Below are 57,671 nucleotides of genomic sequence, written 5' to 3' on the forward strand. Positions count from 1 at the left end.
ATATATTTACATTTGATCATTTGATATATTTGAATTTGATATATTTACATTTGATCATTTGATATATTTGAATTTGATATATTTACATTTGATATATTTGAATTTGATCATTTGATATATCTGCATTTGATATATTTCCCCCTCAAATTCACTTCTATATTATTCCAAAAAATCCGCAGATGTGCCCCGCACATCGAGACCTGCCAACGCCCTCCCACCCTCACTCTCAGCTCAACCTTCCACATCCAATACCGTCACATACCTATAACGGCCTCAAGACTTTTTCACTCTCAACAACCCCTTCAGGCCGTTCTCCTCCATCGGCTCAGACTTTCGTTCCCAGCACCGTCGCATACAGACACAAGTCAACAAAACTCCCGTCCTCCACAACCAAGCACTCCTAAAAAAAGCCCGAGGGGTGTGCAGAGGGGCCGCGGCTTTGCGGCCCCTTTGCGGTTTTCCTTTTTTCCTCAAAAAAATACTGTGCGCCATTCGCCAAAAAAGCAAACGCCACACAGTATTTAAAAAAAAGTATTTCTAACCTCTTGTTACTTTACTTAACAACACGCACCCTGTACATTCCCTCAATCTCCTTGAGTTCATCTAACGCCTTAGCAGACGCCGCACTCTCAAGATCAATAAGAGTATAAGCAAACTCCCCTTTACTCTTATTCGTCATATCCGCAATATTCAATCCCTCAGATCCAAGGATCTTGGTAACCTGACTGATCATATTCGGTGTGTTGCTGTGCGCAAGAGAGATTCTTCCAACAGCCACACAGGTACCCATATCACAGTTCGGATAATTAACTGAATTTTTGATATTACCATTCTCAAGGTAATCGCGGATCTCCTTTACAGCCATCTCTGCACAGTTTTCTTCAGATTCCTCTGTAGACGCACCAAGATGCGGAGTTACCAGAATACCCTCACGTCCTGCAACTGTCTCATTTGCAAAGTCAGTTACATACTTCTTAACCTTGCCACTCTCAACAGCCTCGATCAGCGCATCCTCATCAACAAGAAGATCTCTTGCAAAATTCAGAAGAACTACGCCGTCCTTCATCTTATCGAAAGCTTCTTTGTTGATCATCTTCTTAGTGCTGTCAAGAAGCGGCACATGAATGGTGATATAATCGCACTGGCTGTAGATCTCATCCAGGCTCTTGCTGTGCTTGATGGTTCTGGACAGGTTCCATGCTGCATCAATAGAAAGATATGGGTCATAGCCATATACCTCCATGCCAAGACCGCATGCTGCGTTTGCCACCATGGCTCCAATGGCTCCAAGACCGATGATACCAAGCTTTTTGCCGCTGATCTCGCATCCTGCGAACTGTTTTTTCTGCTTCTCGGCAAGCTTGCCGATGTGCTCTTTATCTTTCTCCTGTGCAACCCACTCGATACCTCCTACGATATCTCTGGATGCAAGGAGCATACCTGCAAGTACCAGCTCTTTTACGCCGTTTGCGTTAGCTCCAGGCGTGTTGAATACAACAACACCCTTCTCTGCATACTCCTTAACCGGAATATTATTGACGCCTGCACCTGCACGTGCAACTGCACAAACGCTCTTCGGCAGCTCCATGTCGTGCATTTTTGCACTTCTTACAAGGATTGCGTCACACTGGTCAGCGGTCTCTGTTTTTTTATAATTATCGCCAAAAAGTTTCAGACCTTTTTCAGCGATCGGATTCAGGCAATGATACTGGAACATTATGCATTCTCCTCCTCGAATTTTTTCATGAATGCAACCAGTGCCTCTACGCCGGCCTTTGGCATGGCATTGTAGATGCTGGCACGCATTCCGCCAACAGTACGGTGTCCTTTCAGGTTTACAAGTCCTGCTTCAGTTGCCTCTTTAACAAACTTGGCATCCATTTCCTTGTCACCGGTTACGAACGGTACATTCATAAGGGATCTGTCTTCCGGAACTACAGTTCCTTTGAACAGCTTGCTGGAATCCAGGTAATCATAAAGGATTTTTGCTTTTTCCTCATTGCGCTGCTTCATCACTTCCAGACCGCCCATCTTCTTCAGCCATTTGAATACTTTTCCGCATACATAGATGCAGTAAGCATTCGGCGTATTGTAAAGAGAGCCTGCGTCTGCATGTGTCTTATAAGTAAGCATGGTTGGGGTTCCCGGAAGAACATCCTCTGTGATCAGGTCCTCACGGATGATCACGATAACCATGCCTGCCGGTCCGATGTTCTTCTGAACACCGCCATAGATAATACCATATTTGCTTACATCCACCGGCTCAGACAGGAAGCAGGAGGATACATCTGCTACCAGAGTCTTACCTTTTGTGTTTGGAAGTTTTTTGAATTTTGTGCCGTAAATGGTGTTGTTCTCACAGATGTATACGTAGTCTGCATCCGGGCTGATCGGCAGATCACTGCAGTCCGGGATATAGCTGAAGGTTTTATCTTCAGAAGAGGCGATCTTGTTTGCTTTTCCGTATTTCTGAGCTTCCTGATAAGCTTTTTTTGCCCACTGTCCTGTTACGATATAATCTGCGACCTTGTTTTTCATAAGGTTCATCGGGATCATGGCAAACTGCTGGGATGCTCCTCCCTGAAGGAAAAGTACCTTGTAGTTATCCGGAATGTTCATAAGCTCGCGAAGATCTTTCTCTGCAGTATCAATGATCTCCTGAAAAGCTGCACTTCTGTGGCTCATTTCCATAACAGACATTCCTGTGCCGTTATAATCCATCATCTCATCCGCTACTTCTTTGAGTACTTCCTCTGGAAGCACTGCCGGTCCGGCAGAAAAATTATACACTCTACTCATGTTTCTTCATATCCTCCTCGTCAAATACATCATCAAGGTTCGCACCAGCCGGTACCATCGGGAACACACTCAGATCCTGATCGATCCAGCAATCCAGAACGACAGGTCCCTCTGCTGCCAGTGCCATCTTAAGTGCAGGCTCCACATCCTCCATCTTTGTCACACGAATGGCTTTTGCACCCAGCGCCTCTGATAATTTCACAAAATCAACGGCGTCATCCAGTACTGTGGAAGAGTATCTCTTTCCATAGAAGAGCGTCTGCCACTGACGCACCATTCCCAGTACATGATTGTTCATAACAATCTGGATCAGCTGTCTGCCACAGCGTGCAGCTGTTGCCAGCTCATTCATATTCATACGGAAGCATCCGTCACCTGCTATATTTACAACTGTTTTTTCCGGTCTGCCCATCTTCGCGCCAATTGCAGCGCCAAGGCCGTAGCCCATGGTTCCAAGGCCACCGGAAGTAAGAAGAGTTCTCGGCTCTTTGTATTTATAATACTGCGCCGCCCACATCTGATGCTGTCCAACATCTGTGGAGATGATCGCATCACCGTTGGTCAACTCATAAAGCTTCTCTATAATATACGGACCTGTAAGCTGTGTGTGATCATAATTCAGCGGATATTTTGATTTCAATTCCTGGATATGTGCGATCCACTCCGGATGTTCTTTCTTCGGAATTTCCTCCAGAAGGCGTTTCAGCACTTCCTTCACATCACCGATCACACTGGCATCCACTTTGATATTTTTATTGATCTCCGCAGCATCCACATCAATCTGAAGGATTTTTGCATTATGCGCAAAAGTTTTGGTATTTCCTGTTACACGGTCACTAAAGCGTGCACCGAGAACAATAAGAAGATCGCACTCTGTTACGCCAAGATCGGAAGTCTTGGTTCCGTGCATACCTACCATACCTGTATAGAGAGGATCTTCTCCCGGGAAGGTACCCTTGCCCATCAGAGTATCGCAGACAGGAGCCTGGATCCTGCGAGCCAGCTCACGTACTTCCTGGTCAGCACCGGAGATCACACATCCGCCGCCAACAAAAATAAACGGTTTCTCTGCCTCTCTGATCATTTCCAGTGCCTGATCAATATCTTCTTTACGGATACTTTTGATCTCACGGTTAACCGTAGCCGGATGGCATGGCTCATATTCATATTTCATTCCTGTGATATCCTTCGGGACATCCACAAGCACCGGGCCGGGTCTTCCGCTTTTTGCAATATAAAATGCTCTTCTTAACGTATCTGCAAGATCTTCGATATTCTTTACGATGAAACTGTATTTTGTTACAGGCATTACGATACCTGCGATATCAACCTCCTGGAAAGAATCTCTTCCCAGGAGTGGTCTTCCTACGTTTGCAGTAATGGCTACCATCGGTACGGAATCCATGTATGCAGTCGCGATCCCTGTTACCAGGTTAGTTGCTCCTGGACCGGAGGTTGCCAGGCAGACACCCACCTTTCCAGTCGCTCTTGCATAACCGTCAGCAGCATGGGATGCACCCTGCTCGTGGGAGGTCAGTACATGTGTGATCTCATCTTTGTATTCATATAAGGCATCGTAAACATTCAGGATCGCGCCGCCCGGATATCCAAATACGGTATCAACGCCCTGTTCCTTCAGACATTCTACGATGATCTCTGCACCTGTAAGCTGCATATCTTTCGTTCCTCCTTATTTTGCTTTCGGTACTTCCAGGATCGCACCACGGTTTCCGGATGTTACCATGGAAGCGTATCTTGCCAGATATCCGGTTGTCACCTTCGGCTCTCTTGGCTGCCATTTTTCTCTTCTAGCCTGCATCTCTTCATCTGAAACCTTGATCTCCAGTTTCAGCTCCGGAATATTGATGCTGATGATATCGCCTTCCTCAACCAGTGCGATCGGGCCGCCTACTGCTGCCTCCGGTGATACGTGTCCGATAGCGGCTCCTCTGGATGCACCGCTGAAACGTCCGTCGGTGATCAGGGCTACGGAAGAACCAAGTCCCATTCCCACGATGGCAGATGTAGGGTTCAGCATCTCTCTCATTCCAGGGCCACCCTTTGGTCCCTCATAGCGGATGACCACAACATCTCCCTCTACGATCTTACCGCTCTTGATGGCAACAATTGCGTCATCCTCGCTGTCAAATACACGTGCAGGACCTTCATGTACCAGCATCTCCGGTACAACTGCAGAACGTTTTACAACACCACCATCCGGTGCAAGGTTTCCTTTCAGTACGGCAAGTCCGCCTGTCTTTGTATACGGATTGTCGATAGGGCGGATAACATCCGGATTCAGGTTTACACAGTTTTTGATATTCTCACCTACTGTTTTTCCGGTTACTGTCATACACTCTGTATGGAGAAGTCCCAGCTTGTTCAGCTCATTCATGACCGCATAGACACCACCGGCCTCATTAAGATCTTCCATGTAGGTCGGGCCTGCCGGTGCAAGGTGGCAAAGGTTCGGGGTCTTCTCACTGATCTCATTTGCAAAGCTGATATCAAAGTCCATTCCGATCTCATGTGCGATAGCCGGAAGATGAAGCATACTGTTTGTGGAGCATCCAAGTGCCATATCTACTGTAAGTGCATTTAAAACTGCCTCTTTTGTCATAATGTCTCTTGGGCGGATGTTCCTTCTGTACATTTCCATTACCTGCATTCCTGCATGCTTTGCAAGACGGATACGTTCAGAGTATACTGCCGGGATGGTACCGTTTCCTTTCAGTCCCATACCGAGAACCTCTGTCAGGCAGTTCATGCTGTTTGCAGTGTACATACCGGAACATGATCCGCAGGTCGGGCAGGTTTTGTTCTCGAATTCTTCCAGATCATCTGCTGTGATGGTTCCTGCTGCATAGGAGCCTACTGCCTCAAACATACTGGAAAGACTGGTTTTGTGTCCTTTTACATGGCCGGCAAGCATCGGGCCGCCGCTTACGAATACAGTAGGAACGTTGATCCTTGCCGCTGCCATCAGAAGGCCAGGTACGTTTTTGTCACAGTTGGGAACCATGACCAGAGCATCGAACTGATGAGCCAGTGCCATGGCCTCTGTGGAATCTGCGATCAGGTCACGTGTTACAAGGGAATATTTCATTCCAACGTGTCCCATTGCGATTCCGTCACATACTGCGATCGCCGGAAATACAACCGGTGTGCCGCCAGCCATTGCAACGCCGAGCTTTACAGCATTTACAATTTTGTCAAGGTTCATATGTCCCGGTACGATCTCGTTATAAGAACTTACGATTCCTACCAGTGGTTTGTCCATTTCTTCCTTTGTCATTCCAAGGGCATTGAACAGGGAACGATGTGGTGCCTGCTGTGTGCCTTTTCTTACGGTATCACTTTTCATTTTTAAGGTCTCTCCTTTTTATTCTTTACGATAGGATCCGGTATCTGTTTATAGACTTCCTCTTCCAGGTACCGGTTTTTTCTGTTCTGTTTCGTTTTCTTCTCTCTGTCCCGCTTTATTTATGCAATGGCATCTGCGATCAGATCGCCCATCTCTTTGGTTCCGACAAGCTTGCATCCGTCAGACATGATATCTCCTGTTCTGTAACCCTCTGTAAGAACGTTCTGTACTGCTGTTTCCACAGCATCTGCTTCTTTATCAAGATCCAGAGAATATCTCAGCATCATAGCAGCGGAAAGAATGGTTGCGATGGGGTTTGCCTTGTTCTGTCCTGCGATATCCGGTGCTGAACCGTGGCTCGGCTCATAGAGACCAAGCTTTGTCTCATTTAAGCTTGCGGAGGAAAGCATTCCGATAGAACCGGTCACCATACTTGCCTCATCAGAGAGGATATCTCCAAACATGTTTTCTGTAAGGATAACATCAAACTGCTTCGGATCACGTACCAGCTGCATTGCACAGTTATCAACCAGCATATGCTCCAGTGTTACATCCGGATAATCCTTTGCCACATCCTCCACTACACTTCTCCAGAGTCTGGAAGAATCAAGAACATTGGCTTTATCTACACTCGTAACCTTATTTCTTCTCTTACGTGCGATCTCAAATGCTTTAATGGCAATACGGCGGATCTCATTCTCATTATAAGAAAGAGTATCTACCGCTGTGCGGACTCCGTTCTCCTCAGTAGTCTTTCTTGCTCCGAAATAAAGACCTCCTGTAAGCTCTCTTACGATGATCATGTCAAAACCATCTCCGATGATCTCATCACGGAGCGGGCATGCATCACGAAGCTCATTGTAAAGATAAGCCGGACGAAGATTTGCAAACAGGTTCAGCGCCTTACGGATTGCAAGAAGACCTGCCTCCGGACGTTTGGACGGCTCCAGCTTATACCACGGGGATGTCTTGGCATCACCGCCAATGGAACCCATCAGTACTGCATCAGAAGCTTTTGCCTGGGCAATGGCTTCCTCTGTAAGAGGTACTCCGTGAGCATCAATGGATGCCCCTCCTAAAAGAACCTCTGTGTATGAAAATTTATGACTGTATTTCTCACATACTCTGTCTAAAACTTTTTTGGCCTCGGCAACAATCTCCGGACCGATTCCGTCTCCCGGAATCAGGGCAATCTTGTACTCCATTTTATTCACTCCTCCGATTTCCCCTGTGCTGTAAAATTTTAACGCACTGGTGTGGATAATTGTTATTATCATAACGCACTTTTCGACGGATTTCAACCTATTAAATAGATAAAGTTATTTCCGGAATGCAAAAAATAAACAGTAATTCCCTGTTTCTGCCGCCACAGAGACATACTTTCGCACACAGAAAAAAGAAAAACTGCCCTACCATTCCGGTACAGCAGTCTTTCTTTTTTTATCATATTCTGTTTTTCCTGATGATCTTCTCAGAATTTCCCGCTGGAACCACCGAAGGTATCACCGGAAGATGAGGTATGGGTGCTGGAACCACCGTTATTATCCTCATTTTTCGGTTTTGCGGATTTTGATACCGTACTGTAGAGGTAAAAATCATTACTTCTGGTCACATTCATACTGCCCTGCCGCACATAAGAAGCCGCCCGATCCTGTTTTCGCACAGTTTTCAGCTTTCTTCTCATATTTCCGGTCACCAGTAATCCTGCCACAAGCCCCACAGCAAGAGCGATCAGCAGGTTTATCCCAACCGCAAAAGGCTCATCCGGAAGGTTTTCCACATCGTATGGCTCTGCCTCATCTGCCTGCGTGATAAAATCATCGCATTCCGTGGCAAACTTATGAAACGCTTCGTTATAATCACCGTCACTTAAATAAGGCTTCACCTGATCCATGATGTAGGACTGTCCGGCATCCGTAAACACTTCTATCGCATATCCGTGTGTTGCAATGGCCCAGTTACGGTCTCCCATATCCAACAGGAATAAAATACCGTCACCATTTTCCCCCTGTCCATATCCATGGTCAATAAAATAATCCTCCGCATACGCCTGGGCTGTTTTTCCCTCAAGACTGTTAACGGTAACGACCACAACATCTACCTGATCCCGCTCACTGATCTCATCCAGAGTACTGCTCAGGCTCTCCTGCTGCTCTGCATCCAGAAGTCCCGCCTGGTCATCCAAACGGCTTACGGTGCCTGCCCATACTGGAAAAGCACATGCCAGACACAAAAGGATCGATATCAAAAATACAGATATTCTTTTTTTCATGGCATCCACCTCCCTACAAAGCCCAGATCAGATACAGGATAATATAAGTGATCACACCCACGACCCCCGTTGTTCCCAGGAACCATCGTGCAAAAGCGTTCTTGTCTGTAGGCAGATTTCCCACAAATTTCCCTGTCTGACCATTCATGGCAAATATGTAATTATCACCCTTCCACTTCGTCTGCAGGATCCATACGGGATATAACGCATATTTCGTTGTCCCGTTATGAAGCCGGATACTGGTATTCTCCGGTACCACACTGGCGTATCCTCTCACCGTATCCCGGAATGCAGCCTCTGTGCTGCGGCGGATACGCTCATTGGCACGTTCCTCACACTCGCTGGCTGTCACATCATATTTATCTGCAAAATATCCAGCCAGATACGCAGTCTGAAAATCCACCGCTTCTTTGAAATCAAAAGGCTCTATAGACTCCATCAGATCATTTTCCATGCTGGCAGAGCCATCCACCGGTACATGATCAAAACCAAGAGAACCACTTCTGTGTACTGCATAATAGCTGGTCTCCGTATAATCATAATCACTATCGCTCCAGAACCGGGTCTTTGTTGCACGGTAACGGATATCTGCGTCTGCGTCTGTGTCATACAGCCAGAACGGAACGTAAATGCCCTTAACCTCGCTGATATGATTCTCTGACTTAAATGCTTTCGGCAAAAGTCTCTTACCGGTAAGATGCTTTTTCAGCCTCTCCTTTGCCGCTTTCTTGTCCAGCTTAAACGGGATCACATAATCCGGCTTCAGTGCACCGGACAGCTGCCCGGTCATTACCACCGGACTTCCGCAAAACGGGCAGGCCGTTGCTGCCGTGTTGGCATCTCCCACGATCTCACCGCCACAGGACTTGCACACATAGGTACGCAGCCCCTCACTCTCCCCGTCCTGCCACTCACTGCCGGCCTCATCCGACCAGCTCATATCCTCAGGCTGCTCTTCCTCCACAGTCTGGGCATATTCCGATAACGTCCCGACATCAAACTCCGTATCACAAAACGGACACTTCATCTTCTGCACAGAACTGTCAAACTCTATGGAGCCACCACAGCACGGACACTTAAACTCCTGCATCTTCGCCATATATTCACCTCACTTCATCATTCTGTATCCAACAACCGGCAGGAGTTACCCTGCATTTTGCTCCTGACCATCTCTCTTTCTGATCTATACTGCATCCTCCGGTCCGAACGGATCACCGCACTCCGGGCAGAATTTCGGTGGATTCTCCGGATCTGCCGGTTCCCATCCGCACCTGCTGCAGCGATACTGCATCTTCTTCTCCGGTTTCTTCGCTCCGCAGTTCATACAAAACTTGCCTTTATTCACCGTACCGCAGGAACAGGTCCAGCTGTCCTCCACCGGACGCGATGCACCACACTCCGGACAGAATTTCCCCGAAGAAACCGCACCACAGCTGCAGGTCCAGGAACCAGCCGCAGCCCCTGCTCCGTTCCCTGCCGGCGAAACCGGCTGCGCTGCCTGCTGCTGTACACTCTGCTGCTGCGCCTGCTGTTTCTGGCCCATCTCAAACAACTGCTGCGCATTCAGACCACCTGCATTAGCAGCCATACCCATGCCCATAAAGCCAGTCATAGCCCCTGCTGAATTAGAAGCCGCAGCCTTCATAGCATCCGCCTGGGCCCCGGTCAGAGTAGCCGCAGCCATAGCAGGATCACGCATCATAGCCGTACGCTGAGCCTGCTTGATCATCTCGGCATCCTCATCCGGCAATGTCACAGAACCAAGTGCCACACTGACCACCTTAAGCCCACGAAGCTCCTCCCACTTGGCAGAAAGCACCTCATTCATGGCATTCTCCAGCTCCGTATTATGAGTCACGATCTGATTCGGACGCATCTCCAGCTCCGAAAGCCTTCCGAAAGCAGGCTGCAGCGCACTGATAAACTCCGCCTTCAGCTGTCCGTCCAGCTCCTCTCTGGTATACTCCCGCTCCACATTTCCACACACATTCGTATAAAAAAGAAGGGGATCCGCGATCCTGTAGGAATAAACACCATGACACCTCACAGCCACATCCACATCCAGCCCGATCCTAGAATCCACAACCCGGAACGGGATCGGATTAGCAGTACCAAACTTGTTATCCACAAGCTCCTTGGTATTAAAATAATACACCCTCTGATCCTTACCCGTATCACCGCCAAAAGCAAACCTCTTCCCGATCGTATCAAAGGTCTTCCTGATTCCGTCACCCAGACTACCTGAAAAAATACTCGGCTCCGTAGAAGCATCATACGTATACTCTCCCGGATCCGCACAAACCTCAACAACCTTTCCCTGCTCCACGATCATCATGCACTGACCATCCGCCACAGCGATCCCGCTGCCGCTGGAAATGATATTATCACTCCCATGCTTATTGGAAGACCTGGAAGAAGACCTCTTCGTCCCCTTCACAACCATCACTTCTTTATCCATAGCCTCACAGTAAAAAAACTCCTTCCACTGATCCGCCAACGTACCACCCGCTGCACCCACAGCCGCTCTGATAAGACCCATAACTCCAACCCCTTTCTGAAAATTCATTCTTATTTACAATTTTACGATATTCCAAAGCTATCGTCACTCTCATTTCTGATAGTAACATCATTATTACACGAATTTTACCAAAAATCCACTTATTTCTATACAATATTACAATTGTCATATTCCCATCACATCCACAATCCTAGCACATCCACACAGTCCGTCTGCGCTGGCATCAAAGGCTATTCTCCCACACATCCACAATTCTAGGCACATCCACACAGTCCATCTGCGCTGGCATCAAAGGCTATTCTCCCACACATCCGCAATTCTAAGCACATCCGCAATCCCAGGCTGACAGCGCAGCGCCTCAGCCGTCCCCCAAACCAAACACAAACTCAGCCATTGCAGTCGTCCAGCGCAGCGCTGACGACCCACAACCAACCGTCAAACGACACTATTTCTCACCGGAAGCACCAGCCGGGGAAGGGGATGCTGGATGGCTCTGCTTCTGCAGGAGGGGAGCTGATTCTTGGACGGCGGGAATCTGCGTTGTTTTTCAAAAGTCCGCTGTCTGAGCGGCAGCAGGCCGCGAGTTCGGACTTTTTAAAAACGCTTTTAGCAGATTTCCGGCGTCCTAGAAGCCAGCCCCCGACGAAGCCGCAGACCAGCCAGCATCCCCTTCCCCGGCGTCCCTTCATCCGTTCGCCCCTTCATCCGTTCATCCCCCATCCAAACAAAAAAGACACCACGTCACAAAAAACGCAGTGCCTCTCTCATATTCAAGTTATTGTGAAAAAAGCATCAAGCAGAAGCCTGATCAGCCTTCTCAACCTCAGCAATCGCCTGCTTCCTCATAGGAATACGGCAATTCTTATTATTACCAAACTCAACAATAACATCTTCCTCAGTCATATCAATAACAACACCATAAAAACCACTGGTAGTAACAACACTGTCACCAACCTCCATGCTGTTCAACATAGTCTGAGTTCTCTTCTGCTCCTTCTTCTGCGGACGGATCATCATAAAATACATAATTCCAAACAGAACTACGATCCAGACAATACCAAGACCCGCGCTAAGTCCGCCAGCTGCCGCTGTAGATGATGCGATCATTTCAAATTCCTCCTGCTAAAAACAAATAATCTGCGGTACCCCCGCCGTTACTGACCTCTAAAAGTGTCACTTCGTACTATCATACACAAAAACCAAAAAACCTTCAAGAGTTTTCTTATAAAATCAAAGTAATTTACACAAATTTTATAAATAAAACTTACCGGTTCCCGTTGATCCTGCCTTCCTCAAAGCCTTCCAGACGCATCTTCTTATAAGCCGCAAAATTCCCTGCATCCAGCGCATCCCTGATCTCTTCCATCATATGATTATAGAAATACAGATTATGCAGAACACAAAGCCTCATGCCAAGCATCTCCTTCGCCTTCAGAAGATGACGGATATACGCTCTGCTGTAATGACGGCAGGTCGGGCACTGGCACTCCTCATCGATCGGTTTGGAATCCAGCTCATACTTTGCATTAAAAAGATTCATCTTGCCATGGTTGGTATACACGTGACCATGACGGCCGTTACGGCTGGGATATACACAGTCAAAAAAGTCAATACCACGCTCAACCCCCTCCAGAATATTGGCCGGGGTACCAACCCCCATAAGATACGTCGGCTTGTTCTGCGGCAAATGCGGAACCACCTCATCCAGGATCCGGTACATCTCCTCATGACTTTCACCAACTGCAAGGCCGCCCACTGCATAGCCGTCCAGATCCATCTCCGCGATAGCCTGGGCATGCTCAATACGGATATCTTCATAAACAGCCCCCTGGTTAATGCCAAAAAGAAGCTGGTTCTTGTTAATGGTATCCGGCAGACTGTTCAAACGAGCCATCTCATCCTTGCATCTTTTAAGCCAACGTGTTGTACGCGCTACCGATTTCTGTACATAATCCCTGTCTGCCACACTGCTTGGGCACTCATCAAAGGCCATTGCAATGGTAGAGGCCAAATTTGACTGGATCTGCATGCTCTGCTCCGGTCCCATAAAAATCTTATGACCATCGATATGAGAGTTAAAATACACGCCCTCTTCCTTGATCTTACGAAGCTTCGCCAGCGAAAACACCTGGAATCCGCCGGAATCGGTAAGGATCGGTCTGTCCCAGTTCATAAATTCATGAAGACCTCCCAGCTGCTTTACCACCTTGTCGCCAGGGCGCACATGAAGATGATAGGTATTGGACAGCTCTACCTGTGTACCGATCTCATGAAGATCCACAGTGGAAACTGCACCTTTAATTGCTGCAATTGTTCCTACATTCATAAAAACAGGAGTCTGGATCGTTCCGTGGACCGTCTTAAACTCGCCCCTTTTCGCTCTTCCTTCTGTTGTGATCAGTTTATATTCTGCCATTTCATTTCCCTTCTAAAAACATTTTAAAGTTGTCTCTGCCCGGCATCTGCGTTACAGGTACGCCATAACCAGCTGTCGATGCAAATATCTTTCAAAACTTTTAGTCAATATCATAACACATTTTTTTCTTTACGGCTACTGATTGTTAAACTTTTACATTGCCATTTTTTAAACGATATCGTATAATATAGAATATTCGCTTAAAAATCCTTTATAATAAGAAGAAACAACTCCCATCTGACAGAAATGTCAGAGTCGGGCAACCCCTGTATAGATACAACGAGGAGGAAATCAATTTTTTATGAAGAAACACACACTTGGAATTGACATTGGTTCCACCACTGTTAAGATTGCGATCTTAGACGAAAACGATACGCTTGTCTTCTCCGACTATGAGAGACATTTTGCAAATATCCAGGAAACCCTTGCAGATCTTCTTCAGAAAGCTGAGGATCAGCTTGGTGAACTGACACTCTGTCCGGTCATTACAGGTTCCGGCGGACTGACACTTGCCAATCATCTGGAAGTACCTTTTGTACAGGAGGTTATCGCCGTATCCACTTCCCTGCAGAAGCTGGCACCAAAGACAGATGTTGCTATCGAGCTTGGAGGCGAGGATGCCAAAATCATCTATTTCGAAAACGGAAATGTAGAGCAGCGTATGAATGGCATCTGTGCCGGCGGTACCGGTTCCTTCATTGACCAGATGGCATCTCTGCTCCAGACCGATGCACCAGGTCTTAATGAATACGCCAAACATTACAAGGCACTTTATCCCATTGCGGCACGCTGCGGTGTTTTCGCAAAAACAGATATCCAGCCACTGATCAACGACGGAGCAACTAAGGAAGACCTTTCTGCCTCCATTTTCCAGGCAGTTGTCAACCAGACCATTTCCGGTCTTGCCTGCGGTAAACCGATCCGCGGACACGTTGCCTTCCTTGGCGGGCCTCTTCACTTCCTTTCTGAGCTGAAGACTGCTTTTATCCGAACCCTGAAGCTGGATGATGAACATATTATCGCACCAGACAACTCTCATCTGTTCGCAGCCATCGGCTCCGCCCTGAATGCAAAGCAGGATGTTACCGTTTCCCTGACCGAACTGAAGGAACGCATGCGGACCACCATCAAGCTGGATTTTGAGGTAGAACGTATGGAGCCGCTTTTTGCCACAGAGGACGACTACCAGGCTTTCCATGACCGTCAGAGTGCCTACAGGGTAAAAACCGGAGATCTTTCCACCTATAAGGGAAAATGCTTCCTGGGGATCGACGCCGGCTCTACCACAACAAAAACCGCGCTGGTAAGCGAAGACGGAACTCTTCTTTATTCTTTCTACAGCAGTAACAACGGAAACCCGCTGAAAACCACCATCAACTCCATCAAGGAGATTTACAGCCTTCTTCCGGAAGATGCAGAAATTGCTTTTTCCTGCTCCACCGGTTACGGCGAAGCCCTGATCAAAGCGGCACTTCTTCTTGACGAAGGTGAAGTCGAAACCGTTTCCCATTATTACGCAGCTGCTTTCTTTGATCCTGAAGTAGACTGCATCCTGGATATCGGCGGTCAGGATATGAAATGTATCAAGATCCGTAACCAGACTGTTGACAGTGTACAGCTCAACGAGGCATGTTCCTCAGGCTGCGGTTCCTTTATCGAAACCTTTGCAAAATCTCTGAACTACACAGTACAGGACTTTGCAAAAGCAGCTCTTTTTGCAAAACATCCCATTGATCTTGGAACACGCTGTACTGTATTTATGAATTCCAAAGTTAAGCAGGCCCAGAAGGAAGGCGCTGAGGTTTCCGATATCTCCGCTGGTCTTGCCTACTCCGTTATCAAAAACGCCCTCTACAAGGTTATCAAGGTTTCCGATGCTTCCGAGCTTGGCAAGCATATCGTTGTACAGGGTGGTACCTTCTATAATGACGCAGTTCTCCGCAGCTTTGAGAAGATTGCCAACTGCCAGGCCATCCGCCCGGATATCGCCGGGATCATGGGTGCCTTCGGTGCTGCTCTGATCGCAAGGGAGCGCTATCAGGAGGGTGAAAAAACCTCCATGCTTTCCATCGATCAGATCAACAGCCTCCAGTACACCACCTCCATGGCAAACTGCCGCGGATGTACCAACAACTGTCGTCTGACCATCAACAAATTCTCCGGCGGCCGTAAATACATCAGTGGAAACCGCTGTGAGCGCGGACTTGGAAAGGAAAAGAACAAGGATCATATCCCAAACCTTTTCGATTACAAATATAAAAGGATTTTTTCCTATGAACCTCTTTCCGCAGATAAGGCTACCCGTGGACAGGTTGGTATCCCACGTGTTCTGAACATGTTTGAGAATTACCCGTTCTGGTATACCTTCTTTACAGAGCTGAAATACCAGGTGGTACTTTCTCCTACTTCCACACGTAAGATCTACGAGCTGGGTATCGAATCCATCCCAAGTGAATCCGAATGCTACCCGGCCAAGCTTGCTCACGGACATGTCACATGGCTGATCCGTAACGGTGTGAAATTTATCTTCTACCCATGCATCCCTTACGAACGCAACGAATTCCCGGATGCGGTCAACCATTATAACTGCCCGATCGTTACTTCCTATGCGGAAAATATCAAGAACAATGTGGACGAGCTCAGTGATCCATCCATCACCTTCCGCAACCCGTTCCTGGCATTTACTTCCGAGGATATCCTGACAAACCGCCTTGTGGAAGAATTCCAGGATATTCCTGCTGCCGAGGTCAAAGCTGCTGCCCATAAGGCCTGGGAAGAACTTGCAGCCGTACATATGGATATCCAGAAAAAGGGTGAAGAAACCCTGCAGTACCTGAAAGAAACCGGCCGCCGCGGAATCGTTCTTGCAGGCCGTCCATACCATATTGATCCGGAAATCCACCACGGTATCCCGGATATGATCAACAGCTACGGAATCGCCGTATTTACCGAAGACTCCGTTGCACACCTTGGACATCTGGAGCGTCCCATCCGTGTCAACGACCAGTGGATGTATCACTCCCGTCTCTACTCTGCCGCAAATTTTGTAAAAACAAGAGAGGATCTGGATCTGATCCAGCTGAATTCCTTCGGATGCGGACTTGATGCCGTTACCACTGATGAGGTTTATGAGATTCTGGATGGAAGTGACAAGATCTACACCTGCCTGAAGATCGATGAGGTCAACAACCTGGGTGCGGCAAGGATCCGTATCCGTTCCCTGATCGCTGCTATCCGTGCAAAACAGGCACAGAATAAAAAAAGGAACATCAAGCCGGCTTCCATTGAGAAGATATCCTTTACCAAGCAGATGCGTAAGGAGTACACCATTCTCTGCCCGCAGATGTCTCCATTCCACTTCGGAATCTTTGAGGCTGCTTTTAAGGCATCCGGCTATAACCTGGAAGTCCTCCCCAACGACAACAAGCATGCTGTTGATGTGGGCCTTAAATATGTAAACAACGATGCCTGCTATCCGTCCCTGATGGTTGTGGGACAGATCATGGATGCTCTTCTTTCCGGCAAATATGACCTGAACAAAACTGCAGTCATCATGTCTCAGACAGGCGGCGGCTGCCGTGCCTCCAACTATATCGCATTCATCCGCCGTGCTCTGAAAAAAGCCGGCATGGAACAGATTCCGGTTATCTCCCTCAACTTAAGCGGACTGGAGAGCAACCCTGGCTTTAAGCTGACACTGCCGCTGATCAAGCGTATCGTTTACGGTGCCGTATTCGGTGATATCCTGATGAAATGCGTATATCGCATGCGTCCTTACGAGCTGGAAAAGGGTATCGTAAACCGCAAGCACAAAATCTGGGAGCAGCGCGTCATTGCCTTCGTAACAGGCAGCAGCGTCAGCCATGGTACCTTCAAAAAAATGTGCCGTGAGATGGTCCATGATTTTGATACGATCCCGATCTCCGATGAGAAAAAGCCTCGCGTTGGTATCGTAGGTGAGATCCTTGTCAAGTTCCTGCCTGCTGCCAACAACCACCTGGCAGATCTTCTGGAGGCAGAAGGGGCAGAACCGGTTGTTCCGGATCTTATCGACTTTATCTGCTACTGCTTCTACAACCAGAATTTCAAGGTTGAAAAGCTTGGATTCAAGAAATCCAAGGCAACCATCGCAAATCTTGGTCTCAGAGCCATCGACTGGCTGAGAAAAACAGCAAATGAGGCTCTGGAGCAGAGCCGCCACTTTACACCGGCCGCAGATATCCGTGATCTTGCAAAAATGGCTGCGCCCATCGTTTCTGCCGGAAATCAGACCGGTGAAGGATGGTTCCTGACCGGAGAGATGATGGAACTCATCCATGGCGGTGTCCCGAACATCGTCTGCATCCAGCCTTTTGGATGCCTGCCGAACCACATCGTAGGAAAAGGTGTCATCAAGGAAGTTCGCCGTGAGCATCCGGAAGCCAACATTGTTGCCATCGACTACGATCCAGGTGCCAGCGAAGTAAATCAGCTGAACAGGATCAAACTTATGCTTTCCACAGCACAGAAGAATCTGCATAAAGACGATAAAAAAGACGCATAACAAGAAATGTAGGTTACAAACATCTTTTTCCAAGAAAACAAATTCAAAGCTGCACAGCCGCAGGATTCCTGCCGGCTGTGCAGCTCTTTTTATTTCAGATATGATTCCTGTCAGACAGATTTTTTCTCTGATCCATCACTCTTCACAGGAGGCTTTGCACGGAGCATCAAAGCTCGGGTTAAAGGCATAGAAATTTTTGGCATCCAGCTGCTCCTGCACGGATCTCAGTGCTTCACCGAAACGCTGGAAATGGACTACCTCTCTTGCCCGAAGGAAACGGATGGGATCTGCAACCTCCGGGATATTTTTCACCACCCGGAGGATATTATCGTAGGTGGAGCGTGCCTTCTGTTCTGCCGCCAGATCTTCAAACAGATCCGTGATCGGATCACCCTTACTCTGGAATTCGCAGGCATTAAAGGGCACTCCACCTGCAGCCTGCGGCCAGATTCCCACCGTGTGGTCAATATAATACGGCCCAAGTCCGCTGTTCTCGATTTCTTCCATAGAAAGATCCTTTGTCAGCTGATGGACAATGGTGGACACGATTTCCAAATGTGCCAGTTCTTCTGTTCCCACATCATTGAGCACTGCCGCGACCATCCGGTTCGGTGCGGTAAAACGCTGGGAAAGATACCGCATGGAAGCTCCTATTTCTCCGTCCGGCCCGCCATACTGGCTGGATATAAACTGTGCCAGCTTTGCGTTAGGCGTCTTGATATTTACAGGATACTGGAGTCTTTTTTCATAATTCCACATACCTTATCTGCACCCTCCTTCCTGTTCCCATGGAAACGGCTGTTCCATCCACTGCCATGACTTAAGATTGCTGTCGTTTCCGGTATCAATGGTCAGCGGTCCATAAAATTTTGCATATTTTTCCAGAAGCTCATTTCTTCTTGCTGAAAGCTCACTGTAATATTCAAGAGCTCTTTTTTCTTTTGGATGCGTATCCAGAAAAAGGAGAAGATCGTCAATGGCAAAGCTTACCTGGTCAATAAACTGCAGCAGTTCTTTTTTGGAAGTACAATTTCCATACATCATCGACTTCCTCCTCTCCTGCCGCAGAACGGCTTGCAAAGCTCAGGGAAAATAGTTCCGACCTGAAGAGCTTTTTTCAGCTCAAAGGTAGGCGCAAATTCCTGGTATGGCACATACGCCATTGCAGGAACCTGTTTTGCCATATCAGAAAATGATCGATCCGTCCGGCCTGCCATCCCGCTATTCATCCCACAGGTATACTGATATGGCCGGCAGCCCGAACGATTCATCTGAAATCGGTCCATAATCGAAATCCTTTCATTCATGATCACGCTATATTTTATGACCGTTTTTTAAACTTGTGAAAACAGGAATGTTCACTTTCCTTCATATATATCTATCTTTCTGCCATTTTTTTCTATATATACAGGAAAATATTACTGTTTAAAAATCAGATATACAGTGCTATAATATCCTTGCCTATCTTTACACGGATGGGCGCTTTTACTTATGATTTGTAGCCCTGACCGGCTATTGAAGGAGGAAATTATGCAGGTAATTATTGTAGGCTGCGGAAAAGTCGGTAGAAATCTTGCAGAGCAGCTTCAGGCAGAGGATATTGATATCACTCTTGTCGACGTTATTGCCGACAAGATCAATGATCTCTGCGAAAATATCGACGCTATGGGAATCGTCGGTAATGGTGCCAGCATCAATACTTTAATGGAGGCAGGTGTTGATACTGCAGATATTCTGATCGCAGTTACCGCTTCTGACGAGTTGAACCTTCTCTGCTGTCTGATCGCGCAGAAAGCCAACCACTGTCAGACCATCGCCCGCGTCCGTAACCCCATTTATGAAAAAGAAATCGGATTCATCAAAGAACGTCTTGGTGTTACCATGATCATTAACCCGGAGTTTGCCGCTGCCCAGGAAATTTCACGGCTTCTCCGTTTTCCATCTGCGATCAAGATTGACACCTTTGCACGTGGTCGTGTAGAACTTCTCAAGTTTAAAGTTCTCCCGGAATTCAAGCTGGACGGAATGAGCGTTTCCCAGATCTCAGATGCTTTCCGAAGTGATATTCTGGTCTGCGCGATCGAGAGCCGTGACAATGTATCCATTCCTGGTGGTGATCACATTATACACGACGGAGATATGGTTTCCATTCTGGCTTCTCCGCTTAATGCAGCGGCATTTTTCCGTAAGATCGGTCTCAAGACCAATCAGGTCAAAAACTGTATCATCGTAGGTGGCGGAACCATTTCCTATTATCTTGCCCATGCACTTCTGGGTATGAAGATCAGTGTCAAGATCATCGAGCAGAACAAAAACCGCTGTGAGCACTTAAGCGAACTGCTTCCAGATGCGACTATCATCAATGGTGACGGAACGAACCGTTCTCTTCTGCTAGAAGAAGGACTTTCCGAGTCCGAATCCTTTGTCACTCTGACAAATCTGGATGAGGAGAATGTATTTCTTGCTCTCTTTGCCAAAAGCATCTCCGATGCCAAGCTGGTTGCCAAGGTCAACCGTCTGGAATTTGATGATGTCATCGACTCCCTGGATATCGGAAGTGTCATCTACCCGAAAAATATCACTGCTGATTATATCCTGCAGTATGTCCGTGCCACTCAGAACAGCATCGGCAGCAATGTAGAAACCCTTTATCATATTCTGGATGGCAATGCAGAAGCACTGGAATTTGCGATCCGTGAGGAATCTGCCGTAACTTATATCCCTCTTGCAGAGCTGAATCTCCGCAAGAATCTTCTGGTGGGATGCCTGAACCGCAACGGCCGCATCCGCATTCCCCGTGGTCAGGATATGATCCAGGTGGGAGATACCGTGATCATCGTAACCACTCACAAGGGGCTTCGCGACATCACAGATATACTTGAAAAATAGAGGTACTGCCAAATGAATTATTCGATTATTATTTATATCCTGGGATGGATCATGAATGTGGAGGCTGTCTGTATGCTGGTTCCCGGCATCACTGCCCTTATCTACCGCGAAAAATCCGGTATTGCCTTCCTGATCACGATTCTGGCATGTCTGGCCATCGGTGTTCCACTGGTCAGCCGCAAACCGTCCAAGAAAGCGTTTTACGCCCGTGAAGGCCTTGTGACTACTGCTTTAAGCTGGATCGTCCTCAGTATTGTCGGTGCTGTGCCGTTTGTGCTCAGCGGGGCTATCCCGAATCCCATTGATGCTTTTTTTGAGATTGTTTCCGGTTTCACTACAACCGGTTCCAGTATTCTCTCCGATCCATCACAGATGCCTTACAGCATCAATATCTGGAGATGTTTTTCCCACTGGATCGGTGGTATGGGTGTTCTGGTATTTATCCTGACACTGCTTCCGCTTGCAGGTGGCTATCATATGAACCTTATGAAGGCAGAAAGCCCCGGTCCTTCCGTAGGAAAGCTTCTTCCAAAAGTCCAGTCAACTGCCAAGATCCTGTACAAGATCTACATTGCACTCACTGTTGCACTGATCATCCTCCTGCTTCTTGGGGGGATGCCTCTTTACGACAGTCTCTGTGCAGCATTTGGAACTGCCGGAACCGGTGGGTTCGGAATCAAATCCGACAGTATGGGAAGCTACAGCTTATATATTCAGATCGTCATCACCATCTTTATGATCCTGTTTGGCGTAAACTTCAATGTCTATTTTCTTCTTCTCACCAGGAAGTTTTCTCAAGCATTGAAATCTGAAGAGGTCCGCTGCTACTTCTTTGTGATCATCGCTTCTGCCCTGATGATCACATTCAATGTCCGACATCTGTTTGACAATGTGTGGGAAGCACTTCAACAGGCATTTTTCCAGGTTGGTTCTATTATCACCACCACCGGTTATGCCACTACGGATTTTAACCAGTGGCCTGCGGTATCCAGAACGATCCTGGTACTGCTTACCTTCTGTGGTGCCTGTGCCGGCAGTACAGGCGGCGGAATCAAGATTTCCCGTCTTCTGCTTCTTGCAAAATCCGTCCGCAAGGAACTGCATCTTTATCTGCATCCCAATGCAGTAAAAAAGATCAAAATGGACGGAAAAGCGGTGTCTCACGAAGTTATGCGTGCCACCAATATTTATATGATCGTTTATCTGATGATCGTGGCTACATCTATCTTTATCATCAGTTTTGATGAATTTGATCTTGTAACAAATTTCACAGCCGTAGTCACCACTTTAAACAATGTGGGTCCCGGTCTTTCCCTGATCGGTCCTACCGGAAACTTCGGGATCTTTTCTCCGCTGTCCAAGCTGGTCCTTTCTTTCGATATGCTGGCCGGCCGACTGGAGCTATTTCCGATCCTGATCCTTTTCCTTCGTGAAACCTGGAAGAAATTCTGATAAATATTCGTCATATTTTGCTATGTTTGTGGCATAAATTGTTCTTTTCACATTTATTTCAAATGTTAGACACACTTTCTTCACATTTTTACTGTATATTATAAACCATAGAAGGTGATGAACTTTCTATAATATTTTTCTTTTTCATACGCGCCGGTACGAAAGTACCGGCCTCCTTCCATTTATGGAGTATTTTTTTCCACTCCCTCATAATCGAAATCCGGAATAAAGCTTTCTGAAGCAGTTTCTCCTTCCTGTATAAATCCATTCTGAATCCCCATATCCACAGCAGCATCCAGAACTTTTTCATACTCTCTTTTTGTAACTTTCCGGTTTAATTCCTTAAATTCCACAAATTTTCTCACCGGCGTATACTGATTCATAATACTGATATAAATATCTTCCCCATAGGTTTCATGAAGATACCTCAGAGCCTTTATGGAATTTCCTGTATGTCCCGGCAGGATCAGATGACGGACAATAGTTCCTTTCCGGATGTATCCATCCTCTCCAAACTCACATTTCCCGGTCTGACGCACCATCTCTCCAATTGCAGCCTTTGCAGCCTGCACATAATCCGGCGCATAAGAAAATTTCTGTGCAAGCTCCGGATCCAGATATTTCAGATCCGGAAGATAAATGTCCACATATCCTTCCAGAAGCTTCAGGGTTTCTGTTTTTTCATACCCGCTGGAATTATACACCACCGGAATATCCAGACCATTCCTTCGGGCCATATCCAGTGCCTCTATGATCTGTGGTACATAGTGTGCACCTGTTACCAGATTGATGTTTGCAGCTCCTTTTTCCTTCAGTTCCAGAAAAATCTCTCCAAGCCGTTCCACACTTACAGCCCGTCCCCTGCTCCCGATGGCAATATCATGATTCTGGCAGAAACAGCAGCGCAGCCCGCACCCGGAAAAGAACACTGCCCCGGAGCCTTTTGTTCCGGAGATACAGGGTTCCTCCCACATATGAAGTGCAGCCCTTGCCAGATAAATTCTCTCATCCATGCCACAGAAGCCTTTTTTCCCTGCACTCCGGTCTGCCAGGCATTCTCTTGGACAAAGAGCACAAGCTGACATAATTTCTTCCGTACAGTGCGCGCTCCCTGCCATACTGCTGATTTTATTTTCATTCTCCACTTTCACTTTTCTCCTGATCTTTCTTCCAATATCGTTATTTTCTGTTATCTAGTACTAGTTTAGCACATCACGTCTGCTGCCAACAAGGCTTTCTCTGTTTACACTATATACTTAATATAGTACAATGGATTTCATGGAATCTTAAGAATTTACCCCTTTCGTCTTAATTTCCGGCTGCTATTCTAATAACATCAGGGAGGTACAAAAAAGTGGCTAACATACTTGTTTGCGATGACGACAAAGACATCGTGGAAGCTATCGAAATCTATCTTACGCAGGAAGGCTATCACATTCTGAAAGCCTATGACGGACAGGAAGCACTGGATATCCTGAACAGCGAAACTGTAGATCTGCTGATCATCGATGTGATGATGCCCCGTCTCGACGGGATCCGGGCAACAGTCAAGATCCGGGAAAGCAATCCTCTGCCCATCATCATCCTGTCCGCAAAATCTGAAGACACGGACAAAATCCTAGGCCTTAACATCGGTGCAGATGACTATATCACCAAACCTTTCAATCCTCTGGAGCTGATCGCCAGGGTAAAATCCCAGCTGCGCCGGTACACACAGCTTGGCTCCGCTGCACCGGTAGCATCAGAACACATCTACACAACCGGAGGTCTTACGGTAAACGATGACAAAAAAGAGGTGCTGGTAGATGGAGAAGCGGTACGGATGACGCCCATCGAATATAATATCCTGCTTCTTCTCATGAAAAATCCCGGACGTGTTTTTTCCACCACACAGATCTACGAGAGCATCTGGAATGAAGATGCTCTGGCCGCGGATAACACGGTAGCCGTCCACGTCCGTCACATTCGCGAAAAGATTGAGATCAACCCCAGGGATCCCCGCTATCTGAAAGTTGTCTGGGGCCTGGGTTATAAAATCGAAAAACTGAGCCGGTGAGCCAGCCGGCCATGAAGTATCTGTACTTCAGAAAGGGGTATTATGAATAAAAATAAACATACGGAAAAAAACCGTTCATTTATGCGCATTCCTGCTCTTGTCCTTGCCCTTATCCTGCCTCTGATCATGGTCTTTTCAGCGGCACTGGTGATCCAGGCAGGTATCCGGATGGACTCTGCCGAGGATCTTAAAACAAAGGATTATTTCCAGACCTCTGCTTTTGCTGACAGCTTTTACTCAAAAGCTTCCACGATCCTGTCCGGAATCTCAGCCAGAGAAATCCTAGATAAAACAAACGAAGATGCATACATTGATCTCGGAGAGCTTTATAACGGAGATTCTCTCTCCTTCAAAAACACCTCCGGACTAGCCTATTCCTTCAATGATCTTAAGGAATGGAGCTCACAGACGATCCATTCCAATGATGACTGGATCGTCCTGGGCCTTACCACCCCGGAGGGTGAAACAAAATATATGTACTATTCCGATTTCAAAAAAGCTCTGGAAGACGGAACCCTGCAGCTAAATGCCAACTCCGGTGCCCTGAAACACGAGGGAATTTCCCAGAAAGACTGGACTGAGAGGATTCTTTCCGCTCTGAGCGCCGAATATGCAGACGGCGGCATCCAGTCACAGGAACCTTTGAAAAACATCACAGACAAAAACGGAAACGTGGTTTACACAGATGTGGCAAATATGCTCACTCCGATCCTTGAAATCCCCTGTGCACCGGAAGGTTACGACAGTCTCCTGGATTACATGAATTCCACCTCATCCAAAACCAGGAATTTCAAGGGGAACCTGAACGATGCCTTTGAGCAGCTGGATAATGCCCGGGATCTTTTTTCCAGCTGGACAGAAGCTGCTCAGACACTGGATGAGTACAGCAGTGATAATTCCAATATCCATTATGCCTATACGGATAACACCTCACAGAAAATCTTCACAAATACAGATGCAGCCTATACTTCCGACCTGACTGATATTTCCGGTTTTTCAGACAAAAAGCCTTACGTGTTCCTAAGTGTCAACGAAGCTGCCACAGATGAGAAAAATGCCCGGAATGGTCTTATGAATCTGAATCTTTCTGCTGCTGCAAACCCTTCTGTAGGAAACTGGATCGATCTCCTTCGAAATTCCACATACGATGAAAACTGCAGTTTTCTTGCCTGGATCGATGATACCAGCCTTCCTGTACAGGATTCCATTAAAACTGACAGACAGCATTTCCTGACTTACCGTACTTTATTTATCCCGGCTGCTGTGATCACCATGATCAGTTTTCTGCTCTTTATCATAGATTTTATCTGGCTTACTGTCCACACCGGAAGAAGAAATTCCGATAGCGGTAATACAGACACTGTTCAGCCAGAACTGAACTTTTTTGACAGGATCTATACGGAAGCAGCAGCAGGACTTGTGTGTATCCCGGCACTTGGTGTATTGACCGCAGGACTGAGCATGCAAGCTTGCACCTATAACCTTGTCTCCTCCCTGATCATCCTGGGTATCACGATTTTCCTGATCACGTGCCTGTTCTGGATCGGCTATTTAAGCCTGATCCGCAGGATCAAAGCTCGCACCCTGTGGAAAAACAGCCTGCTTCGCAAATGCCTGAAGCTTCCCCGTCTGTGTCTTTGTAAAGCCGGTAAGCTGATCGATTTTTTCTCCAGGAATACCATCAGCAGAATACGTATGGTAGTGGGACTTGGCGTATTTCTATTCCTTGAATTTTTCTTCAGTGCCCTGCTCGCGGCATCTGATGGATGGTTCCTGATGTTTTTGCTTCTATTCCTTCTGGATCTGGGTGCGCTTTTCTGCGTCTACAAAATTGCTCTTGGACGGGAACTCCTCCTTGATGGCCTAAAACGGATCACCGATGGAGAGCTCACTTACAAGATCCCGGAAAAGGAACTCCGTGGTGATCAGAAAGCAATGGCACAGTATATCAACCGCATTGGTGACGGGCTGGACGCTGCCGTGGAAAAAAGCCTCAAAGATGAGCGTATGAAAACCGAATTGATCACTAATGTCTCCCATGATCTGAAAACGCCACTGACTTCCATCATCAATTACATTGATCTGCTGAAAAGGCTGAACCTCAAAGATCCGGAAGCACTGAAATATCTTGAGATCCTGGACTCAAAGGCACATCGTCTGAAAAGTCTGACCGAAGATGTAGTGGAAGCTTCCAAAGCCAGTACCGGAAATCTTTCTCTGGAAATGACGGAACTGAACTTTGTGGAAATGCTTTACCAGGTGATGGGTGAATTCGAAGAACGGATGAAAAGCAGACATCTGACCCTGATGACACATCTGCCTGATTTTCCTGCCATGATCTATGCCGATGGCAGACGGATGTGGCGTATCCTTGAAAATCTTTTCGGCAATATTCTGAAATATGCCATGGAGAACACAAGAGTCTATGCAGAAGTTCTTCTGGAAAAAGATCAAGTCATCTTTACCCTGAAAAATATTTCCGCACAGCCTCTGAACATTCCGGCTGAAGAACTGACCGAACGTTTCATCCGCGGCGATGTTGCCAGAAATACAGAAGGCAGCGGACTTGGATTATCCATCGCACAGAGCCTTACCCAGCTTCAAGGTGGCACCTTTAAACTTTATCTGGACGGTGACCTTTTCAAAGTCTGCTTAAGTTTTCCACTGAAGATCTCTCCCACAGTCTTATCCGCACCGGAAGATCCTCATTCCGAAGCACATTCTTAACCATTCATAAAAAACAGCAGCGGAAGCCCTGATGATATGATGAATCAGGAGCCAGGCTGCTGTTTTTCTCTTATTTTTGTTCTCTTTTACACTTTAATGGTGATCTCACGGTCTGTCCGGTTATATTTATAATACCGGACTCCGGCTGCATCCAGCATTTTTTTGGATGCGATCACCGACGGAGTATCTGCATATTTATCACAGTCGTATACGATAGTCCTGATCCCTGCCTGGATAATAGCCTTGGCACATTCGTTGCAGGGAAACAGGGACACATAAAGCTTGGCACCTTCCAGACTTCCTCCTCGGTAGTTCAGGATGGCATTGAGCTCACTGTGTGTCACATAAAGATATTTGGTATCCAGCGGATCTCCTTCTCTTCCCCAGGGAAACTCATCATCGGAACATCCCTTTGGAAATCCATTGTATCCCATTGACAGGATCTTGTTATCTTCACTTACGATACAGGCACCAACCTGTGAATGCGGATCCTTGGAACGCATGCCGGAAAGCATGGCAACACCCATAAAATACTCATCCCAGGAAAGATATCCCTGTCGTTTCTGTCCTTTTTTATCCATACAGAATCCTCTTTTTCTATTGGTTTCTTACTGATCGATCAATCCTCAATCATGTTGATTCTTCTGATATGACGCTCATCCCCGGAAAATGGTGTATCCAGGAATGTATCCACGATCTTCAGAGCAAGTCCCGGTCCTACTACACGACCGCCCATGGCCAGAATGTTGGCATCGTTATGAAGTCTTGTTGCCTCTGCAGTAAAGCAATCTGTACAAAGTGCAGCACGGATTCCCTTGAATTTATTAGCAGTGATGGAAATTCCGATACCTGTTCCGCAGATCAGGATTCCTTTCTCACACTCACCGTCTACGATTGCCTGTGCTACTTTCTTTCCATAAACAGGATAGTCTACAGATTCCGGACCATTGCATCCAAAATCTTTGTACTCCAGTCCTCTCTCTTCCAGATGCTTCTTTACCTCCTGCATCAGCTCATAGCCGCCATGATCACATCCCAGTGCTATCATTTTCTTTCTCCTCCTCAACGTTGATAATTTTATGACCAGCCGCTTTCAGTAAGCGGTTCATGATCGCCTGTCCCATTCTTGGTGTAAAAAATGCCTCTGAATAAATGGCACTTACATTACAGCTGTCAAAATCACGCAGGACCTCGTACAGATGATGCGCGATCGTTTCTTCCTGCTCCCGGCTTCCGATACTCTTTACGATTCCATGTGAATATCGGCCTTTTGTTTCATCTGTTGCGATGATCCCCACCGTCAGTCCCTTCTCCTCAGCCTCTCCGGCTCTTTTTTCGATCTCCGCGATCACACCCTCTGTGGCCCCCTCCACAATGGCAAGATCTGCCTTTGGTGCATAATGACGGTATTTCATTCCCGGTGCTTTTGGATGGACTTTGCTGTCCGGTTTGATCAGCCCCTTATCCATCCTTACATCTCCAAGTGTTTCCCGGAGCATTTCCAGGGAAATATATCCCGGCCGCAGGACTACCGGTATGTCTTCTGTAAAATCTACGATCGTAGATTCCAGACCGATATTTACCTGTCCTCCATCAATGATCATATCAATGGCTTCTCCCAGATCCTCTGCCACATGTCCCGCTGTCGTAGGACTTGGTCTTCCGGAAGTATTGGCACTTGGCGCTGCCACATATCCGCCAGCCGCAAGGATCAGCTCCTGTGCGATAGGATCACTTGGAAAACGTACTGCCACACTGTCCAGTCCTCCGGTTGTTTCCTTTGGCACGATATCTGCCTTGGGAAGGATCATTGTCAGCGGACCCGGCCAGTATTTCTCAGCCAGTATTCTGGCTTTTTCAGGAACCTCCGTAACGATCTTATCCAGGTCACGGATATCTGCGATATGTACGATCAGCGGATTGTCCGAAGGTCTTCCCTTGGCTGCATAGATCTTCATCGATGCTTTCGGATCCAGGGCATTTCCTCCAAGGCCGTATACAGTCTCTGTGGGAAATGCCACAAGCCCGCCGTTTTTCAGAATCTCGCCACCTTTGGCAATTGCCTTTCTGTCTATATTCTCCGCTGTCATAACTGCTATTTCTGCTTTCATTTTACGCTCCATTTACTGTCTAATATAAATCCCCTGCTCTTCAATAAAATCTTCCAGATCCTGAAGGGCATCCTGTGCCCAGGTTTCGGATTTCTGAAAAGTCTCCGGGAAAAACATGTCTTTTACTATTTTTTTACCTGTTTCTGTTTTAAAGATCTTCTCTGCACTTTTCTTTATATGTTCTTTATCCAGTCCATCTTCAAAATAATTAACCAGAAAATCAGCTTCCACAAGGATCTGATAATCCAGCCCGTCAATATCCTTATAGGTATGATGATGTCCTACCAGATATTCCACTCTGCGGATCACCCTCTCCTGAAAGCCCAGTGCGGTAAGCATCTCGCTGGCAGCTGCCGGACCTTCTGCTTCCTGCGTCTTTCCATCAGAGCGTCCGTATTTTTCCATACCGACTTTGATCCCGATATCATGAACGAGAGCCGCAGCTTCCAGAACATACATCGTATCTTCATCCAGACCCTCACTCTGGCCGATCAGCCTTGAAAGATCATGCACCTTCACAAAATGCTGGATATGCTTCGGATCCCCCTGATAATAATGGATCATTTCCATATAAAGTCTGTCGATTCTGTTCATAATATCCTCCTCCCTGCTGCCATACTGCAACTATCACTTTTTTCTGTATACTGCTCAGCAGAAATCTCCTGCTGAGCATATCCGTTAACAGATAGCTACATAATAGTTACATTATAGCGTTATTATGGAAAAAATGTCAATCCTGCTCCACCTTCACAATGTAGGTTCCTGACATATCATCTTCAAAGACAATGCTTCCCAGACTCTGAAGAACACGGTCATTAAGCTCTGTTCCGTATTTTTCTTTTTCCTGTCCTCCTACAAAGATATAGGAAATATCATAACGGCTGATCAGTTTTTTTACCGTCTCTGCATCTGTAGATGTATAAATAGTCTGGATGTCCGCACTTTTTTCATTGAGGTCAGGTACATTATTTCTCCAGAGCCATTCATGCACATACCATCCCAGTACGGTCGGAAGCCCCGTAGATGCAGAAACTCTCTCATATCCGGTATAGCTGTCCCCGTTAGCCTCGAGCACCACAGGAGAGCCCTTGATATTCTGCTTCAGCCAGCGGATCGCCGACGCATCCTGAGGAAAATCCTGCTCAAGAAATGTAGTTGCATCCAGTCCCTGATACTCCGAAACCTTCCAGACATCCCCAAACCAGGAATGCACGGCATTTCCGAAATAGCCCACGGTCCAGAGCAGTACAAAAAGCCCCACACCTGAAAGGATCCGGATAATCTTCTGTCTGGATATCACCAGCATACGATAAATCCCATATCCCATTGTCATTCCGAAAAGGATATATGCCTGATACGTCAGCTTGAACATAGTATTGGCTCTGGCATTTCCATTTTCATAAATATCCCGCACATATACAAGCTCCGGGATCAAAACCAGTCCGATAGCACATAAGCCCATGATCACTGCAAAAAGATCCGGAACTGTAATCGCCTCCAGCAGTCTGTAAAGACTTTTATGCTTCAGTCCCTTCATTTTTTCTGTGATGACAGACAGGATCAGCAAAACAGTAAGGAGCACCGGAAGTCCCCAGAGGATCAGAAGCTGATACCACAGTGAATGATGCTGTGCCAGTGCCACCCCCTGTACCATCGTATCAAATTTCAATGTAAAGGGCAGGATCACCAGATAAGAGAGACCTATGATCTCCACTGCCTGTACGATCGTCACTGCAAGGATCCTGATTATCTTTCCCTCAAATCGTATGATATTTGCGATCAGGACAACTCCACCGGTCACTACAAAATAGATCACAAAATCCCAGTAATTGGTCCACTGGAACATGCCAAGAAAAACGGACGCCAGAAGGATATGCGGCATCAGAAGCTGTCTCAGCCAGAAAACACTGCGTTCCTGTTTTTCAGGCTCAGGCCCTCTTTTTCGGATCATTTTCAGCCATGCATAGAGCATTCCCACCAGAAATGTCACAAACATCACATTTACCACATGGGCATGAAGATCTCCCAGAACAAAGGAATAGCATGGGAATTCATGTATGGTCTTATCACTGTCATTCACCGGATTATACCCTATGTAACGAGTTGCATCCGGGAACCAGTAGCTGGCTGTTTCTGCCACTCCCTGTATCTTCCGGATCAGCGGCAGTACACAACGGTAGACGATATAATGTACATTTCCCGCGATAGATACTGCAATGCCTGCAGTAACTCCTGCCAGTGAAGGAAGATATTTCTTCTTTCCATCCAGCCGTCCATACAGCCTGTCCTTCGTCATCTGACGGACCAGGGAAAACGGATACACAAAGGCAAACGCTGCCACAAAGGTACGCATCAGATTATAAGTCACTTCCACTCTGCTTCCTGTAAGCTTCGTAAGAAACACTGCAAAATACTGCCCGCCATAGTAATAATTGATGGTTCCCTGTGAATACCAGAGATCACGTGCAGGAAGAGTTTTGCTCCGTATCATGGCCTCCATGAAGCCATAATCCATAAATTTCTCTGTTCCGTATGCCTGCGGCCGGAATCCTGCCAGATAAGTCCACAGCAGAAAGATTCCAAAAAACAGAAGCTCCTCCCGAAAGATCATCTGCATCTTTCCTGACGGATAACATTCAATGCCATGCTTCAGCTGAACATGAAAAAGTACAGCACATAAAATGCCAACAGCCACAGATACTCCTACACACACTGCTGCTGTAAAAGGAAGGATTTCCACCGCTACCAGAAGCCAGGTGAGAAATCCGGTAACCGCAATGGCAAGTACCTTTGAAAAAAGCCATCCCCGGTCTTCAAAACCACCAAAAAGCCTTCCTGTGACCGGCATTGCCACCATTCCCATGAACAGTGCAAGCAGCCACCAGGTCCAGAATGTCCATACATCTCCTCCCAGGAGATACGCAGAAAGTACTGTCAGAAGCACTGCCGCAGTCAGCTCCGGAAATAATTCTCTGATCTTTTTTTTCATCCTTCTGTCCCTCCTGTATCAGATCCTGCCCCGCAGACGGATAAAGTCCGCAAATGCCTGTCTTCCGATCTTTATGATACGTTTCATGTTGATAGAGTTTTTTCCGGCCTGTCTCGGTCGGAATGTGATGGGGATATATTCCACATAAAGATGATGTTTTTCATAGATCACGGTCATCAGCACATTGGAAAGGAAAAATCCGCCTGGGATACGCTTCAGTACTTTGGCGAGCTGTTTTCCATCCATCAGCCGATATGGCGTATTTGCATCTTTTACCCAGGTTCCAAAAATAAGGAAAAGCACAAGCCGCAGTATTCTTGTCACAAAAATCCTGGAAAGCCCATCCTCTCTCTTCTGCCGGTAACCGATAAGAAGCCCGCACTTTTGACGTTTTTCCCAGAACTGCCAGAATTCCTCCGGAAGTGTCTGGCCGTCTGAATCCGTCTGAAAAATATAATCGGCACCTTTTTCTACTGCGTAACGATATCCCCTGAGTATTGTTCCTCCATGTCCTTCATTCGGTTTATCGATTCCGATAAGACGGTCATGATTTTTCTGATAATTCTGTATTTTTTTGTAGGTCGCATCTTTGCTGCCATCATTCAGGATCACCAGGCGGCTGTCCCCGCCGATTCTCTCCACTACCGGATACCATTGCTCGATCACGGTCCCGATATTTTTTTCTTCATTATATGCCGGCATAATGATATATAAGCTGTCATGTTTCATAGATTCTTATTCTCCCATCCTCTGAGGTATACACCAGTGGATATGTCTCCCTGATGATATCCTCACGACATTCCTGCTGTTCAAATTCCATATCCTCCTCAAACAGGATATATGTGATCTTTTCCTGTTTTACGGTAGCTTTCAGTAGCTCCGGATCATCCGTGGTATATATGAGCACTGCCTGGCCGGCACGATAGCTCGTATCGTACCCTGCAGACCATGCATAATAAGGCCATCCGCAATACAGCATGGCACCGGACATAGTGACCTCGTTCATGGTATATTCCGGTGTCAGCAGAAGATCATTTTTCTTAAGATTTGCACTGAGCCAGTCCGTCAGGCTGCTTTCCATATTTACAGTCATCCTGTGTGCGGAATCGTTGTCTCTTAAGATGATCACGTAATCATAGATCCCCGTTGCACTAAGACAGATACAAAGGACCGCTGCCGCTGCGCGACCGGCCCATTTCTTCCAGCTGTTTTTCCCTGCAAGGAAAACACATCTTACGATCCAGCCCCAGAAAACTGTCACAAAGGCATAGGAAATCATCACATATTTATGATTGACATTGATGTCCGGAGTCAGAGATACCAGAAATGCAAATGCCATTGGAAGCAAACAGCCCATCAGCACTGCCCGCTGACCTCTCTTCAGAAATACTGCTGCCACGATCATTCCCACAAAGAAAAATCCACTGATCTCCACCAGATACCAGAGTACACCGGAAATGCTTTTATTGTCTGCCAGAAAGCCCCAGTAAAAGGATGGACTCATAACACTTCCCGACACAAAGATCTTCGACTGCAGTTCCGAAAAAAGCACTGCCAATCCGGCACAGATCACATAATCCAGCTTACCGTCAGAAAACACTGCCAGTCCGGCAAGGATCAGAAGTCCGCCGATCAGCGCAGCTCCGTTCCAGAAGGCAGTTAATCCCAGAAACAGTCCCAGAAGAATCGCCGTATCCACATTTCTGCAGATCCAGGCTTTTTTTGTAAAAAAACGGTTACGGACCCACAAAAATCCCTGCTCCTTGTGACTGCATCCGGCTTCCACCCAATCCATAAAGGTCCATACCGCTACAGCTGCCATCAGAAGGCCGAAAGCCAGATGACGCTGGTTCAGATATACATTGAAATTCCATAATCCCCAGTTTTCATTGGTAGTATAACCGATAAACGCCGTATTTTCTTCCAGCGTCCGTACAAGGTCCCCCGCCTGAAGATGTTCCCACAGATAATGCCAGAACGCTGTTCCGCTGCGGAAAAAAAAGAAAACAATGGCAGCTGCCCCTGCCCAGAAGCTTTTGAACATCCGGTAGCTGATCCCGTAAAGCACCATAAGAAATCCCGCCAGAGACAGGATGCTTACCAGATTATATCCCAGATCAAGACGGAGGCCCAGATACTCCAGATTTCCTACAAGGAACTGGAACATAAAATGATATTTCACATCCTGCCCGCCATAATGCGGATACTGGGTAGGAAAATTATTTCCCCTTGAAAAAGATCGCATCATTGCCGTGTGGGGTGCATAATCTCCGTATACCGAAAAGCCGGAGTACAGAATGCCGTCTTTCATATGGAAAACGTAAAACATCATCCAGGTCACAAAAACCGTCAAAATGCCAAAAAGCAGAAGCTCTTTTTTCAGGATCCATTTTCTGCTGATCATCCGTTCAGATATCACAAACATTTTTTGCTGTTTTTTCTTTTTCCACCGGAAGATTCCCGAAAGCAGCAGGATATCTACCAGAAATACGATCAGATTTCCATAAAAAAGAGGATGCTCTGCCCCCGCGCATACGCTGAACATCCAGGAAAGAATATAGACTGCCCAGGTCAGCATCAGGATTCCCATCCCAAACGCTGCCGGCAGGACCACCCATATCCTGTTTCCTCTTTCAGTCGTTTGACGCGGAAACAGACATCCTGCCGTTTCCATTCCTGTTAACATGCATAATATAAGATAAATGATTCCAAGCATAGGATTCTCCTTAATTCACGTAAAGTATAGCAGAATCACCTTCCTATGAAAAGGCTATTCACATTTTTTTCAATTATTTTCGTTTTCCTTCTGTTTTTTCAGATATGTAACGATTCCATCAGCCACAGCCTCTGCTACCTTTCTCTGATACTTCTCTGTCTGAAGCAGGGCGGCTTCCTCCGGATTTGTAAGAAATCCACATTCTACGATATTGATCACACCCGGACTTCTCTTCAGAAGATAATAGGTTCTGTTTTCTTTTGCCACCCGCGGCCGTGCAATGGAAAGCTTCCGGTTCATGTTTTCCTGGATCGCTAGTGCCAGTTCTTTTCCGCCTTCCGAATCCTCATAATAAAATACTTGCGGACCTTTTACTCCGGGATCACTGTAGCTGTTCTGGTGGATACTCACAGAAAGCACCGGTTCATATTTCCGGATCTGTTCAATACGATTCTGCAGATCCTGTGCTTTCATATTTTTTGTACCATTTTCATAAAGACCTTTATCTTCTTCCCGGGTCATTACTACGGCAAGGCCTTTTTTTTTCAGGATCGTTTTTAGCTTCATGGCAATATCCAGATTGATCCCTTTTTCCTTCAGTCCACCGATTCCCACCATTCCGGAATCCACACCGCCATGACCGGCATCCACCAGGATCACCTGATCTGCTTTTATATTTCCGGATACATCTATAAGTCTGCCTGCAGTTTCTGCCGCTTCCCATGACAGAATATAAAAACAGACCAGCATAAGAACTGCCATTGCCAATTCTATGAAATGTTTTTTCAACACAAAACACCCCCGGCATATTTATTTTAATATATGTTGCCGGGAGTGTTTTTAGCATTGTGAAGATCACAATGTTTTCTTCTGTTTATGACAGGTTTTCTGTGATCACGCTCCAGATCCCGCTGTTCTCGAATCCAAGCTTCCACTCTGCCACACCTGCCAGTTTGTATTTTTTGATCAGTTTAACCTTTTCCGCAATAGACTTAGAGTCCTCCAGCCAGATCTGATATGTGGCACCTTCCCCTTCATAGGTTCCATAATTCTGACTTGTCTTCTTGTCCCAGTATGTTTCTGCTCCGTTATCACTGATCGTCTGCTGTGCCTGATCCATACCGATGGCCTCACTTGTCAGTGCACCGCCATCTGTAGTCTTCCAGAGCCTTGTGTAGAACGGAATCGCAAGGATCGTCCGTTGAGCCGCTACTTCTGAAAGCGTATCCTTAACCCCCTGTTCTACCCATGGCAGAGATGCCACAGAACCGGCATCGGAGCCTACGTAATGCTCATCATAACCCATAATGATCACATAATCCACAACCTTGCCCTGCTCCGCACGGTCATAATGACTGGTAAAATCTTCCGGAACCGGATTATCTACAGACAGTACCAAATTATTGGCGTGACACTGGATAGAAAGCTCTCTTAAAAACTGAAGGAAATGGATTCCTACTCCTTCGCTCAAAGATTCAAAATCAACATTGATTCCATCCATTCCTACTTTCAGTGCATAAGTGATCAGCCGATTCTCCAGATTCTGCCTTGAACTGGTTTTTGAAAGAACTTCTTTGGTATTCATGTTCTCATTAAAATTATCCACCAGTCCCCATACCTTCAGTCCTTTTTCATGTGCCTGCATCACATACTCCCCAGATGCAAGACTTGAAATATTTCCGGAGTTATCTGTTACAGAAAACCAGGTTGGAGAGATCACATTCACGCCTGTCATATTCTGTACCGCATCTGCGAAATAGCTGTTTGCATCTGTGCTGGTAACCTGGTGCCATGCCAGGTTCACCGGTTCATCCATGGTAAGATATGTATAGGACTCTGTTTTAAAATCCCTTTCATAATCCGTTGTATCCACAGCACTTACTTTTTTCTTCTGAACATAACCGATGTAACCGTCATCGGTTGCCACCTGATCCCAGTCCTCTCCTTCATTCATCAGCCGGAGAACTGTATTCTTCGCCAGTTTGGAAAGGATCGGCGCCTTGATCCCGCCCCGGTAACGGATCACGGTATCTTTCTTCGTGGTCACGGTCTCCACATTGGTAAATTTGTACTGTATCGCAATCCTTGCAGGATCCTGCTCTATATAAGAATCGATATCTGTATACTTTTTTACATAATCCAGTTTCAGATAAACCGTGTCATCCTTCAGCCACACGTTTCCGTCTGCCTTATCTAAAGCCGGTTCCTCTGTGAGACTGGATGGTGTTGCATACAGTATCTTCTTGTTTTCGCTATCCCAGTAATATCTCTGATTCAAATATCCGTTCACTACATCCAGCGGAAGATATACATCTTCTCCTGAGATAAGTGCCTTCTCTTCCAGTTTCTCAGTTCCAAGTATCAACGCAGCCTCACCGTCTGCATTCTGGCCGTAGTATTCTGTCAGATCCATTTGTTTCCTGCTTGGTATAAGCTTATTGATCCCGTAAACAGTCCCTCCGGCAAGAGCGACCAGAACGATCAGCAGACCTACCACAAGGACCGGTATGTGTTTTTTTATCATGTTTTTTTCCTTTCGGTATAAAATGTCATAATTTGCTTTATTATAACATATCTTGTCTACATTTCGTTATAAAAATCGACTTTTAATAATTTTTCACAATTTCTTTAGAATTTCGGTTCCCCGCATGGTATGCATGAGTGCAGGGGATGATCGTTATTCGGGGAACCGTTTTTTCTTATGTACGGTCATTCTTTGCGAATAAGATCAAAGCTTACACAGGCGATATGGCCGTCTTCATCTTCCGTATAATCCCGCATATAGACCCCGTTTTCCGCAATCTGACAGGCTTTTGCGATTTTTTTCGGAGTGCTTGGTGCTCCATTGAGATAAAGAGAAACTCCGTTCTCACGATAAAGCTCCAGTTCCCTTCGAAGGGGTTTTGCGGATTTCTTTTTTTCCTGTGATATATTTGGCGTATCCCGACCTCCTTTCCTGGTTAGATTTTCAGAAAACACCAGCAATGGTTCTCGAAAAGCTGCACCTTCCCTGTTAGGATGATACTTGTAATAAAATATAAATAATAAAATGGGGGGAAATTTCTCTGTGTACCGACAGACTCGCCGATGAATTTCACACAGAATCCTTATCTTCAGAAAAATATGACTTTAAGTTATCGTTACTGTCTTCTTACTTCCGGGAGGAGACAGCTTTTCTGCTTTTCATTATACCTGATTTCTCTTCAGATGCAAGTCTTTTATAAAAGAATCAGAAATTTTCTTTTTTCTCCGGTTTCTACATCTTTACATCTTGTGTATAACTGTTATATAATACAGTATGTAAAAGATTAAATTTATTTACCTATAGGATGTGATCATATGAAAATAGAAAAAATCAATGAAAATCAGATCCGCTGTACCCTGACGAAAGAAGATCTGGACAGTCATCAGATCCGTATCAGCGAACTTGCATACGGTACCGAAAAAGCCAAACGTCTCTTTCGTGATATGATGCAGCAGGCACAGATACAATTTGGTTTTGAAGCAGATAATATTCCTCTGATGATCGAGGCTATTCCTGTCAATGCCGAAAGTATTATCCTCATTATCACTAAAGTGGAAGATCCTGAAGAACTGGATACACGTTTTTCCAAATTTGCACCCTTCAAGGGCAACAAACCTTCCGATACCGTAGAGATCGATGGCGCTGACAATATCATCGATATCTTCCAGAAGCTCTGTGAATCCAAGCTTAAGGATCTTTCACAGAAACCGGAAGAAAAAAGGGCGGAAACTTCCGCCTCTCAGGCAACAGAAACTCCGGATGCATCACAGCAGCCGGCTGAGAGTTCTGTAAAGCTTATACGCCTGTACTCTTTCCCGGGGCTGGATGATGTTATTGCCGCATCTCATGGTATGAATGGTTTCTTTACCGGTGATAATACTCTCTATCGTGAAGGAGAAGACGGTGTCTATCAGCTGGTACTTCATCAGTCAGACTGTACACCAGAAGAATTTAACAAGGTCTGCAATATCCTTTCCGAGTATGGCATCGGCCGCGCATTCACACCAGCCGGTGAAGCCTACCTCAGAGAGCACTGTGCACTGATCGCTGATCATGCACTTCAGAAGCTTCTGAATATCTGACAAACCAAATATCCTACAGACAAACAAACCGCTGTCGGAATGCGATCCATATGATCTGCATTTCCCGACAGCGGTCCTTTTGTTTCAGCAAAAAAACTTCTGTTTATTACTCACCAAGAAAATCATTGATCTGAGCTACGAGGACATCTGCGTCCAAGCCATGGACCATTGCTGCTTCTTCCAGAGATTCCATCTGTGAAGACGGGCAGCCAAGACAATGCATTCCTGCTCTCATCAGGATCGGTGCGATATTCGGGTCTACAGTGAGCAGTTCTCCGATCAGCATGCTCTTTGTAACTTTTGCCATGATTGTATTCTCCTTTACTGTTTTATCGAAATATTTTCATTCCGTTCTGCTATTATAATACGAATCCTGAATGGAATCAACGGGTTACGAATTTTCAGTTTTGTTTATAAATTTATACTTGTATTCTTTATGCAGATATATTAGAATGGGAATAGAATCCCTGGTAGGGGATACATATAATACACAATTTAAAAGGAGGATATCAATTATGGCATATGTAATTTCTGACGAGTGCGTTAGCTGTGGAACATGTGAGGGTGAGTGCCCGAACGAGGCTATTTCTCAGGGAGACGAGCATTATGTAATCGACGCAGACGCTTGTGTTGACTGCGGAACATGCGCTGAGGCCTGTCCAGTTGGTGCTATCTCTGCTGAGTAATGCATCATTAGCTTGATAAGCTGCTATAATGAATGAGGCTGCCGGTTTACCGGCAGCCTTTTCTGTTTTTTTTATTCTTTTTTCCCTCACAGGAAGCTGCCGCTTCTCTTCTTGCCTGCTGCTGCCTGCGGATCGCTTCATCCAGAGAACGACACCGGTACTCTCCTTCTTTCTTTCTCTGCATTTCCTCACGGATCAGGCGTTCCATGATTTCCTGAAACTCCAGTATCTTATCATTATCTGCCTCGCACTTCTCTGTATTCCCGGATTCCGTTTTTTCCATGAACTCCTTTTCAGATCCCGTTTTTTTCATTGGGATATCTTCAAGCTCAACAGCTTCTCCATCCAGGATCCTGATACCAGATTCTGAAAAATCCGGTGTATCTGCCTTTCTTGCCTCCGGTGGGATCAGTGTACGGATTGCTTTCAACTGAAGTCCTTTACTTTTCAGCTCATTTATTTTAAGAAAAAGCTGGATATCAAACGGTGTATAATAGCGATGTCCCAGTTCATTGCGTCCGATCCGAAGCTCCAGTTCTTCCTCCCAGTAACGCAGGACATAAGATTTCACTCCGGTCAGTGTTACGGCCTGTCTGACTGTATATCTTTTTTCCATTGTGAACGCCCCCTTATATAGAGATTCACTGCTGCTGTCTACAGTATAACCCCTGAGATCAGGAAATAGCAAGAATAATCGGTTGACATAATTTTACCAAATATGACTCTTTGCCTATATCCATAGCATCCTGAACTCCACGATCACACAGCCAAAAATACAAAAGGCCATCAGGATAACTATAAGCTTTCATCCTGACAGCCTTTCATTTACCGTCTGCACGGCTCTATTTTTTCATATTTACAAACTGGGTATATCTCGGCAGCCATACCAGCTCCACAGTTCCGATAGGACCGTTTCTCTGCTTGGCTATGATAATTTCCGCAATGTCTTTCTTCTCGGTATCTTTGTGATAATAATCATCTCGATAGATAAACATGACCACATCCGCATCCTGCTCAATAGCTCCGGACTCTCGAAGATCCGAAAGCATCGGCCTGTGATCCGGTCTCTGTTCCACTGCACGGCTAAGCTGTGATAACGCAATTACCGGTACATCGATCTCTCTTGCCAACGCTTTCAGCGATCGTGAAATATCTGAAATTTCCTGCTGTCTGGAATCCGATTTTCCACTTCCGCTCATCAGCTGAAGATAATCGATCATGATGATCCCCAGATTATGCTCAAGCTTATATTTTCTGCATTTGGAACGAAGCTCCGCAATGGAGATTCCAGGTGTATCATCAATAATAAGATTGGAGCCACCGATAATATCCGCTCCTTCTACCAGCTTCGTCCAGTCCTCATCTTTCAGATTTCCGGTACGGAGATTCTGGGAATCCACGTGAGATTCCATAGCAAGAAGACGGTTTACCAGCTGCTCCTTGGACATCTCCAGACTGAAAATAGCCACGGTCACATCTTTACGAAACGCCATATACTGGGCAATATTCAATACAAAGGCAGTTTTTCCCATGGAAGGTCGAGCTGCGATCAGTACAAGATCGGATGCGTGCATACCGGAAGTCTTATAATCCAGATCCACAAATCCGGTCGGAATCCCGGTAACGGAGCCCTTCAGCTTGGAAGCCTTCTCAATATTGCTGACTGCATTCAACACAACCTGCTGGATCGGCACATAATCGCTGCCATTTGTTCTCTGCAAAATATTAAACAGCTTTTTCTCGGATTCCTCAAGTATGGTTTCCGTACTGTCCTTTTCCAGATAACAGGCATTGGCAACTTCTTCCGTAGTCCGTATCAGCCGACGGAGAACTGCCTTTTCGCTTACGATATTGGCATAGTATTTCACATTGGCTGATGTAGGAACTGCTGCGATCAGATCACGGACATATTCCATACTGCTGATGTCCGGCGGAAGCTCTTTCTCCTTGAGACGATTCTGCAGAGTGATCAGATCTACCGGCTGTCCTTCATTACAGAGCTCCACCATGGCATCAAAAATGATGCCGTATTGTTTTTGATAAAAATCATCACTGGTCAGGATCTCGGAAGCCACCAGGATCGCATCACGATCCAGGATCATGGATCCGATCACTGACTGCTCTGCCTCAATGCTGTGAGGCAGAATCCTCTTGATCAGTGCTTCTTCCATTGATTACGCCTCTTTTACCCAGACTTTGAGACTTCCGGTTACCTTCGGATGAAGTCGTACCGGAACATTGGTAACACCCAGGTTACGGATCGGATTCTCCATCTGGAGCTTTTTCTTATCGATATCAAGATTCAGTTGTTTTTTGGCTGCCTCTGAGATTTCTTTTGAGGATACAGAACCGAATGTTCTTCCGCCTTCACCTACCTTCAGAGTAAGGATAACCTCCTTTGTGGAAAGCTCCTCTGCAAATGCCTTGGCAGCGTCCAGATTTTCCTGTGCAACCTTTTCTTCATTTGCCTTACGGAGTTTCAGGTCATTGAGATTCTTGGATGTAGCTTCAACACCAAGCTTTTTTGGCAGGATCATGTTTCTTGCATATCCGTCACTTACATTTACGATCTGTCCCTTTTTACCCAGGGATTTAACATCTTCCAGAAGAATTACTTTCATTTCTATTTGTCCCCTTCCTGATATAACTGGTCTATAATTTCTTTCAGCATTCTTTCGGTCTCATCCATGGTGTCTTTCACCTGTGCACCGGCAATATTCAGATGTCCGCCGCCGCCCATCCGTTCCATCATGACCTGTACATTCACTTCATCAATGGCTCTGGCACTGATGTAAACCTCATTATTATAGCTGGTAAGAACAAAAGATGCCTTGACTCCTGCGATATTGAGCAGCTCATTGGCCGCCTGTGCTCCTACAACGGTAGGACTTTCCAGACCTTCACTCGGACATCTTGCAATGGCAAAATAATCTCTGTAGATCTCCGCAGTACGAACTGCCTCCGCTCTCGCCTTATAGGAATCAATATTATCCCGGAGCATCTTACGTACACGTGTCACATCTGCTCCGCATCTGCGCAGGAATGCTGCTGCCTCAAAGGTACGCACACCCGCTCTTGTTGTAAAGTTGTTGGTATCAATCATGATACCCGCATAAATACAGTCCGCCTCAATACTGCGAAGCTTCAGCCCGTCTGCAAAATACTGCAGGATCTCTGCGATCATCTCGCAGCTTGAGGATGCATATGGCTCCACATAGGACAGAACTGCATTCTGGATCACCTCGCTGCCGCGGCGGTGATGATCCAATACCACAATGGTCTTTGTCATATAGAGAAGATCCTGGCATTCGGTATAGCTTGGCTTGTTGGTATCCACCACAATTACTACCGTATTGTTATCCACCAGTTCTTTGGCCTGATTACTGTCCACAAACATGGACGGCTCATAATCCGGATTCTCCATAAATCCACTCATCAGCGGCCGAATGGATGTGGTCGGATCATTGATCACAATATGCACCGGCTTACCAAGAGTCTTACCGGCACGGTAAATACCGATCCCAGCTCCCAGAGCATCCACATCTGTGATCTTGTGTCCCATAACCACCACTCGATCCTTGGTGCTCATAAATTCCTTCAGAGCCTGAGCCTTCACTCGTGCCTTCACTCGGGTTGATTTCTCCATCTGCTGTGCCTTGCCGCCAATGTAGGTAATATTATTTTCATTTTTGATCACTACCTGATCACCGCCACGGCCCAGTGCCATCTCAATGGCAATTCTGGCATATTCGTAATTCTGGATATACGTAGAAGCATTCAGACCGATTCCGATACTTAATGTCACAGCCATTTCATTTCCGATGTTAACCGTCTTAACCTCATCCAGGATATGAAAACGCTGTTCCTTCAGTGTTTCCAGTGAACTCTGGCGCATGATCAGAAGATATTTATCTTTCTCCAGTTTCTTCACAAGGCCGTCAAAGTTGGAAAAATACTTGGTGATCTTTCGGTCGATCAGTGCGATAAGCAGAGATCTTCTCACATCCTCCACGCTCTCCAGTGCTTCTTCATAATTATCCAGATAAGCCAGTGCTACAACAAGCTTGTTATCCTCATTTTTCTGGATGTATTCCTTAAGCTCTGTTTCATCATAAAGATACATGGCGATCAGACTGACATTCTGGGACATATTCTCCAGAATATCCGCATGGCTGACTACTTCACCCATAGTCACCCGCTGCATGGAAACCCGATAGATCCGATCCCCGAAATGTATACTCATCTCAGAAATTTCCGGTTCATCGGCTACAGGAAGCTTGTCCGGAGTAATATCCGGGAAAACTGTGCTGATATTTTTTTTATAAAACTGATCTCTCCCCGTGATCTCTGAAAAAATACGGTTGGACCAGATCATGCGGCCTTCCATATCCATAATGGCATAAGGAAGCGCCAGTTCTTCCAGCATCCGCTTTTCTACCACATCATACTGATTGGCAAATGCGATCATATCATTGATGATCAGCGGTTTGTGATATCGAAAAAGCTGTACTGCGATAAAAATATAGATCACAGTACCTACAGACACCAGAATTCCGGCCTTTACACTTACAATAAACACCAGCAGGTCCAGCAGCACGACCAGGACCGAAAGGTACAGCGGCCAGCGCATGAAGTGTTTCATAGGCCCCTTGAATTTAACTTTGTTGTTCATTGCTTTTTCCTGTTCTTAATGTAATTTAACCCATAAGTTATTTAACATTATACCAGATTCCTTATTATAATTCCATAGCAATGATAAAATCTGTTTTGCTCATAAAAAAAACAGGGCCGCTGCCTCCAGATGACTGCTCATCTGTTTCGCAACGACCCCGTATAAGATCAGAATTAGTCCTGAACGTATGGCATCAGGGACATATGACGTGCTCTCTTAACAGCAACTGTCAGTGCTCTCTGATGTTTCGCACAGTTACCTGTAATTCTTCTCGGGAGAATTTTACCTCTCTCGGAAACATACTTTCTTAACTTTGCTACATCCTTGTAATCGATCTCGTTATTCTCTTTACCGCAGAATACACAAACTTTTTTTCTTCTGCGTCCGCCTCTTCTCTTCATCGGAGAATCTGGTCTCTCGCCTCTATTGTAAGCCATGATTGTTTCCTCCTATCTTATTCGTCTCATCTGTCTTGATCAGATGTTCTAATTGAACGGCAGCTCCTCATCAATTCCATCTGGAATGTTCATGAAGCCGTCGGCGCTTGCTGCGCTCGGACTCGGCATAGACGTTGCAGGTGCTGCCTCTGTTCTCGGATGAGCTGCTGCATAGCTGTCGCTTGATGCTTTGCTCTCAGCAAATTCCTGATCCTCAACAACAACCTCTGTCGTATAAACCTTCTGTCCCTCACGGTTCGTATAGCTTCCTGTCTGGATACGTCCCGTAACTGCAATTTTCAGTCCCTGTCTGAAATACTTTTCCGCAAATTCTGCTGTACGTCCGAAAGAAACACAGCTGATAAAATCAGCACTTGCCTCTCCGTCACGACGGAATCTGCGATCAACTGCCAGTGTATATCTGGCGATTGCCAGGGCATTTTCTCCTGCGGAATATCTTACCTCAGGATCTCTTGTCAAGCGTCCCATTAATATTACTTTGTTCATCGTTCTACCTCTCTTATGATTTCACTTAACTGAACAGGTTCTTAATGGTGTTTTCAAAAATCCGCTGCAAAAATTATGCCTCTTTCTTGACAACCAGGTATCTTAATACATTGTCCATGATGCGGACATGTCTCTCGATCTCCGCCGGGCACTGAGAATCTGCTTCAAACTGAATAAAATAGTAGAAGCCTTCATGCATTTTCTGAATCTCGTAAGCTAATTTCTTCTTACCCCATTCTTCAACTTCTGTGATCACGCCGTTGTAACGTGTGATGTAGCCTTTTGCTTTCTCAACTACAGCGTCACGTGCTTCGTCCTCAAGCTTAGCGCTCACAACTAATGCTAACTCGTACTTGTTCATGCTTGTCTTAACCTCCTTATGGTCTTTTGGCCCTTTGCCTGTCAAAGAGCAAGGATATGAAATATATCACGATTGTTGATTCTAGCACATCTCTCCCGTGATGTAAAGCATAAATTTAATTTTTTTCAATTTTTTTCAAATCTCGTGTATTTTTCTCAACCAGCTTACGTGCCACCATGATCTGATGTCCGCAGCCCTTGCATTTCAGGCGGAAATCCGCTCCTACGCGAAGGATTTCCCATTCTTTACTGCCACAGGGATGAGCCTTCTTCAGTGTGACAATATCTCCAACTTCATAATTTAATCCCATTTGATACTCCTCATTTTTAATTTGCAGATCATCCCAGGTTCCCATATTTTCAGACTCTTATCTGAGAAAACACCTGCCCGATCGGTTCTTTAATAAGAAGATCCGCATATTTATCCCTCGGTGTCGGTGCCTTATTGATCACCACCAGATGATTTCCCCGGAAATAATCGATCAGGCCTGCTGCCGGATATACCGCCAGAGAAGTTCCCCCAATGATCAGCACCTCCGCCTCCGAGATCACTCTTACTGATTCCTGGATCGTATAGTCATCCAGCCCTTCCTCATAAAGGACCACATCCGGCTTGATCATGCCGCCGCAGCTACACCGCGGAACACCTTTCGATTCCTTCATATATTTAAAATCATAGAATTTCCCGCATTTCATACAATGATTTCGGTAAACGCTTCCGTGGAGCTCCAGGACCTTTTTACTTCCTGCCATCTGGTGAAGATTATCGATATTCTGAGTGATCACAGCCTTCAGCTTTCCTGTTTGCTCCATCTCCGCCAGCTTAAGATGTGCCGCATTCGGTTTTGCAGTATCACAAAGCATCTTATCTCTGTAAAATTTAAAGAATTCCTCAGGTTTTCGCATAAAAAATGTATGGCTTAAGATCGTCTCCGGCGGGTAATCATATTTCTGGTTATACAGTCCGTCCTGGCTTCGAAAATCCGGGATCCCGCTTTCTGTTGAAACACCTGCGCCGCCGAAAAATACAATATTTCTGCTCTCATCAATGATCTTTTGTAATTTTTCTATCTCATTTCCCATATCATTTCCTCCCAAACTTATCCGCAAAAGCTCTACTGTGGGTTCACCGCATTCACTCTTTTTCCCTGTACCACAAAACGTGTTGCCTGATTGCCGGTACAGGTTGATAATGTAACGATCTTATCCTTCACATTGGCTTCACTTGCAGTGGCATCTGTTCTGATCTCCGAATTCTGGAACATTTTTTTCTCATATTCCAGAAACTCTTTGCCAGGTCCTTTAAATAAGGTATACGTATCGCTGTTTACAGAAGTCGTATACGCTGCAATGATCTCATACCGGTAATCTTTTTCCGGTGTGAGGATCCAGAAATATTTGCTGGTATTATAAAGCGTCTCATCCGCTCTGTACTTTTTCAGCATTCCAAACATGGAACCATTCTTCATGTTGTGTCCGTACACCAGGGTATTACAATCGCTGAAATCTCTTTTGTTCTCATAATCAATAAAGATCGTTCCCGCAAAATTATAATTTTTCTCATATGTCTGGTGCAGATAAAAATTATTATCCTCTCCCTGTACCACCGGATAACTGATCTCAGGCAATGCTTCCATATAGATCCAGCCGATCACATCCTCATTGATACTCCTGAGAGAATCAAAATCAATGCTCACAGGTGCTACAGGCTGTTCATCCGGCTGATCTATCTCTTCCACCTGGTCCGGATCACGTTCTGTCACTGCCATTTCGGAAATGCTGTTATATTCATCGGTTCCTTTTTTATATTCTGTATAAATATGATAAAGGTTAAAAGCTGCATAACAGAAAATACAGATTGCCACGATCAGAACGATCGTCAGAATATGATCTCCAACTGTTTTTTTCTTTTTCACCTTGTTTTTCCTGCTCATAATCACACTCCTTTAAATCTGTCAGGATCATCTGGTTTCTGTATTTATTATAAATATCCCTCCGTTTTCTTGCAACCGTTTTGTTTTTGTCCTGTTTTATACAGAAAGAAGCCGCCTCGGAATGAGCATCCGAAGCGGCTTGTAAGGTATGTTCTATTTCAGAGCTGCTGTTATTTTTCAGGCCAGTTCTTTTCCTGTAAGCATTTTGTATGCCTGGAGATATTTCTCAATAGTCTTGTCAACGATCTCCTGCGGAAGTGTCCAGTCGTTGTCCGGATTGGCTTTCAGCCAGTCACGTGCAAACTGTTTGTCAAAGGATGGCTGACCATGTCCTGGTTCATAGCCTTCTGCCGGCCAGAAACGGGAGCTGTCCGGTGTCAGCATCTCATCACCGATAACCATGTTTCCGTCCTCATCAAGACCAAACTCGAATTTTGTATCTGCAATGATGATTCCCTTGCTGAGTGCATACTCTGCACATTTTTTGTAAAGAGCAATGGTGTTGTCACGAAGCTTTTCTGCATACTCGCGTCCTTTTCCTGGGAAGTATTTCTCAAGATGATCGATACTCTGCTCAAAGGAAATATTCTCATCGTGATCACCGATCTCAGCCTTGGTAGATGGTGTGTAGATCGGCTCAGGCAGCTTGTCGGATTCCTTCAGTCCCTCCGGAAGCTTGATGCCGCATACAGTGCCGTTCTCCTTATAGCTTGCCCAGCCGCTTCCTGTGATATATCCACGTACGATACACTCGATCGGAAGCATGTTCAGTTTACGGCACATCATGGATTTTCCTTCGAATTTCTCCTGCTGGAAAAACTCCGGCATATCCTTGGTATCTACAGAGATCATGTGGTTCGGAAGAATGTCCTCAGTCATGTCAAACCAGAATTTGGACATCTGGGTCAGTACAGCACCTTTCTTTGTAACTTCGTTATTCAGAATTACGTCAAAGCAGCTGATACGGTCTGTTGCAACCATGATCAGACTGTCTCCATTGTCATAGATCTCACGTACTTTACCTTCTTTGATTGGTTTTAATTCCTGCATGTTCTCACACCTCATCATTCGGTTATTTGATTTTTGTTTTCGACACCGTTACCGTATCACCTCACAAGCCCTCCTGTCAAGATATCAGGCCCCTTTCAGTCATAAGTATTCGTTAAGGGATCATTCATATTTCTAATAGTGATGCACATTCCTCCTGAAGCTTTTTCTCCTGTTTCCGGTAAAGAAGCTTCTCACTGCAGGCAAAATAAGGATCACAGCCATACTCTCGGATAAAGGCCGCCGCATGGCTGTTCCGGGTCAGTCCGGTGACAAAAAGCACCGTTTCCTGTCCGTCCCCGAAGCATTCCTTCATAAATGCAAATGCCTGTTCCAGCTCCCCGCTGATCTTTTTCGCACAGGCCTTTCTCTTCTCCGCCATTTCCGTAAACAGCTGCCGGATCCGTTCAAAGCCAGCCTCTGTTTCTGTGATATGCTCCTTTCGGATAGTAAGGCTGAATTCCTCCAGAGTGCGGATCACAAGCTCTTCTGTAGTCTGCTGATCTGCGGTAAGAAGCTCCGCCTCCAGACGGACAGCCAGACTTTTCTTCTTCATATCTGTAAATTCATCCAGCGCTGTCATGTCCTTTTTATCCTGAAGAAAAGCTTTCAGATGCAGAAGTTCCTGATAAACAGCACCTGTCTCACCATCCATCTTCTCATAGGTCAGAAAACCTCCGTTCAGACCGTCAAGCAGAAGCCCTGTCACAAGGAAGCGTTCCTCAAAGGAAGCTTCCTTCGCCATTTTTACCTTTTTCTGCTGTTCCTCCTCCGGCATCTCTCCGGAAAGCAGACGTTCCAGGCCATAGTCCTCTCCGTACTTCCGGTACAGCTGATAGCTGGCAAAAAAGCTTCTTGCGATCTCCTCTCTGCATAAATACTCCCCGACCAGATTCTCTGTGATCTCCACGCCCAGCTCCTCATAAGCCTTCAGGATCTCAGACAGGTCTTCCCAGCCTCTTGCTGTCACGAAGAATTTCCCGTCCACTGTATTTTCCACAGAATAAAAATGATCCTTTTTCATGCCGAGATAAGCCAGGATCGATCCGTGGATCTCCTTTTTCCAGGCATACTCCATCCACACCTCAAGATCTGCCTCGATATCCATCCTCCGCACACGGTCCAGTGTTACAATATCAAACTCCCGGACCGATTTATTATATTCCGGAGGATTTCCTGCTGCCGCGATCAGCCATCCTTCCGGCACACTGTGGCTTCCGAAGGTCTTGTTCTGAAGGAACTGCAGCATGGTAGGCGCAAGTGTCTCGGAGACACAGTTGATTTCATCGATAAACAGGATTCCCTCCTTCTTTCCGGTACGTTCCATACAATCATACACAGAAGCAATGATCTCGCTTAAGGTATACTCTGTGATGCTGACCTCTTTTCCGTTGTAGCACCGGGTCACGATCCTTGGCAGTCCTACCGCACTCTGTCTTGTATGATGGGTAATGGTATAGGCTACCAGACCTACATTACATTCCTCTGCCACCTGCTCCATGATCGCTGTTTTCCCGATTCCGGGAGGCCCCATAAGCAGGACGGGACGCTGCCGGAGTTTGGGAAATGTGTAGCGTCCGGCTGCATCCTTCCGGTTGTAAGCCAGTAAGGTATGTTTGATCTCTTCTTTTGCCTCTTTTATGTTCATGTTCTGTAACGCACTCCTTCCTGTTCTGCCACAAGCCGGATCGCCCAGGGCGGAACAAGCTCCATTTTTTCTGTTTTATGTAAAAATACAAAGGCCGTTTCATAATCCGGTTTGCTTCCGGGATATATCCCATCCCCGTCTGTAAAATAGATCAGAGCCTTAAGACTGCGGATTTCTTTTTTCTCCTGCTGCTCCTTCACATACCGGAACACCGGCCGGAAATCTGTTCCGCCCCGGCCCTGTATGGTGATATTTTTGCTGTATTCCTTCCATTCTTCCTCGGAATGGATCACCTTAACATCCTGGATACAGCAGTCACACTGGATCAGGTACACCTTCATTTTATGGAAAAAATTCTCTTTTTCACTGAGAATGGAATACGTTTCTCCAAGGAATCTCCGCACAGTCTCTCCATCACAGGAGCCGGAAGTATCAATGGCGATCACCAGCTCCTCCAGACGGTTCACTTCCTTATATTCCAGCGGCTCGATCAGCGGAAGATTTCCATAATGCTCCATCCCGTAATTATAAAAAATATAATCAAAGCTTTCCGTATCCAGCTCCACCTCTTCCCGCAGCACAGAAAACTGACGGAGAAATTTTTTGTAATCGTATCTTCCGGATCTTACCGTTCCTGCCTCTTCCTTCTGGTCCCCTTTCTGACTTCCCCGCCGTTTCCGGTGATCCTGACGGTTTGCGGCAGTATAGGAAAGAAGCTTGTTCCATTTTTCCTTTGTTCTTTTTCCTTTTTCTCCTGTGCAGGCATCCCATAGTGAGTGATCATCAAAATGGAACGCTTCTTCCATCTCTTCCAATCGAAATGGAAATACCTGATCTTTCAGTTTCTGGCAGATCTTTTCTGCGGAATCCGCGCCGTTTCCAAGCATATGGAAAACTTTTTTCCGGATTTTTTTTTCATTTCCACCTGTCTCCAGAACCGGGATCTTTTCTCTGGAAATGATCTGTTCCACCGCAATATCACAGGCTAGGTTCCATAAACGTCTGTCTTCCTGATTTTCCCGAAAAAGATGCAGATACAGGCAGTGCAGCAACATATGCAAATACCCTCGTCGCACTGCCTCCGGCTTTTTCACATAAAGTTCCAGCAGATATTCCGGAGAAAAAAGGAAGAACTCTCCGTCTGTTCCAATGGTTCTGGTCTCTTCCGAACCCTTCCCGGAAATGCAGGCAAAAGCACCGTCCAGATATGGAAAATAGTAGTACAGTTCGTTCCTCACATTTTCCAGGATATGTATTCCCAGTTCTTCCTGATTCCGGTCCACCGAATCCGCCTCCTGTCCTTCTGATCAAACTATAGCACTCCAAAAAAATACTGCACACTCTTGACAACAGGACTATGATAGAGTCAAGAGGTGATTATTATATTACATGATGAAACACGTAAACTACTTATTGAAGCTTGGAATAAAACGCACAATGCAAAAGAAATCCCAGAGTGTTTTTCTGTGAATACCAGTACTGTTTACCGCCTGGAAAAACAAATGCGTGAAACAGGTTCTGTAAAAACAAGAACATCACAGAGAGGACGTAAACATGCCCTGACACCGTAAGATATCCAAAATATTGACCGGGTGGTTCAGCAGGAACCAGATATCACAATTGATGAAATCATTGATAAACTTGGTCTGCATGTTTGTAATGAAACAGTCCGCAAGGCAGTTATTAAACTCGGGTATTCTTACAAGAAAAAATCTCTTCATACCTCAGAGCAGGAGCGTCCCCGATGTCAGGGAAAAACGCAGAAACTGGAAAAAACATATGTCGGAGAGAGACATAAATCATCTGGTCTTTCTGGACGAAAGCGGAGTAAACATCAATATGACGCGACATTATGCCAGAGCATGGAAAAACCGGAGAGCAGTAGATAAAACTCCACTCAACACGCCCTGCAATACAACCGTTCTTTCTTCCATACGTCTGAATGGAGACTGTGCCTATACAGTCTATCAGGGAGGAACTACTGCAGAGCGGTTTGCAGAATACCTGAAAACAAAGTTGCTGCCGACGCTTTCAGAAGCAGACATTATCGTTATGGATAATATGCGTTCCCATCATGCAAAAGTGGTGAAACAGCTACTGGACAGCTCAAAAGTAACCTATCTGTATTTACCCCCGTATAGTCCGGATCTGAATCCGATTGAAAAGATGTGGTCAAAACTCAAAGCATTTTTAAGGAAAGAAAAGATACGGATTGCATCGGAATTACCATCAGCTATTTCAAAAGGATTTTTAACAATTCGTCCAAAGGACTGCATAGGGTGGTTTCATTCGTGTAATTATGTGCAATAATTTATTGGATTGCTATAGTTTTTCACCAGATTTATTTACAATTCAAATTCCTTCTCTTTAAATCCATAATTTGCTTTTTTCAAATGGAGAAGTCCCATCAGCGCTGCAGGTCTCCTCCACTCTTCAGCCAGTTTCAGGAACACCTCCAGCTCCTGTTCCCCAAACCATTCGTTCTCATAAAGCTTCTCGATCTTTTCCCAGTCATCTTCCAGGATCAGGCGTTCCACAGCCGGACGGATCCTTTTCTTAAGATATGCTCCATAATGCGCGCGTTCCTCTTCCTCCACACCTTCCTCCAGAAAATATCCCCGCAGGGCAACTGCCAGCCGCAGCGGCTCCTGCTTGGTACTTCCGAATTTCCGGTAAAGATGAATGGCCTCTTCTTTGGCATCCTCGTTCTCCGCCCGCATTTCAAGAGCAGTGGCAGCAACTTCCACATCTTTTTGAAAACGGCTTAATTCTGTCATAATGATCCCTCCTGTCTGCTGTCTGTTTATAGTGTTCGAGAAAATGCTTTTGTATGACATTATCATATCACGTACCGCTTTGTTTGAACATTATTTTTTGATAAAAAAGAAGCCGCCACTGCCTTTTTTCTGACAGTGACGGTCCGAAATTATTTTCTCAGATTCCCTTTTTATAAAGAATAAATGAATAGATCATTGGCACAAGGATGACCAGCAAAATTACCGCAAAAACAATTTCCGTTTTCAGGAGCAGCGAATTCATAAGAAAAAGCAGCCCTGACAGGATCAGTATCCAGCCTGTCATACGGTTGGTACGGTTCCAGTTCTCCTCGCTGTTCAAGGTCCAGGGAAGCTTCATTCCCACTGTATAATTCTGTTTCACCTTATGAACGTAATTTCCGAGAATGATAAACATGATCCCCACCATGATATTCACGATCACACCTATATCAATGTCCATACCCAGAGCAAGACCATAGATTGACATGCAGGTGATCACAGACACCACCGGAACCAGCCACAGGACCATGGTAAAAATACGCCTGTTGATATTTTTTCTCTTTGGATCATTGGCTGTAAAAAACACGCAAAACAAATGGATCAGCAAAAGCAGAAATGGAATTCCAAAAACTGCCATCGGCTTGCTGCTCCAGCCGTTGGCCACATTGTGCTGATCAAAATGTGTTGCGATCTTCTCCGGCAGACGGTTCCACAGCAGGATCCCTGCCAGTGACGGTGAGATCGTAAGGATACTCCCGGAGATCAGGGACATTTTATATTCCTTCAGAAACTCTTTTCTTTCTTCACCTTTCATCATTCTTTCCCCCTTTCAGATCACTGAGCCACAGAAGCAGCTCCTCTACAACTGTGGTATTCAGTTCATAATACACGAAATTCTTCACCTTCGTTTCCCACACAAGATCTGCTTTCTTCAAAATTTTCAGATGATAGGATATGGTTGCACCCGTCATGTCAAAATGTCCTCCGATCTCACCGGCTGACATTTTCCCGTTTTTCAGAAGCTGCAGGATTTCTCTCCGCACAGGATCCGAAAGTGCCTTGAAGGTTTCCGCAAACGCCATCGTGTATGTCTTCCTCCTTTCAGATAGTATTTAGAAATATTTCTAAATAGAATATAGCATTTTCGAATTTCCCAGTCAATAAGTATTTAGATTTTTTTCTAAATACTTACATTTGTCATCTATAAAAAAATGAGGATACCGATCATCGCCTCTGCGATCTTACGATATCCTCATTCACCATCGATCAACCATTATTTATTTTTTCCCCTCTTAAACCTACCTCATGCAAAAACCAAGACTGGATGTGATCTCCGGCGCAAGCTCCGGCACATGTGCACAAAAGTCCATCTCTCTTCCAAGGCCAATGGATGCAACTCCAAGAATGGATTTGCCATTTACCGTTCTGCTTCCCCTTTTCAGATCCACTGCAAACGGAAAATGCTCCGTCACATCAAGAAAACGGTTCACTTCATCCATGCTCTCAAACTGTACTTTTTTTACTGTCATCGTTTTTTTCACCTCTTTTCTCTATCTATACTACTATTTTACTATGATATAATTATTTGTATAGAGTAATTTTTTTATAAAAAAGGTGATTTTTTTAGATGTTATCTTCTCCTATTTCTGTTACAATATAAAAAAACAACACCCAGGAGGTATCAGAATGTCAAAAAAGAACCTTATCGCAGGACAGTCCGGCGGACCGACCGCAGCTATCAACAGCAGTCTTTACGGTGTGGTATCTGAAGCACTTAAACATACAGAAGAGATTGACCATGTTTATGGTATGGTCAACGGCATTGAGGGATTTTTAAACGGAACAGTCCTTGATTTCCAGGAAGCACTTCCGGGAGAGCAGCTTCTCGCTCTTACCTGGACCCCCGGCGCTTACCTTGGCTCCTGCCGTTACAAGCTTCCGGAATCCCTGGAGGATCCGGTTTATCCGAAGCTTTTTCAGAAATTCGAGGAGATGAACATCGGCTGGTTCTTTTATATCGGCGGCAACGATTCCATGGATACCGTCAGCAAGCTTTCCCGCTATGCTGAAAAGATCGGCAGCGACATCCGTATCCTCGGTGAGCCGAAGACCATTGATAACGATCTTGTAAACACCGACCATACTCCTGGATTCGGAAGTGCTGCCCGCTACGTAGCCTCCACCGTCCGTGAGATCACCCTGGACGCCTGTGTCTATGAGAAAAAATCCGTCACTATCATCGAGATCATGGGACGTCACGCAGGCTGGCTCACCGGAGCTGCTGCCCTTGCCCGGAAATACGTTGGAGACAATCCGCTTCTCATTTATCTTCCGGAAACCGATTTCGATGTAGAAGAATTTCTCCAGAAAGTTCATGCTGCCTTCGAGAAAAACTGCAACGTCGTAGTCTGTGTATCTGAGGGAATCCATGATAAAGACGGCACTTTCATCTGCGAATACGACAGCGCTGCCGGAACCGACGCCTTCGGTCACAAGATGCTTGCTGGCTGCGGTAAATATCTTGAGAATCTTGTACGCAGCCGTCTTGGTGTCAAAGCCCGCTCCGTAGAGCTCAATGTAAGCCAGCGCTGCTCTGCAGCTATGCTCTCCGGAACAGACCAGCAAGAAGGCATCCTCGCCGGTGAATTTGGTGTACAGGCTGCCCTGAACGGCGAAACCGGAAAGATGATCGCATTTAAACGTCAGAGTGATTCTCCGTACTCCATGAAATGTACACTGGAGGATGTCAACGTTATCTGCAACGAAGAAAAGACGGTCCCTGTGGAATGGATCACAGAAGACGGCTCAGATGTCACCGAAGACTTTATCCGCTATGCCCGCCCGCTGATCCAGGGAACTGTAACTGTTCCGGTTGGTGAGGATGGACTGCCGGCGTTCGTGTATCGGAAATAAGATTTGTGGTAATGCGGATAAAAATATCCACATTTGCTGCGTAACTCTGTCCTGAGTAACTGTTTATCCGTCATTCAATAAAAAATGCACCGGGAATTTCCTAATAGTTCCCGATGCATTTTCTTTATTTCTCTCTATATATTTTTCTTTTTTATTTCTTACTGCGATATGCTTCTGCTTCCCAGTGTGTGATAAAATATGTGATCTCATCAGTCATCTGCAGCGGACCGCCAAAGCTCTCTGCATACACTGCAAGCTTGATCGCATCCTTTACCAGAAGCTGTGCCTTTGCTGCCTTTCCTTTGTCATCTTCCATGATAAATGCGCCAACGCCCTGTACCAGGATCAGTCTTGGCTCTTTATCATGCTCTGCCATAAATGCATCCATCGCATTTTTCGCCTCATCAATATTTTCTACAAATAACGGATAAGGTCCGCAATATACAATATGATCCGGAGTAAACGGCTTCAGAAGAGGTGCCGCAGCAGTTTTATCTTTTACAAAATGATCCGCCTCCGCAGCCGGTACGACTTCCACCGCATGTCCAAGCAGACTGGAAAGCTTCTGTGCTGCCTGCTCTTTTTCAGGTGTAACTGCATCACTTACATCCGCAATTCTCTTTACCTGCTTTTCCAGCTTTCCGATCACACCATCGAATAAAACGCCGATCTCCTCTACAGTATCAGCCGCAACAAAAATTCCGTGATTCTGAAGCAGAAGAACCTGCACGTCTTTTCCTGTTTCTTCTTTATAGGCATTCATTTTCTCGAAGCAGATGCGGGCAAGTGTGTATCCCGGTTTGCAGATATCGATCCAGAGTACATCTTTTCCAAGAAGCTCTTCGCAAAGAGCCTTTGCGCCCTTTCCGCAGGTCAGTCCATTGATAAGTGTCGGATGAACATGCAGGACATACGTATAGGCAAACAGATTGTGGAGCAGTGCTTCCACGCTGGGACGTTTGGTTTTATCCTCATCGGTCACTGCCGCCATTACATCTGCAAGATATGCAGATTCACGCTTCACATCATCCGCCGGATATTCCGTTTTCATGATCTCATTCAGACGGGCTCTGTCCATTTTGACAAATTCCTCTGCCTTAATGGTAGCAAGCTGTGTACCGGATCCCTTTACATACAGTGTTGTATCGTCTTTTACAGAAGTATTACCGCCTCCTGCCAGAACATAGGCCGGATTGCTTCCGTAAGTGTTTGACATTTTTACCAAAGTTGAAAGCTCCATAAGTAAAATTCCTCCCTGTTGTGTCATTATATAATTTTTCCATATATTTATAGTACACGATACAAAGTGAATTATCTATATGAATATTTTTTCCAAAATTAGTACTTTCGTATCCTTTTTTTATTTTTCCAAATGTAATATCTATGCATCTTGTGCATCTACTCTTTCCAAAGGAAATGATCTGTTTCTGCTTTTCATATTTTTTCCAATTCTCATCATCTCACGTCAGCAGTTCAAAGGTATGATACAGATCCACCTTCCCATACCCCCACTCCGGGTTTGGGTACTGCATGTTTTCTTCTCTTCTTGCGCCTCTCTGCAGATAATATTTCACGCTGCTCCCGGTAAAAAACGGCTGGTTATCCCGTATGATCGCCCATTCAAACAGAAGTGCCGCGATGCCGGCGGTCTGTGCGGCGGAGATACTAGTTCCGGAGCGGGTTCCAAAGTCGCCTCGTACCAGCGGCACTTTTACGTTAACGCCAGGAGCT

53 protein-coding genes (1 of these 53 running past the window's edge) are annotated in these 57,671 nt (G+C 45.9%); 9 read left to right on the plus strand and 44 right to left on the minus strand.

Annotated elements, in window-relative coordinates:
• Positions 1-553 precede the first annotated feature (553 nt).
• From NE671_RS07700 to tgt, 10 genes are all read right to left on the minus strand, one after another.
• Positions 554-1,717: a phosphoglycerate dehydrogenase gene (locus NE671_RS07700; RefSeq protein ID WP_021651414.1), complete on the minus strand. Its 1,164-nt coding sequence runs from the start codon at positions 1,715-1,717 to the stop codon at positions 554-556.
• Complete coding sequence (gene serC / locus NE671_RS07705; RefSeq protein ID WP_015527147.1) at positions 1,717-2,799, minus strand: 3-phosphoserine/phosphohydroxythreonine transaminase; 1,083 nt, start codon at positions 2,797-2,799, stop codon at positions 1,717-1,719. Before serC ends, NE671_RS07700 begins: the two co-directional genes overlap by 1 nt.
• Complete coding sequence (gene ilvB, locus NE671_RS07710; RefSeq protein WP_015527148.1) at positions 2,792-4,474, minus strand: biosynthetic-type acetolactate synthase large subunit; 1,683 nt, start codon at positions 4,472-4,474, stop codon at positions 2,792-2,794. The genes serC and ilvB overlap by 8 nt, the downstream gene beginning before the upstream one ends.
• 15 nt (positions 4,475-4,489) lie before the next feature.
• Complete coding sequence (ilvD, locus tag NE671_RS07715; RefSeq protein ID WP_021651413.1) at positions 4,490-6,163, minus strand: dihydroxy-acid dehydratase; 1,674 nt, start codon at positions 6,161-6,163, stop codon at positions 4,490-4,492.
• Between the two features lie 119 nt (positions 6,164-6,282).
• Positions 6,283-7,368, minus strand: coding sequence for a 3-isopropylmalate dehydrogenase (gene leuB / locus NE671_RS07720; RefSeq protein ID WP_022426085.1), 1,086 nt, complete (start codon positions 7,366-7,368; stop codon positions 6,283-6,285).
• Positions 7,369-7,634: 266 nt separating this feature from the next.
• Positions 7,635-8,435, minus strand: a complete 801-nt coding sequence (locus NE671_RS07725) for a TPM domain-containing protein (RefSeq protein WP_021651410.1) — start codon at positions 8,433-8,435, stop codon at positions 7,635-7,637.
• 13 nt (positions 8,436-8,448) lie between these two features.
• Complete coding sequence (locus tag NE671_RS07730; RefSeq protein ID WP_022426084.1) at positions 8,449-9,534, minus strand: hypothetical protein; 1,086 nt, start codon at positions 9,532-9,534, stop codon at positions 8,449-8,451.
• A gap of 84 nt (positions 9,535-9,618) precedes the next feature.
• Positions 9,619-10,974, minus strand: coding sequence for an SPFH domain-containing protein (locus NE671_RS07735; RefSeq protein ID WP_022426083.1), 1,356 nt, complete (start codon positions 10,972-10,974; stop codon positions 9,619-9,621).
• Between the two features lie 771 nt (positions 10,975-11,745).
• Complete coding sequence (gene yajC, locus NE671_RS07740; protein ID WP_015527154.1) at positions 11,746-12,060, minus strand: preprotein translocase subunit YajC; 315 nt, start codon at positions 12,058-12,060, stop codon at positions 11,746-11,748.
• 157 nt (positions 12,061-12,217) lie between these two features.
• Positions 12,218-13,369 (minus strand): tRNA guanosine(34) transglycosylase Tgt, encoded by a 1,152-nt coding sequence (tgt, locus tag NE671_RS07745; protein WP_015527155.1) that lies wholly within the window; start codon positions 13,367-13,369, stop codon positions 12,218-12,220.
• A 301-nt stretch (positions 13,370-13,670) separates the two neighbouring features.
• On the opposite strand from tgt, the gene NE671_RS07750 reads away from it, so the two are divergent.
• On the plus strand, positions 13,671-17,912 hold the full coding sequence (locus tag NE671_RS07750; RefSeq protein WP_256163838.1) for a 2-hydroxyacyl-CoA dehydratase: 4,242 nt from the start codon (positions 13,671-13,673) through the stop codon (positions 17,910-17,912).
• Between the two features lie 135 nt (positions 17,913-18,047).
• Here NE671_RS07750 and NE671_RS07755 read toward each other — a convergent pair whose 3' ends face one another.
• From NE671_RS07755 to NE671_RS07765, 3 genes are read right to left on the minus strand one after another with little or no spacing between them, the layout of a single operon-like run.
• Positions 18,048-18,671, minus strand: a complete 624-nt coding sequence (locus NE671_RS07755) for a manganese catalase family protein (RefSeq protein WP_015527157.1) — start codon at positions 18,669-18,671, stop codon at positions 18,048-18,050.
• A 3-nt stretch (positions 18,672-18,674) separates the two neighbouring features.
• Complete coding sequence (locus NE671_RS07760; RefSeq protein WP_015527158.1) at positions 18,675-18,953, minus strand: spore coat protein CotJB; 279 nt, start codon at positions 18,951-18,953, stop codon at positions 18,675-18,677.
• The gene (locus NE671_RS07765; RefSeq protein ID WP_015527159.1) at positions 18,953-19,198 is read right to left on the minus strand and encodes a spore coat associated protein CotJA; all 246 of its coding nucleotides are present in this window, start codon (positions 19,196-19,198) and stop codon (positions 18,953-18,955) included. Before NE671_RS07765 ends, NE671_RS07760 begins: the two co-directional genes overlap by 1 nt.
• Before the next feature lie 244 nt (positions 19,199-19,442).
• Here NE671_RS07765 and trkA point away from each other — a divergent pair, with 244 nt between their 5' ends.
• Both trkA and NE671_RS07775 read left to right on the plus strand, forming a co-directional pair.
• Entirely contained in the window at positions 19,443-20,801 is a 1,359-nt protein-coding gene (gene trkA, locus NE671_RS07770) for a Trk system potassium transporter TrkA (RefSeq protein WP_015527160.1), read from the plus strand.
• Positions 20,802-20,813: 12 nt separating this feature from the next.
• Complete coding sequence (locus NE671_RS07775) at positions 20,814-22,253, plus strand: TrkH family potassium uptake protein (protein WP_021651380.1); 1,440 nt, start codon at positions 20,814-20,816, stop codon at positions 22,251-22,253.
• Between the two features lie 182 nt (positions 22,254-22,435).
• Here NE671_RS07775 and NE671_RS07780 read toward each other — a convergent pair whose 3' ends face one another.
• Entirely contained in the window at positions 22,436-23,371 is a 936-nt protein-coding gene (locus NE671_RS07780) for a radical SAM protein (RefSeq protein WP_044961497.1), read from the minus strand.
• A gap of 236 nt (positions 23,372-23,607) precedes the next feature.
• Between NE671_RS07780 and NE671_RS07785 the strand changes: the two genes are divergently transcribed.
• Both NE671_RS07785 and NE671_RS07790 read left to right on the plus strand, forming a co-directional pair.
• Positions 23,608-24,309 carry a response regulator transcription factor gene (locus NE671_RS07785; protein WP_021651384.1) on the plus strand — a complete coding sequence of 234 codons (702 nt, stop codon included), beginning with the start codon at positions 23,608-23,610 and terminating at the stop codon, positions 24,307-24,309.
• 42 nt (positions 24,310-24,351) lie between these two features.
• Positions 24,352-27,036: a sensor histidine kinase gene (locus NE671_RS07790; protein WP_256163840.1), complete on the plus strand. Its 2,685-nt coding sequence runs from the start codon at positions 24,352-24,354 to the stop codon at positions 27,034-27,036.
• Between the two features lie 86 nt (positions 27,037-27,122).
• On the opposite strand, the gene NE671_RS07795 is transcribed toward NE671_RS07790, so the two are convergent.
• The 10 genes from NE671_RS07795 to NE671_RS07840 all read right to left on the minus strand — a co-directional run bounded on the left by NE671_RS07795 (position 27,123) and on the right by NE671_RS07840 (position 37,831).
• On the minus strand, positions 27,123-27,617 hold the full coding sequence (locus tag NE671_RS07795) for a deoxycytidylate deaminase (RefSeq protein ID WP_015527165.1): 495 nt from the start codon (positions 27,615-27,617) through the stop codon (positions 27,123-27,125).
• A gap of 38 nt (positions 27,618-27,655) precedes the next feature.
• Positions 27,656-28,084 carry a ribose 5-phosphate isomerase B gene (gene rpiB, locus NE671_RS07800; protein ID WP_015527166.1) on the minus strand — a complete coding sequence of 143 codons (429 nt, stop codon included), beginning with the start codon at positions 28,082-28,084 and terminating at the stop codon, positions 27,656-27,658.
• Complete coding sequence (locus tag NE671_RS07805) at positions 28,065-29,147, minus strand: L-threonylcarbamoyladenylate synthase (RefSeq protein WP_173723237.1); 1,083 nt, start codon at positions 29,145-29,147, stop codon at positions 28,065-28,067. The genes rpiB and NE671_RS07805 overlap by 20 nt, the downstream gene beginning before the upstream one ends.
• A gap of 12 nt (positions 29,148-29,159) precedes the next feature.
• Positions 29,160-29,741 carry an HD domain-containing protein gene (locus NE671_RS07810; protein ID WP_173761279.1) on the minus strand — a complete coding sequence of 194 codons (582 nt, stop codon included), beginning with the start codon at positions 29,739-29,741 and terminating at the stop codon, positions 29,160-29,162.
• A 136-nt stretch (positions 29,742-29,877) separates the two neighbouring features.
• Positions 29,878-32,136 carry a DUF2298 domain-containing protein gene (locus tag NE671_RS07815; RefSeq protein ID WP_256163841.1) on the minus strand — a complete coding sequence of 753 codons (2,259 nt, stop codon included), beginning with the start codon at positions 32,134-32,136 and terminating at the stop codon, positions 29,878-29,880.
• 18 nt (positions 32,137-32,154) lie between these two features.
• Positions 32,155-32,865, minus strand: coding sequence for a glycosyltransferase family 2 protein (locus tag NE671_RS07820; protein ID WP_173775752.1), 711 nt, complete (start codon positions 32,863-32,865; stop codon positions 32,155-32,157).
• Positions 32,855-34,852 carry a hypothetical protein gene (locus tag NE671_RS07825; protein WP_256163842.1) on the minus strand — a complete coding sequence of 666 codons (1,998 nt, stop codon included), beginning with the start codon at positions 34,850-34,852 and terminating at the stop codon, positions 32,855-32,857. Before NE671_RS07825 ends, NE671_RS07820 begins: the two co-directional genes overlap by 11 nt.
• A gap of 69 nt (positions 34,853-34,921) precedes the next feature.
• Entirely contained in the window at positions 34,922-35,644 is a 723-nt protein-coding gene (locus tag NE671_RS07830) for an N-acetylmuramoyl-L-alanine amidase (protein WP_256163843.1), read from the minus strand.
• Between the two features lie 82 nt (positions 35,645-35,726).
• Complete coding sequence (locus NE671_RS07835; RefSeq protein ID WP_256163844.1) at positions 35,727-37,376, minus strand: glycosyl hydrolase family 18 protein; 1,650 nt, start codon at positions 37,374-37,376, stop codon at positions 35,727-35,729.
• Positions 37,377-37,561: 185 nt separating this feature from the next.
• Positions 37,562-37,831: a hypothetical protein gene (locus NE671_RS07840; RefSeq protein ID WP_021651392.1), complete on the minus strand. Its 270-nt coding sequence runs from the start codon at positions 37,829-37,831 to the stop codon at positions 37,562-37,564.
• A 360-nt stretch (positions 37,832-38,191) separates the two neighbouring features.
• Here NE671_RS07840 and NE671_RS07845 point away from each other — a divergent pair, with 360 nt between their 5' ends.
• Positions 38,192-38,959, plus strand: coding sequence for an adaptor protein MecA (locus NE671_RS07845; protein ID WP_021651393.1), 768 nt, complete (start codon positions 38,192-38,194; stop codon positions 38,957-38,959).
• Positions 38,960-39,065: 106 nt separating this feature from the next.
• Here the strand turns inward: NE671_RS07845 and NE671_RS07850 are convergent, their stop codons facing one another.
• Positions 39,066-39,266 carry a DUF1858 domain-containing protein gene (locus NE671_RS07850; RefSeq protein WP_015527179.1) on the minus strand — a complete coding sequence of 67 codons (201 nt, stop codon included), beginning with the start codon at positions 39,264-39,266 and terminating at the stop codon, positions 39,066-39,068.
• Between the two features lie 208 nt (positions 39,267-39,474).
• On the opposite strand from NE671_RS07850, the gene NE671_RS07855 reads away from it, so the two are divergent.
• Positions 39,475-39,645 (plus strand): DUF362 domain-containing protein, encoded by a 171-nt coding sequence (locus NE671_RS07855; protein WP_015527180.1) that lies wholly within the window; start codon positions 39,475-39,477, stop codon positions 39,643-39,645.
• A 46-nt stretch (positions 39,646-39,691) separates the two neighbouring features.
• On the opposite strand, the gene NE671_RS07860 is transcribed toward NE671_RS07855, so the two are convergent.
• The 13 genes from NE671_RS07860 to NE671_RS07920 form a co-directional block, all read right to left on the minus strand.
• Positions 39,692-40,261, minus strand: a complete 570-nt coding sequence (locus NE671_RS07860; protein ID WP_114002149.1) for a MerR family transcriptional regulator — start codon at positions 40,259-40,261, stop codon at positions 39,692-39,694.
• A 226-nt stretch (positions 40,262-40,487) separates the two neighbouring features.
• On the minus strand, positions 40,488-41,816 hold the full coding sequence (gene dnaB / locus NE671_RS07865) for a replicative DNA helicase (RefSeq protein ID WP_015527183.1): 1,329 nt from the start codon (positions 41,814-41,816) through the stop codon (positions 40,488-40,490).
• 3 nt (positions 41,817-41,819) lie between these two features.
• The gene (gene rplI / locus NE671_RS07870) at positions 41,820-42,266 is read right to left on the minus strand and encodes a 50S ribosomal protein L9 (protein ID WP_118608331.1); all 447 of its coding nucleotides are present in this window, start codon (positions 42,264-42,266) and stop codon (positions 41,820-41,822) included.
• Positions 42,267-42,268: 2 nt separating this feature from the next.
• Positions 42,269-44,317, minus strand: coding sequence for a DHH family phosphoesterase (locus NE671_RS07875; protein ID WP_022426425.1), 2,049 nt, complete (start codon positions 44,315-44,317; stop codon positions 42,269-42,271).
• 173 nt (positions 44,318-44,490) lie between these two features.
• Positions 44,491-44,754: a 30S ribosomal protein S18 gene (gene rpsR / locus NE671_RS07880; protein WP_021651398.1), complete on the minus strand. Its 264-nt coding sequence runs from the start codon at positions 44,752-44,754 to the stop codon at positions 44,491-44,493.
• A 48-nt stretch (positions 44,755-44,802) separates the two neighbouring features.
• Complete coding sequence (locus NE671_RS07885) at positions 44,803-45,261, minus strand: single-stranded DNA-binding protein (protein WP_015527188.1); 459 nt, start codon at positions 45,259-45,261, stop codon at positions 44,803-44,805.
• Positions 45,262-45,334: 73 nt separating this feature from the next.
• Entirely contained in the window at positions 45,335-45,622 is a 288-nt protein-coding gene (gene rpsF, locus NE671_RS07890) for a 30S ribosomal protein S6 (protein ID WP_015527189.1), read from the minus strand.
• Between the two features lie 115 nt (positions 45,623-45,737).
• A complete protein-coding gene (locus tag NE671_RS07895) occupies positions 45,738-45,932 on the minus strand; it encodes a DUF951 domain-containing protein (protein WP_022426426.1) in 195 nt (64 codons plus the stop codon).
• Between the two features lie 49 nt (positions 45,933-45,981).
• Positions 45,982-46,704, minus strand: coding sequence for an NAD-dependent protein deacylase (locus tag NE671_RS07900; RefSeq protein ID WP_110103217.1), 723 nt, complete (start codon positions 46,702-46,704; stop codon positions 45,982-45,984).
• Between the two features lie 32 nt (positions 46,705-46,736).
• Complete coding sequence (gene srtB / locus NE671_RS07905; protein WP_021651401.1) at positions 46,737-47,555, minus strand: class B sortase; 819 nt, start codon at positions 47,553-47,555, stop codon at positions 46,737-46,739.
• Positions 47,556-47,732: 177 nt separating this feature from the next.
• Positions 47,733-48,605 carry a phosphoribosylaminoimidazolesuccinocarboxamide synthase gene (locus NE671_RS07910; protein WP_015527192.1) on the minus strand — a complete coding sequence of 291 codons (873 nt, stop codon included), beginning with the start codon at positions 48,603-48,605 and terminating at the stop codon, positions 47,733-47,735.
• A gap of 124 nt (positions 48,606-48,729) precedes the next feature.
• Positions 48,730-50,250: an AAA family ATPase gene (locus tag NE671_RS07915; protein ID WP_118752993.1), complete on the minus strand. Its 1,521-nt coding sequence runs from the start codon at positions 50,248-50,250 to the stop codon at positions 48,730-48,732.
• Complete coding sequence (locus tag NE671_RS07920) at positions 50,247-51,533, minus strand: vWA domain-containing protein (RefSeq protein ID WP_021651404.1); 1,287 nt, start codon at positions 51,531-51,533, stop codon at positions 50,247-50,249. The genes NE671_RS07915 and NE671_RS07920 overlap by 4 nt, the downstream gene beginning before the upstream one ends.
• A 496-nt stretch (positions 51,534-52,029) precedes the next feature.
• On the opposite strand from NE671_RS07920, the gene NE671_RS07925 reads away from it, so the two are divergent.
• Entirely contained in the window at positions 52,030-52,560 is a 531-nt protein-coding gene (locus NE671_RS07925) for an IS630 family transposase (protein WP_084449127.1), read from the plus strand.
• A gap of 35 nt (positions 52,561-52,595) precedes the next feature.
• Here the strand turns inward: NE671_RS07925 and NE671_RS07930 are convergent, their stop codons facing one another.
• The 4 genes from NE671_RS07930 to NE671_RS07945 all read right to left on the minus strand — a co-directional run bounded on the left by NE671_RS07930 (position 52,596) and on the right by NE671_RS07945 (position 54,556).
• Positions 52,596-53,027: a hypothetical protein gene (locus NE671_RS07930; protein ID WP_015527195.1), complete on the minus strand. Its 432-nt coding sequence runs from the start codon at positions 53,025-53,027 to the stop codon at positions 52,596-52,598.
• A gap of 157 nt (positions 53,028-53,184) precedes the next feature.
• A complete protein-coding gene (locus tag NE671_RS07935; RefSeq protein ID WP_326929022.1) occupies positions 53,185-53,844 on the minus strand; it encodes an SdpI family protein in 660 nt (219 codons plus the stop codon).
• Positions 53,831-54,109, minus strand: a complete 279-nt coding sequence (locus tag NE671_RS07940; protein ID WP_015527197.1) for an autorepressor SdpR family transcription factor — start codon at positions 54,107-54,109, stop codon at positions 53,831-53,833. Before NE671_RS07940 ends, NE671_RS07935 begins: the two co-directional genes overlap by 14 nt.
• 216 nt (positions 54,110-54,325) lie before the next feature.
• Complete coding sequence (locus NE671_RS07945; RefSeq protein ID WP_015527198.1) at positions 54,326-54,556, minus strand: HPr family phosphocarrier protein; 231 nt, start codon at positions 54,554-54,556, stop codon at positions 54,326-54,328.
• 157 nt (positions 54,557-54,713) lie between these two features.
• Here NE671_RS07945 and NE671_RS07950 point away from each other — a divergent pair, with 157 nt between their 5' ends.
• Positions 54,714-55,940, plus strand: coding sequence for a 6-phosphofructokinase (locus tag NE671_RS07950; RefSeq protein WP_129974659.1), 1,227 nt, complete (start codon positions 54,714-54,716; stop codon positions 55,938-55,940).
• Between the two features lie 151 nt (positions 55,941-56,091).
• Here the strand turns inward: NE671_RS07950 and NE671_RS07955 are convergent, their stop codons facing one another.
• Positions 56,092-57,180 (minus strand): class II aldolase/adducin family protein, encoded by a 1,089-nt coding sequence (locus NE671_RS07955; protein ID WP_044961478.1) that lies wholly within the window; start codon positions 57,178-57,180, stop codon positions 56,092-56,094.
• Positions 57,181-57,400: 220 nt separating this feature from the next.
• Positions 57,401-57,671, minus strand: partial view of a S8 family peptidase gene (locus tag NE671_RS07960; protein ID WP_015527201.1) — the 3' end only. The gene runs 1,541 nt beyond the window's last position; only the last 271 of its 1,812 coding nucleotides appear in the window; the start codon falls outside the window, past its right edge — the gene reads right to left on this strand; it ends in the stop codon at positions 57,401-57,403.

Origin of the sequence: Blautia sp. DFI.9.10 (assembly GCF_024461705.1) — a bacterium.
In the GTDB taxonomy this organism is placed as follows: domain Bacteria; phylum Bacillota; class Clostridia; order Lachnospirales; family Lachnospiraceae; genus Blautia_A; species Blautia_A fusiformis.

Coding starts and splice junctions, on each gene's coding strand:
- NE671_RS07700 (WP_021651414.1), bottom strand. CDS start 1,717: ATGTTCCAGTATCATTGCCTGAATCCGATCGCTGAAAAAGGTCTGAAA.
- serC (WP_015527147.1), bottom strand. CDS start 2,799: ATGAGTAGAGTGTATAATTTTTCTGCCGGACCGGCAGTGCTTCCAGAG.
- ilvB (WP_015527148.1), bottom strand. CDS start 4,474: ATGCAGCTTACAGGTGCAGAGATCATCGTAGAATGTCTGAAGGAACAG.
- ilvD (WP_021651413.1), bottom strand. CDS start 6,163: ATGAAAAGTGATACCGTAAGAAAAGGCACACAGCAGGCACCACATCGT.
- leuB (WP_022426085.1), bottom strand. CDS start 7,368: ATGGAGTACAAGATTGCCCTGATTCCGGGAGACGGAATCGGTCCGGAG.
- NE671_RS07725 (WP_021651410.1), bottom strand. CDS start 8,435: ATGAAAAAAAGAATATCTGTATTTTTGATATCGATCCTTTTGTGTCTG.
- NE671_RS07730 (WP_022426084.1), bottom strand. CDS start 9,534: ATGGCGAAGATGCAGGAGTTTAAGTGTCCGTGCTGTGGTGGCTCCATA.
- NE671_RS07735 (WP_022426083.1), bottom strand. CDS start 10,974: ATGGGTCTTATCAGAGCGGCTGTGGGTGCAGCGGGTGGTACGTTGGCG.
- yajC (WP_015527154.1), bottom strand. CDS start 12,060: ATGATCGCATCATCTACAGCGGCAGCTGGCGGACTTAGCGCGGGTCTT.
- tgt (WP_015527155.1), bottom strand. CDS start 13,369: ATGGCAGAATATAAACTGATCACAACAGAAGGAAGAGCGAAAAGGGGC.
- NE671_RS07750 (WP_256163838.1), top strand. CDS start 13,671: ATGAAGAAACACACACTTGGAATTGACATTGGTTCCACCACTGTTAAG.
- NE671_RS07755 (WP_015527157.1), bottom strand. CDS start 18,671: ATGTGGAATTATGAAAAAAGACTCCAGTATCCTGTAAATATCAAGACG.
- NE671_RS07760 (WP_015527158.1), bottom strand. CDS start 18,953: ATGTATGGAAATTGTACTTCCAAAAAAGAACTGCTGCAGTTTATTGAC.
- NE671_RS07765 (WP_015527159.1), bottom strand. CDS start 19,198: ATGGACCGATTTCAGATGAATCGTTCGGGCTGCCGGCCATATCAGTAT.
- trkA (WP_015527160.1), top strand. CDS start 19,443: ATGCAGGTAATTATTGTAGGCTGCGGAAAAGTCGGTAGAAATCTTGCA.
- NE671_RS07775 (WP_021651380.1), top strand. CDS start 20,814: ATGAATTATTCGATTATTATTTATATCCTGGGATGGATCATGAATGTG.
- NE671_RS07780 (WP_044961497.1), bottom strand. CDS start 23,371: ATGGCAGGGAGCGCGCACTGTACGGAAGAAATTATGTCAGCTTGTGCT.
- NE671_RS07790 (WP_256163840.1), top strand. CDS start 24,352: ATGAATAAAAATAAACATACGGAAAAAAACCGTTCATTTATGCGCATT.
- NE671_RS07795 (WP_015527165.1), bottom strand. CDS start 27,617: ATGGATAAAAAAGGACAGAAACGACAGGGATATCTTTCCTGGGATGAG.
- rpiB (WP_015527166.1), bottom strand. CDS start 28,084: ATGATAGCACTGGGATGTGATCATGGCGGCTATGAGCTGATGCAGGAG.
- NE671_RS07805 (WP_173723237.1), bottom strand. CDS start 29,147: ATGAAAGCAGAAATAGCAGTTATGACAGCGGAGAATATAGACAGAAAG.
- NE671_RS07810 (WP_173761279.1), bottom strand. CDS start 29,741: ATGAACAGAATCGACAGACTTTATATGGAAATGATCCATTATTATCAG.
- NE671_RS07815 (WP_256163841.1), bottom strand. CDS start 32,136: ATGAAAAAAAAGATCAGAGAATTATTTCCGGAGCTGACTGCGGCAGTG.
- NE671_RS07820 (WP_173775752.1), bottom strand. CDS start 32,865: ATGAAACATGACAGCTTATATATCATTATGCCGGCATATAATGAAGAA.
- NE671_RS07825 (WP_256163842.1), bottom strand. CDS start 34,852: ATGCTTGGAATCATTTATCTTATATTATGCATGTTAACAGGAATGGAA.
- NE671_RS07835 (WP_256163844.1), bottom strand. CDS start 37,376: ATGATAAAAAAACACATACCGGTCCTTGTGGTAGGTCTGCTGATCGTT.
- NE671_RS07845 (WP_021651393.1), top strand. CDS start 38,192: ATGAAAATAGAAAAAATCAATGAAAATCAGATCCGCTGTACCCTGACG.
- NE671_RS07850 (WP_015527179.1), bottom strand. CDS start 39,266: ATGGCAAAAGTTACAAAGAGCATGCTGATCGGAGAACTGCTCACTGTA.
- NE671_RS07855 (WP_015527180.1), top strand. CDS start 39,475: ATGGCATATGTAATTTCTGACGAGTGCGTTAGCTGTGGAACATGTGAG.
- NE671_RS07860 (WP_114002149.1), bottom strand. CDS start 40,261: ATGGAAAAAAGATATACAGTCAGACAGGCCGTAACACTGACCGGAGTG.
- dnaB (WP_015527183.1), bottom strand. CDS start 41,816: ATGGAAGAAGCACTGATCAAGAGGATTCTGCCTCACAGCATTGAGGCA.
- rplI (WP_118608331.1), bottom strand. CDS start 42,266: ATGAAAGTAATTCTTCTGGAAGATGTTAAATCCCTGGGTAAAAAGGGA.
- NE671_RS07875 (WP_022426425.1), bottom strand. CDS start 44,317: ATGAACAACAAAGTTAAATTCAAGGGGCCTATGAAACACTTCATGCGC.
- rpsR (WP_021651398.1), bottom strand. CDS start 44,754: ATGGCTTACAATAGAGGCGAGAGACCAGATTCTCCGATGAAGAGAAGA.
- NE671_RS07885 (WP_015527188.1), bottom strand. CDS start 45,261: ATGAACAAAGTAATATTAATGGGACGCTTGACAAGAGATCCTGAGGTA.
- rpsF (WP_015527189.1), bottom strand. CDS start 45,622: ATGAACAAGTACGAGTTAGCATTAGTTGTGAGCGCTAAGCTTGAGGAC.
- NE671_RS07895 (WP_022426426.1), bottom strand. CDS start 45,932: ATGGGATTAAATTATGAAGTTGGAGATATTGTCACACTGAAGAAGGCT.
- NE671_RS07900 (WP_110103217.1), bottom strand. CDS start 46,704: ATGGGAAATGAGATAGAAAAATTACAAAAGATCATTGATGAGAGCAGA.
- srtB (WP_021651401.1), bottom strand. CDS start 47,555: ATGAGCAGGAAAAACAAGGTGAAAAAGAAAAAAACAGTTGGAGATCAT.
- NE671_RS07910 (WP_015527192.1), bottom strand. CDS start 48,605: ATGCAGGAATTAAAACCAATCAAAGAAGGTAAAGTACGTGAGATCTAT.
- NE671_RS07915 (WP_118752993.1), bottom strand. CDS start 50,250: ATGAACATAAAAGAGGCAAAAGAAGAGATCAAACATACCTTACTGGCT.
- NE671_RS07925 (WP_084449127.1), top strand. CDS start 52,030: ATGTCGGAGAGAGACATAAATCATCTGGTCTTTCTGGACGAAAGCGGA.
- NE671_RS07930 (WP_015527195.1), bottom strand. CDS start 53,027: ATGACAGAATTAAGCCGTTTTCAAAAAGATGTGGAAGTTGCTGCCACT.
- NE671_RS07935 (WP_326929022.1), bottom strand. CDS start 53,844: ATGATGAAAGGTGAAGAAAGAAAAGAGTTTCTGAAGGAATATAAAATG.
- NE671_RS07940 (WP_015527197.1), bottom strand. CDS start 54,109: ATGGCGTTTGCGGAAACCTTCAAGGCACTTTCGGATCCTGTGCGGAGA.
- NE671_RS07945 (WP_015527198.1), bottom strand. CDS start 54,556: ATGACAGTAAAAAAAGTACAGTTTGAGAGCATGGATGAAGTGAACCGT.
- NE671_RS07950 (WP_129974659.1), top strand. CDS start 54,714: ATGTCAAAAAAGAACCTTATCGCAGGACAGTCCGGCGGACCGACCGCA.
- NE671_RS07955 (WP_044961478.1), bottom strand. CDS start 57,180: ATGGAGCTTTCAACTTTGGTAAAAATGTCAAACACTTACGGAAGCAAT.